This window comes from Aeromonas sp. EERV15, assembly GCF_900079845.1.
GTDB classification, from domain to species: domain Bacteria; phylum Pseudomonadota; class Gammaproteobacteria; order Enterobacterales; family Aeromonadaceae; genus Aeromonas; species Aeromonas sobria.
This window is the reverse complement of record NZ_FKKY02000018.1, coordinates 57364-114841: the sequence shown is the minus strand read 5'-3', so window position 1 is coordinate 114841 and position 57478 is coordinate 57364. Positions and strand designations below refer to the sequence as shown.

The following is a 57478-nucleotide window of genomic DNA, read 5'->3' as shown; positions in this document are numbered from 1 at the left end:
ATAGGCTGGATTGCACGTCACAGCCCATCTATCTGGGGCGTGAGCAACTGATGACCGGTGCAGCCGATTTGCTGGGGGAGGCTGCTCGCTTTGAAGATCAGGGTGGCGTTATTTCCTAAATCGATGCAGCTTGAATGGAACTAATTGAAAACCCAGTGATCTGAGCACCACCATCCCCCTCAAGTCTGCATCATGGGTAAAGCGCTTCACCCCATCACCAATTGGCCTCAATACAACAGGTCTTTGATCAACCGTGGCTCTCTCACTTTCTGGGTTGATGCCGAGGCCATGGATAACTGGTTTCACCAAGACCATCACGGAAAACGGGGACGCAGCCAGCTCTACACCGACCAGAGCATCTGTACCTTTCTGATGCTCAAAGGGATTTTCAGCCTCACGCTGCGAGCCACTCAGGGGCTACTCGACTCCCTGTTCGAGCTGATGAATGTGCCGCTGTGTGCCCCGGACTACATAGATGGTCGCCCCGGTTTGCCAAGCCCTCAATCGATGAAAATGAGTCAGGTGGAGATTGCAGCCATAGATCCGGATTTCGATCGAGGCTACCGCCTCTATCCCTGATGGAATTCGCTGATGGGGACCTCTATCAGCTGTTCGCTCTTACAAAGCCCTGTAGTCCACGGGTTTTCCCCATCACGGTCTGACCTGTCTCGCCATCACGTCATGATTGCCTGTGCAATCGGTTGTTCTTATCGGTATCAGTTATTATTAGAGTCGCTACGCAGTTGGTGTCGCGGGACACTTGTTGTTCAGGCTACCACGCCATAATTAGCTTCATATTCTCTTTCCTGAGCAAGCAATGCCCAGACTATGCGGGCATTCTTGTTGGCGAGCGCCACGGCGGCAACGTTATGATTGCGCCGCCCCATCATCACCCCAGCTAACCAACTGTTTGCGTGCTGCGCCTTGCGCTCCGCTACCCGGAGTACAGCCCGAGCGCCATGGATCAGCAGGGTGCGCAGATAGCTGTCGCCGCGTTTGCTGATCCCCAGCAATGTTTGCTTGCCACCGCTAGAATGTTGGCGTGGTACCAGTCCCAGCCACGCTGCCAACTGCCTGCCATTCTTAAAACTTTTTGCGTCTCCGACGGAGGCGATCAAGGCACTCGCGGTGATCGGGCCGATCCCTGGGATCTGCGCCAGCTTCTTGCTGGCGACGTTCTCACGATGCCAGCTCTGGAGTTGGACCTCTAGTTCCTGAACCTGCCGGTCGAGCGCCTTGAGATGCTCCCATAGGCGCTCGAGCAATTGCCGAAACGTCCCTGGCAACCCGTTCTCGTACTCCTCTAGGATCTCGGGCAGATGCTTGCCAATGTGGGCAATGCCTTTAGGGATGATGATCCCGTGTTCTGCCAGCAGACCACGTAACTGGTTGGCCTGTGCGGTCCTCGCCTTAACAAAGCCTTGTCGGGCGCGGTGCAGCGCCAGGACGGCTAACTGCTCACTACTCTTCATTGGCACAAACCGCATGTTCGGCCGGCTCACCGCTTCGCAGATCGCCTCAGCATCCGCCGCATCGTTCTTGTTGGTCTTCACGTAGGGTTTAACAAACTGCGGGGCCATCAGTTTAACGGTATGTCCTAGTCCTTGCAGTTTTCTGGCCCAATAGTGGGCGCTGCTACAGGCTTCCATGCCAACCAGACAGGGTGGCAGATTGGCAAAAAAGCTGATCATTTGTGCCCGCTTGAGCTGCTTGTTAAACAGGCACTTGCCGTGTTCGTTCACACCGTGTATCTGGAAAATCGCTTTCGCCAAATCGATCCCGATAGTTTTAACGTTCATGTTGATCGCTCCGCCCACATTGATGAATGTATCGTCCCACACGTTGGCACAGGTGCTGCCAGTTTAGGAGGGGCGACCATCCCATTAGCTGTGTCAGCAAGCGCGCCAGTACCGTGAAGGTGGCATACCGCCAGCCACCCAAGGGCAAGGCTACCGATTTGGTTATCGACTCAACGGGTCTGAAAGTGTTTGGTGAAGGCGAGTGGAAAGTCAGAAAACACGGCGCTGAGAAACGTCGAGTCTGGCGCAAGTTGCATCTGGCGGTAGATCCGGTGACTCACGATATCGTGGCGGCAGAAGTGTCGCTGGAGAATGTGCATGACACAGAGGTGTTACCGACCTTGCTCAATCCTCTGCGTCGCAAGCTGGGGCGTGTTTACGCGGATGGCGCCTATGACAGCAAAGCCAGCCATCGGTTGATTGCGCGTAAAGGGGAGACGGCGTGTATCCCGCCTCGCAAGAATGCAGGGCTATGGAAAAAGGGCCATCCGAGAAATGAGGCAGTGCAGGTGATGCGCAAGGAAGGGCTGGCGCACTGGAAGAAGATATCGGGGTATCACAGTCGTTCGCTGGCAGAGACAGCGATGTTCCGGTTCAAACAGTTAATGGCAGGCCAAATCACCCTGCGAAAATACAATGGTCAAGTGGGAGAAGTGATGGCGTATGTGAGCGCGATAAACAAACTGAACACCCTTGGTCTGCCTGTAAGAAAGCCCCGAGTGTAGCAGTCACTTGGGGCTGGGGGAGTCATGACTTACTGGCTGATTTGGGCAACAACGCCTCGTTGATTATGTGAAGGTGAGAACTTACTGCGCCAGACTGACGCAATTTGGGAATCTGAGACGACAAGCTCCATAAGCACGAGAAACCATACTTGGCATAGCTAGATGGTCATCCCTCTGAAAATTTGGCCTGCCCCTCAAAACTACTTCACCAACAAAAAGCCCCACCAATCTGATTGGCGGGGCTTTTGCTCTTTTGCTATTTGGAATGGGGCATTGAATGGCGGCAAGGATCAGAGTGCAGGCAGCATGCCGAGGCTGACGCTGACCTGTACACCGACGATCAGCACACCCATGGCGGCGGCAAGACCCAGCGCCACTACGCCACCCGGCGCGCGGTAGTGGTGGGCGGGCGCCTGTTTGCGGCTCTGCCACACCAGCGCCACCGGCAGCAGTACCGCGAGGATCGCCAGCGCAATGGCGGCGTAGCCGAGGGCCATGATAAAGCCCTGCGGGAAGTAGAGGGCAAACAGCAATGGCGGCACAAAGGTGATGAGGCCGGTCTGGCTGCGGCCCTGCCAGTTGTCCTTGCGGCGGGTCACCTTGGCCATAAAGTCAAACAGCCCCAGCGTCACCCCGAGGAAGGAGGTGGCGAGCGCCAGATCGGCAAACAGGTGCATCGCCTGATTAAAGGCGGGCCAGCTCACCAGTTGACCGATATTGGCCAACAGGCTGTCCAGCGCCCCGCCGGTTTGCAGCAGCGCTTGCTGGCCGAGCAGACCGAGGATCGCCACCTGCCACAGCACATAGAGGATCAGCGGCAGGGCAGAGCCCCAGACAAAGACCCGGCGCAGCTGCTTGGGGCAGTCGCCAAGGTAGAGCATCACGCTCGGAATGGAGCCGTGAAAGCCGAACGAGGTGAAGATCACCGGCAGGCCCGCCAGCAACAAGCCCTGACCCAGCGGCATCGAGAGCAGGTGCTGCCCTTCGGCGCGCGGCAGCAGCAGCGCCAGCACCACCACCATGATCACCAGTTTCACGGTGAACATCAGCCGGTTGAGGTAATCCACCTGCTTGGTGCCGACGCAGACCATGCCGCCAAACAGCAAGGTAAAGGCCCAGGCCGCCTGCTCCTGGCTGAGGGTCATACCTGCATCCGCCAGCGCTTGGGCCAGCAGGCTGCTGCCGCCGCTGATGTAGGCCGAAGCCAGCGAGTAGAACAGCATCAGGATGCAGAAGGAGGCGATGCGCTTGCCCCAGGGGCCGAGCAGATGATCCGCCAGCTGGTGCAGGTACCACTTGCCGGTGTTGAGGCTTGCTTCTACTTGCAACATGGCGGTGAAAGCCATCAGGGCCCAGAGGCCAACCATCAGCAGCAGGGTGGCGGGGCCACCGAGGGAGGAGGAGGCCAGCGGCAGGGCCAGCATTCCGGCGCCTATGGTGGTGCCGGCAATCAACAGGGTACAACCCAGGGTTTTGGTATTCATGTTATCCATCCGAACGTAGCGGTGTCAGTGCAAACAGGCGGTGTCAGCAGTGACGTCAACAAGAGGGGGCCAATTGGCGTTATCAGCAGGCGCCTCCGGGGATAGGGCCGGAGGCTAGCAATATCGGAACGGGAACATCTGTACCTAAAACCTGTCACTTGTAAAAGATGGTTGCCACGTTAGCGGATCAAAATAGCGGAAACAACCCCTTTTACACGGATCTTGTGCTGCTATGTGGCATTAAGTGGAAATAAATGATGACAGTGGTGGCTAATTGCAGAAAAAAGCACCGAAAAAAAACGACTGACAGAGGGGGCTCATAGATACAGATCAGCCAAGTGGCAGCAGCGCAGATAGGGGAGCGGGTAGGGCCTTGTATGAGCGCTGGCGTGGCGTTGAGGGGCAACAGGGGTGTGGCGGCCGGTTGTTTAGTCGGTCAGACACATGTAGAGAAAGCAGAAAGCAGAGCGCGGCAGGGCTGTGGGGAGAAACATAAGGCTGCCGATCCTGGCAGCCTTATGTTCGCACTGTTTTTACTAACGGTTTTCACGAACAGTTGTCACGCACTGTTTTTCGCATGGATTGACAGCAAACCGAGTCTGCTGCGAAGCGGGTTAGCGGCGGCGCTTGAGGGTGCGGCTCACATAGTGCAGGCCGCACTGGTATTCGCCGTTCACGGCCTTGAGTGCCAGCTCCAGCGCCTGACTGGCCAGCGCATCGTGCTGCTGGGGCAGGGAGTTGATGCCAAAGGGGAGGAAGTCGAGCAACCGATCATCCCCGAAGGTGGCCATGGCGAGCTGGCTCATATCGGTCTCTTGTTCCAGCTCTAACTCCAGCAAGTAATCGAGCACCCCCTCCATCAGGATATAGGAGGTGGTGATCAGCGCCTCGGGCAGTTGGCCCAGCTGTTGGTGCAGATCCTTGATCAGGCGATACCCCTCAAGGCGGGAGAAGTGATCCCCCTCGCACAGGTGGCGCGCCGTGCTGTGACTGGCGACCGCCTGTTCGAAACCGGCTTTACGCTGCGCACTGATCGTCAACAACGGCAGCGCGGTGATCAAGGCAATATGGCGCAGGGTCGGGGTGAGCAGGGAGCTGGTGAGATCAAAGCTCGCCTTCTCGTTTTCACTGGCGACGGTGACAAACTTGTCGGCGGCCATGGTCCGGTCGATGGCGAGGATCTGGCTGCCTTGCGCTTGCAACTTGCCGTAGAAGGGGTCGTCGGGGGGCAGGCAGCTGGCCACCAGCAGGGCATCCACATGGCGGCTCACCAGCATCTGGGCCAGCTCTTTTTCGGTGGCGGGATCATCTTCCGAGCAGACGATCAGCAGCTGATAGCCCTGCGCCCGCGCCCCCTGTTCCAGCCGTTTGGCCAGCTTGGCGTAACTGGCGTTTTCCAGGTCAGGCAGGATAAAGCCCAGGGTCTTGGTCTGGCCGCCACGCAGGGAGGCGGCGCGGCTGTCCGGCTGGTAGTTGTGGGCGGTGACCACCGCCATCACCTTGTCGCGGGTCGCCTGGCTGATGCGGTATTGGTCGGCCTTGCCATTGATCACATAGCTGGCCGTGGTGCGCGAGACACCGGCGAGGGCGGCGATTTCATCCAGTTTCATCATATTGGCTCTGTTTGAGTTGCAAGGCCCACGGTCACTACCGGGTGAGGGCACCGAAAAGTGTGCGCGGGATCATATCATTGAAAAGCACTGGATACGGGCACTTGATCAATTCGCTGAAACGATTCAGTCTGAGTGTAAGTGAAACGATTCAGCCTGTCAGCAGCGGATAGATAGCCAGGCCTCAAAAGCCAACCTTGATCACAGTTAATCGCGATCATGCCTATTGTCAGCTGGCGAGTTACCCGAATGTTCAATTGTGATGTACCGGCGCGGCCGGAACCTGATGGAGAGTCTCTATGTTGAAGTTGGCGCGAGAGCAGATCTTGCTGGGACAGTCGGTGGCAACCAAGTCGGAAGCCATTGCCCTGCTGGCAGGCAAACTGACCGAAGCCGGTCTGGTGGAAGCGGGCTATGTAGATGGGATGCTGGCCCGTGAAGCGCAGCATGCCACCTACCTTGGCAGCGGCATCGCCATTCCCCACGGCACTACCGACACCCGCCATCTGGTGAAGAGCACCGGCGTCATGGTGGCCCAGTTCCCCCACGGCATCGAGTGGGACGAGGGGCAGATCGCCTATGTCGCCATCGGGATTGCCGCCAAGTCTGACGAGCATCTGGGCATTTTGCGCCAGCTCACCCATGTACTGGGTGACGAGCAGGCGGCCGCGCAATTGAGAGAGGCCACCGACGCCGACACCATCATCAACATCCTGACCGGTGCCACTGCGGCGAAAGAGGTGCAATACCTGACCCTGGCTGACTTCCCGGCCGATGATCGTGACCAGCTGCTGCTGGGTGCGGCTGCGCGCGCCAAGTCTGCGGGTTGGGGCGATGCCGCCATGGTGAGCGCCCTGTTGGCAAGCGATCCCGCCTATCTGGGCGAGGGAGTCTGGCTGGCACGGGCCAATGTTCAGCAAACAGCATCCGCTCAGACCGGTTGGGTACTGGCGACCCCGAGCAACGCACTCACCACAGGTGAACTGCCGGTCAGCGCCATGCTGCTGCTGTGCGCTGCCGATGCGGGTCATCTGCCGCAACTTGAGAATCTGGCCAAACTGGCTGCCGCCGATCAGCTTGCCACACTGGCGGGCAGCGAGGGTCTGGCCATGCTGCAAGCGGGCCCCGCGAGCGGTCTTAGTGAAACCTTCACCATCATCAACCCCCACGGCCTGCATGCTCGTCCGGGCGCCATGCTGGTCAAGGTGGCCAAAGAGTTTGCATCCGACATTCGGGTCGCCAATCTGGATGGCAGCGGCGAGGCGGTCTCCGCCAAGAGCCTGATGAAGGTGATCGGCCTTGGGGTCAAATGCGGGCACCGTCTGGCGTTTCGCGCCGAAGGGGCGGATGCCGAAGCGGCCCTCAAGGGGATCGGTGAGGCGATCGCCGCCGGTCTGGGCGAGGGTGCTCATTGATGAAGATTGTCACCATTACCCTCAACCCGGCCCTTGATCTCACCACCCGTCTCGAGGCGATGAGCCTTGGCGAGGTCAATCTGGTGAGCGAGGCCAACCTGCGCGCCGCGGGCAAGGGGATCAACGTCGCCATGGTGCTCAAAGATCTGGGCCGCGAGGTGGGCGTCACCGGCTGGCTTGGTGCTGACAATGCGCAGAGCTTTGTCTCCCTGTTTACGGAGCGGGCGCTGGATGATCACTTTGTGCGCGTGGCGGGCAGCACCCGCATCAACGTCAAGATCTCCGAACAATCCGGTCGGGTCACCGATCTCAACCTGCCGGGGCTCACCATCCACCAAGGGGAAGTGAGCGCGCTGGAGCAGGCGATTGACGAATTGGCACCGCAAGCCGAGTGGTTCGTGCTGGCGGGCAGTCTGCCCAAAGGGGTGGCCCCCGATTACTGCGCCCATCTGATCCGCCTGCTCAAGGCCAAAGGCAAGCAGGTGATCTTCGATTGCAGCGGCGCGGCCTTAAGCGAAGGGATCAAGGCGGCGCCGACTCTGGTCAAACCCAATTTGGAAGAGCTTGAGCAATGGGCTGGCCGCCCCATCAAGACCCTGAGCGAGCAGGCCGAATGTGCCCGCGCGCTGCAGGCCAGCGGGATCCCCAACGTGGTGATCTCCAACGGCGCCGATGGCCTGATCTGGTTTGCCCCGGATGCCGTCTGGCAAGCCATTCCGCCGCGGATGCAGGTGGTCAGCACGGTCGGTGCTGGCGACTCGCTGGTCGCCGGTCTCGCCCACGGTCTGAGCCTTGGCTGGGGGCCGGAGCAGACCCTGCGTCTGGCCACCGCCGTCTCGGCACTGGCGGTCAGTCAGGTGGCGGTCGGCTTTAGCGATATTGCTGTGCTCAACCCCTTACTTGAGCAGGTGCGCGTACAGCGTCTGGCAGAGCTGGCACCGGTTCAATGCAATACCCCCTCAATGGACAACTCAGGAGATGCCCAATGAAAGCAATTTTGGTTACGGCTTGCCCGGCGGGCATTGCCACCAGCTTTCTCGCTGCAAAACGGATAGAACAGCAGGCCAAACTGGCTGGCTGGGAGCTCACCCTCGACGTCGGCTCCAGCGTGCAACCCCGCCAGGTGCCGAACAAGGAGCAGATTGCCGCCGCCGACCTGGTGCTAGTTGTCGCCAGTGCCCCGGTTGATCTCGCCGCCTATGATGGCAAGCGGGTCTATCAGGGGAGCATGGATCTGGCCCTGCAAGATCCGGCTGCCTTGCTGGAAGCCGCAACCAGCGGTGCCAGCGTCTATCGCCATCAAGCCGCCCCCGCCGTTGCCAATGCTGCCGCCAAACCGGCCGCCGCTGGCAAGCGCATCGTGGCAGTGACCGCCTGCCCAACCGGCGTGGCCCACACCTTTATGTCAGCAGAAGCGCTGGAGACCATGGCCAAGCAGCTGGGTTACCAGATCCGCGTCGAGACCCAAGGCTCGGTCGGTGCCCAGAATGCCCTGACTGCCGAGGAGATTGCCGCCGCCGATCTGGTGTTCCTTGCCACTGATATCGAAGTGGACATGGCGCGCTTTGACGGTAAGCAGGTCTATCGCACCAGCACAGGTGCTGCGCTGAAGAAAACCCGTGCCGAGCTCGACAAGGCGTGGAACGAGGCGACACTCTATCGCCACAGCGGTGCCAGCCAGCCCAAGAAAGAGGAAAAAGCAGGCCCCTACAAGCATCTGCTGACCGGCGTCTCCTTTATGCTGCCGATGGTGGTGGCGGGTGGTCTGATCATTGCGCTCTCGTTCGTATTCGGTATTGAAGCGTTCAAGGTGGAAGGCACCTTAGCTGCCGCCCTGATGCAGATCGGCGGCGCGTCGGCCTTTGCCCTGATGATCCCGGTGCTGGCCGGTTACATTGCCTACTCCATCGCTGATCGCCCGGGCCTCGCCCCCGGCATGATCGGCGGTATGCTGGCAAGCTCGCTGGGTGCCGGTTTCCTCGGCGGCATCGTGGCTGGTTTTCTGGCCGGTTACAGCGCCAAGTACCTGAGTGACAAGGTGCGCCTGCCGACCACCCTGGAAGCGCTCAAGCCGATCCTGATCATTCCGTTGGTGGCCAGCCTGTTTACCGGTTTGGTGATGATCTACGTGGTGGGTGGCCCGGTGGCTGGCATCATGAGTGCCATGACCACCTTCCTCAACAACATGGGCTCTACCAATGCGGTGCTGCTGGGTGTCATCATCGGCGCCATGATGTGCTTCGACATGGGTGGCCCGGTCAACAAAGCTGCCTATGCCTTCGGGGTGGGTCTGCTGGCATCCAAAACCTACGCCCCGATGGCAGCGGTGATGGCGGCCGGTATGGTACCGGCACTGGGAATGGGCATCGCCACCTTCCTGGCGCGCACCAAGTTCATCAAGACCGAGCAGGAAGCGGGTAAAGCCTCCTTCGTACTGGGTCTCTGCTTTATCTCCGAGGGGGCCATTCCGTTTGCCGCCAAGGATCCGATGCGGGTCATCCCGGCCTGTATGGTTGGTGGCGCCCTGACCGGTGCGCTCTCCATGCTGTTCGGCTGCGAGCTGATGGCCCCCCACGGCGGTCTGTTCGTACTGTTCATTCCCCACGCCATCAGCAATGTGCTGATGTATATCGTGGCGATTGCGGCAGGTTCGCTATTGACCGGCGTCTCCTACGCCATGCTCAAGCGCAGCGAAGAGCAGGCCAAGCTGGCGACCGCCTGAGTGGTGAAGCGCAGTGACATGAATCAATGACCAAGCGGCCTTCGGGCCGCTTTTTTGTTGTGGGGTAGGGACGTTTTTAGTGTGGGTAGGCCATTGGCGAGAGGTTGCAGGGCTGGTAAGCGCAGCTTAAAAATCCCATCCCGGTTGATCCTGTTGTTCCGCGTCTGCTCCTTCCTGTGCCTTGCGGCGGGCGGCGTCGACCCGCGCCTTGCGGTTGCGGCACAGACGCATCACGTCCTGCTGCTGGGTCGGGGTCATGGTGAGCCAGTTGAAACGCTCGTCGCGATTGCGCAGACACCCCTTGCAGTAGCCCTTGTTATTCACTTCGCAGACCCCGATGCAGGGGCTCTGCAGCGGGAATATTTCGAGCTGTTCCATCCATCACCTCGCACATCCTGTCACCTTGTTATAACCCAGCAGATCCCCTTTGGAGAAATCCTGCTTCAAGTGATTGATGTCGTTTGCTTTCCCCCTGCAAATTTGGCATCTTCCCCGCCGAGCATGGCTCTTGGCGTTATATGAGGACATATGAACAAACACGCGTACTGGCTGACCGCCGCAGTGCTGGGACTGGCCGGTTGTGCGGGCAACTCTGATAAAGCAGATGTGCCCAAAAAACAGACCGACAACAGATGTTTTCTTAACTGCGAGGTGCCGGTCAATCTGGGCAAGCAGTATCTGGACGGGACCCTGCCAGAGGATCTGGTGAGGGTGGAGCGGGTTAACAGTCAGGCCAGCCGGAATTACCAAAGTTTCGCCCGGCAAAGTCAGGTGGTGATGGCCCGCTCCAGTCGGATGGCAAGCCGCTATGGCGAGCTCTATGGTCAGCTTTCCCGCTGGGTGGCCAATGGCGGCGATCCGGCGCAGCTCACTCGCTACGGCGTCAGTCTGGCGCAATATGGGGGCTCTGACCGGATGGGCAACGTGCTCTTTACCGGCTACTACTCGCCGGTGCTGGAGGTGCGTCACCGCCCCGATCCCGAGTACAAGTACCCGCTTTATGCCATGCCTAAATGTGGCGGTCGCTGCCCGAGCCGGGCCGAGATCCATCAGGGGGCGCTGGCTAACCGGGGGCTGGAGCTCGGTTACAGCAAGTCCCTGATCGATAACTTCCTGATGGATGTGCAGGGCTCCGGCTTTGTTCACTACGGGGATGACGATCGGCTGCAATATCTGGGTTACAGCGGCAAGAATGGCCACGGCTATGTGAGCATCGGCCGGGTGCTGATCGACCGGGGCGAGGTGGCCAAAGAGCAGATGTCGATGAAGGCCATTAAAGAGTGGGCCAATCGCCAGCCGGAAGAGAGTGTCATGGAGCTGGTGGAGCAGAACCCTTCCTATGTCTTCTTCGAGCGTCGCCCGACCAATGACGTGGTCGGCGCCGCAGGCATCCCCTTGCTGCCGTTGGCCGCGGTCGCTGCCGACAAGACCCTGCTGCCGATGGGCACCCCGATCCTGGCCGAAGTGCCTTTGCTCGACAAAGAGGGCAACTGGACCGGCAAGCACCAGCTGCGGCTGCTGATTGCGCTGGATGTGGGCGGTGCGGTGAAGAAAGGTCATCTTGACCTCTATCACGGCATGGGGGAGGACGCTGGCGTGGCCGCAGGTCACTACAAACACTTTGGCCGGGTCTGGAAGCTGGGCCTGCACCACGGGCCGACCGCTGCACCCTGGTTGTAACCCTCTGAAGGTTCGGGCGTCTGCACAGGGCGCTCTCAAGTAGATGAAGAGACAAAAAAGCCGCCGGATTGCTCCGGCGGCTTTTTACTGTGCGCGAGTTGCCCGCTTGTGGTGGCGTCAGCCTTTCTGGATATCCAGCCTGATTGCCCCCACCGGCTTGCAGCAGCAGGGCAGGCATTCGCCTTGAGAGACAAAGGCGAGCGGCACCGCCGGATAGTGCACCTTGCCGGCAATCAGCGGCGTGCGGCAGGCGCCGCAATAGCCGCTGCGGCACTGGAACTCCACATGATGGCCGTGTCGTTCCAGTGTTTCCAACACGCTCTCGCCGGGATGGGCGTGCAGCACCCCATCCCGGGTATGTACCCGCGGCATCGGTAGTGCGTGCTGTTCAGCCGCCCCGTGCAGGGCCGGGGTCAGCATGTTGGTGGCGTCACTCACAGCTCGAAGTCACCGAGATCATCGGCATGCATTTCGCTGTCAATCTGGCCGACCAGCATATCAGGTAGCTGACTCACAGCTCGAAGTCACCCAAATCGTCGGCATGCATTTCGCTGTCAATCTGGCCCACTAGATAGGAGCTGACTTCCACTTCCTGCGGCGCGACCTGGACGTTGTCGGATGACAACCAGGTGTTGATCCAGGGGATCGGGTTTTGCTTGGCCCCGGCAAAGGCCGGTTGCAGGCTGACGGCGGCCATGCGCAAGTTGGTGATGTACTCCACGTACTGGCAGAGAATGTCTTTGTTCAGACCGATCATGGAGCCGTCCTGGAACAGGTACTCGGCCCACTCTTTCTCCTGGATCGCCGCTTCCTTGAAGATCTCGAAGCAAGCTTGCTCACATTCAGCCGCAATCTCGGCCATCTCGGGGTCATCCTGACCGGTGCGCATCAGGTTCAGCATGTGCTGGGTGCCGGTGAGGTGCAGGGCTTCATCACGCGCGATCATCTTGATGATCTTGGCGTTGCCCTCCATCAGCTCGCGCTCGGCGAAGGCAAAGGAGCAGGCGAAGCTGACGTAGAAGCGGATCGCCTCCAGTGCGTTGACGCTCATCAGGCACAGGTAGAGCTTCTTCTTGAGCTCACGCAGAGTAATGGTCACTTCGCGGCCTGCGACTGTGTGGGTGCCGGCACCGTGCAGGTTATAGAGGGCGGTCGACTCGATCAGATCGTCGTAGTAGCAGCTGATAGAGCCAGCGCGCTTCAAGATCTGCTCGTTGGTCACGATATCGTCAAACACCTGACCCGGGTTATTGACGATATTGCGGATGATGTGGGTGTAGGAGCGAGAGTGAATGGTCTCCGAGAAGGCCCAGGTTTCAATCCAGGTTTCCAGCTCGGGGATGGAGACCAGCGGCAGCAGTGCCACGTTCGGGCTGCGGCCCTGAATTGAATCCAGCAGGGTCTGGTATTTCAGGTTGGAGATGAAAATGTGCTGCTCGTGGGGCGGCAACGCCTGATAGTCGATACGGTCGTGGGAGACATCGACCTCTTCCGGACGCCAGAAGAAGGAGAGCTGCTTTTCGATCAGCCGTTCAAAGATTTCATGTTTTTGTTGATCATAACGGGCCACATTGACCGATTGGCCAAAAAACATCGGCTCTTTGAGCTGGTCGTTTTGGGTTTGGCAGAAAGTTGAATAGGCCATGATTACCAGAATCTATTGAAGTGATGAAACGGGAGAGCGGGAGCTTCATGCTCCCGCCCGGTTAATCAGATCTTGCCGTGACTTAGATTTTGCAAGCCCCGCCAGCGCAACCGTCATCTTGTATGTCGGCTTGTGCATCATCCGCACCATCACGGGTGTTGTGATAGTACAGGGTCTTGAGGCCGTATTTGTAGGCGGTCAGCAGATCTTTGAGCAACTGCTTCATCGGTACCTTGTTGCCTTCGAAACGGGCCGGGTCGTAGTTGGTGTTGGCGGAGATCGCCTGATCCACAAACTTCTGCATGATACCGACCAGCTGCAGATAGCCGTCGACGCTCGGTTGCTTCCAGAGCAATTCGTACTGATCTTTCAGGCGATCATACTCGGGCACCACCTGCTTGAGAATACCGTCTTTGGATGCCTTGACCGAGACCAGGCCGCGCGGCGGCTCGATGCCGTTGGTTGCGTTGGAGATCTGGCTGGAGGTCTCGCTCGGCATCAGGGCGGTCAGGGTGGAGTTACGCAGACCCACGGTTTTAATCTCTTCACGCAGAGATTCCCAATCCAGATGCAGTGGCTCGTTGCACAGCACATCCAGATCCTTTTTATAGGTATCGATGGGCAAAATGCCCTGGGCGTAGGTGGTCTCGCCAAACAGCGGGCAGGGGCCGAACTCGCGGGCCAGCTGCACGGAGGCTTTCAGCAGGTAGTACTGAATGGCTTCGAAGGTGCGGTGGGTCAGGGCCAGACCGGAACCGTCAGAGTAACGGGCACCGTTTTTGGCCAGATAGTAGGCGTAGTTGATGACGCCAATACCCAGGGTGCGGCGACCCATGCTGCCCTTTTTGGCGGCGGCAATCGGATAGTCCTGATAATCGAGCAGGGCATCAAGGGCCCGGACCGCCAACTCGGCCATCTCTTCCAGATCTTCCAGCTTCTCGATGGTACCCAGGTTGAAGGCGGAGAGGGTGCACAGGGCAATCTCGCCGCTCTCGTCGTCGATGTTGTTGAGCGGCTTGGTCGGCAGCGCAATCTCGAGGCAGAGGTTGGACTGACGCACTGGCGCCACGCTCGGATCAAACGGGCTGTGGGTGTTGCAGTGGTCCACGTTCTGGATGTAGATGCGACCGGTACCGGCGCGCTCCTGCATCATCAGGGAGAACAGATCCACCGCTTTCAGGGTCTTCTTGCGAATGGCCGGATCCTGCTCGTACTTGACGTAGAGCGCTTCAAACTTGTCTTGGTCCGCGAAGAAGGCATCGTACAGGCCCGGCGCATCGGACGGGGAGAACAATGTGATGTCACCGCCCTTGATCAGGCGCTGGTACATCAGCTTGTTGATCTGTACCCCGTAGTCCATGTGACGGACCCGGTTCTCTTCCACGCCGCGGTTGTTCTTCAGCACCAGCAGGCTCTCTACTTCGGTGTGCCACAGCGGATAGAACAGGGTGGCCGCACCGCCGCGCACGCCGCCCTGGGAGCAGCATTTGACCGCAGTCTGGAAGTATTTGTAGAAGGGGATGCAACCGGTGTGGAAGGCTTCGCCACCACGAATGGGGCTACCCAGACCACGGATGCGACCGGCGTTGATGCCGATACCGGCGCGCTGGGAAACATAACGCACGATGGAGCTGGCGGTGGCGTTGATGGAGTCCAGGCTGTCATCACACTCGATCAGCACGCAGGAGCTGAACTGACGGGTTGGAGTTCGCACGCCGCTCATGATCGGGGTCGGCAGGGAGATCTTGAAGGTCGAGACCGCATCATAGAAGCGCTTGATGTAGTCCAGACGGGTATCTTTCGGATACTTGGAGAAGAGGCAGGCCGCTACCAGGATGTAGAGGAATTGCGGGCTCTCGTAGATCTCGCCGGTGACGCGGTTCTGCACCAGATACTTGCCTTCCAGCTGCTTGACCGCCGCGTAGGAGAAGTCCATATCGCGCCAGTGATCCAGATGGGTGTTCAACTCATCGAACTCGGCCTGGCTGTAGTCTTCCAGCAGGTGCTTGTCATATTTGCCCATGTCCACCAGACGGGCGACGTGCTGGTAGAGGTGGGGCGGTTCGAACTGGCCATAGGCCTTCTTGCGCAGGTGGAAGATGGCCAGACGGGCAGCCATGTACTGGTAGTCCGGGGTCTGCTCGGAGATGAGGTCTGCCGTCGCCTTGATGATGGTTTCGTGAATGTCGGCGGTACGGATACCGTCATAGAACTGGATGTGGGATTTGAGCTCTACCTGAGAGACCGACACGTTGTCGAGCCCTTCGGCGGCCCAGTCCAGCACGCGGTGAATTTTATCCAGATCGATGGGTTCTTTGTGTCCGTTACGCTTCGTCACAAACAAATTCATTGGCTGATGACCTTCAGTTGATTCCCGAAAAACCATCGCACAATGCCGCTTCCCACGCCCCGGCAGTGTGCGGGAGTTGGGTAGAGATTGTGCGATGAATCACAAGATGTAGTGTTATTTTGATTTCGAGCTACAAGATAGTGAGGTCGGCCGCTCATTGCAATGTGTGGATAACCTGCTTGCTGTGGATAAATTGTGAGTCTTGAGCTCTGTGTTAGTGACCGCTCACAGTGAGCGGGTTTTCATTCGTCCGCTCCGCTAAATGCAAGTCTCCCGAGCGAAGATGGAAAATTTAAATAAGTTTTTTTGCTTGCGAAAAGAGGGTCTTTTTACTAGCAAACCTGTGCTGATTATCCCTTGTGCAACAAGGGTCAAAAGCTGTCCAGTTGTGGCATTGACGTAGCGAAGTCGGCCACAAGATGTGTACTGTATCTGCAATATTTATGATGGCTATGCAACATTCGAAAATTCCTCGTATGAGTACCCATCATCGATAAAGCTGTATGCGCCATCCATCAATACACTCACAGCGACCATGTCGTGACCAGATGATAACGTGACAAGATGATGGCGTGACCAGATGACAGCCCATCGCACCGTGAGTAAAAAGGGTGGTTGGCGACATAACCACCCTTGGCCGGCTCATCAGGCTCTGGTCGTCAACTCATAGCGCAGCCAGTGGTGCAGGGCCTGCACGGTGTCGAATTGCAGATCCGCCCCCCACTCGGCGGGATCCTCGTCATCACCGAGATAACCCCAACCGGCCACGGCGGTGCGCATGCCAGCATTGCGGCCCGCCTCGATGTCCCGCACATGATCCCCCACATAGAGGCAGTGTGCCGCCTCAATTCCCAGCTTGTCGCAGGCAAAGTACATGGGGGCGGGATCGGGCTTGCGCACCGGCAGGGTATCGGCACTGACCGTCACTCCGCAGCTGGCAAGTTCCGGCAGGGCGGCCAGCAGCGGCTCGGTGAGAAAGCCCGGCTTGTTGGTGACTATGCCCCAGGGCAGCTGTTTTTCATCGAGCCACTCGATGAGATCCACCATTCCCTCGTAGGGGCGGGTGCCGACGCAGAGGTTGGCGGCGTAGTAATCGAGCAGGGCGGTGCGAAGCCGTTGGCTGCCCAGCTCTTCGAGCAGCTCGTTGCCAAGACCGGCTTTGAGCAGCCCGAGCGCTCCATTGGAGGTGGTCTGGCGGATGATGGCGTCAGAGAGCGGAGCAAAGCCTTCGCTTACCAGTACATGATTGACCGCAGCCCCCAGATCGGGGGCCGTGTCGAGCAGGGTGCCGTCGAGATCAAACAGCACGCAGCGAAGGGGCATGGGGTGAGGGGCGCTCATCAACCGTGCTCCGGGCGGACAAACTCCACCATATAGTTGACGTCGACGTTCTTGCCGAGCTTGAACTGGTTGCTGAGGGGGGCGAAGTGAACACCGCTCATATCCCGCACCAACAGCCCCGCCGCTTCTCCCATGCGACAGAGTTCGGCAGGTGTGATGAATTTTTTGTGATCGTGAGTCCCCTTGGGCACCATCTTCATCAGGTATTCGGCCCCGATGATCATCATCAGATAGGCTTTCGGGTTGCGGTTGATGGTCGAAACAAACACCCGGCCACCGGGACGTACCAGAGTAGCGATGGCGCGTAGTACGGAGGCCGGGTCCGGCACATGTTCCAACATCTCCATGCAGGTCACCACGTCATATTGACCTGGCAACTCACTGGCATGCTGTTCGGCGGTCATCTGCTGATACTCGAGCTCGACCCCCTGTTCCAGGGCGTGCAGGCGGGCCACCCCGAGCGGCTCCTTGCCCATGTCGATGCCAGTCACCTTGGCGCCACGACGGGCCATGCTCTCGGAAAGAATGCCGCCACCACACCCGATGTCGAGGATGCGCTTGCCAAACAGGCCGCCACTTTTGTCAGTGATCCAGTCAAGGCGCACCGGATTGAGTTGATGCAGGGGTTTGAATTCCCCTTCCATGTCCCACCAGCGGGAGGCGATGGCTTCAAATTTGGCGATTTCTGTCAGATCGACATTGGCATCACTGTTCATTTTTCATTGATCCTGTGGCAGGGCGCGCAGGTCGCAAAACGTGGGCGCAATCTATTGTCCTGGCGGGCATTATAACCAACGGACTTGGTCAAACCAGCCCGAGTTTCTGCCCGGATTTGTGGCTTAAGATATTTTGCTCGCTGTGTTACCATGTCGCGCTGTTTAAGCCAAAGAACAACTAATTAGGGATAAGGCTTTCTATGAGCGATCTGGCCAGAGAGATCACGCCGATCAACATCGAAGAAGAGCTCAAGAGTTCCTATCTTGATTACGCCATGAGCGTGATCGTAGGACGAGCTCTGCCGGATGTGCGTGATGGCTTGAAACCGGTTCACCGCCGCGTTCTGTTTGCTATGAACGAGTTGGGGAACGACTGGAACAAGCCCTATAAAAAATCGGCCCGTGTGGTCGGTGACGTAATTGGTAAATATCACCCGCACGGCGATAGCGCTGTGTATGACACCATTGTCCGGATGGCGCAGGATTTCTCCATGCGTTACATGCTGGTCGATGGTCAGGGCAACTTCGGTTCCGTCGACGGCGATAGCGCCGCGGCGATGCGTTATACCGAAGTGCGGATGGCTCGCATCTCCCACGAGTTGCTGGCTGATCTGGACAAAGAGACCGTGGATTGGGTGCCGAACTATGACGGCACCGAGATGATCCCGGCGGTCATGCCGACCAAGGTGCCCAACTTGCTGGTCAACGGCTCCTCCGGTATTGCGGTGGGCATGGCGACCAACATTCCGCCTCACAACCTCACCGAGATAGTCAATGGCTGTCTGGCGCTGATTGAGAATGGCAATCTCACCATCGATGAGTTGATGACCTACATCACCGGGCCTGATTTCCCCACCGGCGCTATCATCAACGGTCGTGCCGGCATAGTGCAGGCCTACCGTACCGGTCGTGGCTCTGTCTATGTGCGGGCCAAGGCCGAAGTGGAGGTGGACGACAAGACCCATCGCGAGACCATCATCGTTCACGAGCTGCCTTATCAGGTGAACAAAGCGCGGTTGATCGAGAAGATCGCCGAGCTGGTCAAAGAGAAGAAGGTTGAGGGCATCAGTGCCCTGCGTGATGAGTCCGACAAGGACGGCATGCGCATCGTTATCGAGATCAAACGCGGCGAGTCTGGCGAGATTGTGCTGAACAATCTCTACAAGCACACCCAGTTGCAGACCACCTTTGGTATCAACATGGTGGCGCTTGATAACAATCAGCCCAAGTTGATGAACCTTAAAGACATTCTGGATGCGTTCCTGCTGCACCGCCGTGAAGTGGTGACTCGCCGGACCGTGTTCGAACTGCGCAAAGCGCGGGATCGGGCGCACATCCTGGAAGGTCTGGCGGTCGCACTGGCCAACATTGATCCGATCATCGAGCTGATCCGTCACTCCGACACCGCTGCCGACGCCAAAGCCAAGCTTGTAGCTCGGGGATGGGATCTTGGCAACGTAGCCGCCATGCTGGAAAAAGCGGGCGACGACGCGGCCCGTCCGGAGTGGCTGGAGCCAGAGTTCGGCATTCGCGAAGGAAGTTACTTCCTGACCGAACAGCAAGCTCAGGCCATCCTTGACCTGCGTCTGCACAAGTTGACCGGTCTCGAGCACGGCAAGATCCTGGAAGAGTATCAATCTCTGCTGGATCTGATCGCCGAGCTGCTGTTCATTCTGGCAAGCCCGGAACGGCTGATGGAAGTGATCCGCGATGAACTGCTGGCGGTGCGCGAGCAGTATGGCGACGAGCGTCGCACAGAGATCAACTTCTCTAGCATCGAGCTCAATACCAAGGATCTGATCACCCCGGAAGACGTGGTGGTGACCCTGTCTCACCAGGGTTATGTGAAGTATCAGCCGATCACCGACTACGAGGCCCAGCGCCGCGGTGGTCGTGGCAAGTCGGCCACCCGGATCAAGGAAGAGGACTTTGTGGAGCGTCTGCTGGTGGCCAACACCCACGACACCATTTTGTGTTTCTCCACCCGTGGCAAGGTCTATTGGCTTGAGGTGTATCAGCTGCCGGAAGCGTCCCGTGGCGCCCGTGGCCGTCCGATCATCAACTTGCTGCCGCTGGAAGAGGGTGAGCGCATCACCGCCATTCTGCCGGTCAAAGAGTATGCTGACGACAAGTATGTGTTCTTCGCCACTGCTGACGGTACCGTGAAGAAGACCAGCCTGTCTGCGTTCAGCCGTCCGCTCTCCTCCGGGATCCGTGCCATCAACCTCAAAGAGGGCGATGAGCTGATTGGGGTCGATATCACCGATGGCAGCAACGAGATCATGTTGTTCTCCGATGCGGGCAAGGTGGTTCGTTTTGCGGAAGGCAGTGGTCGCGCAGATGCCGCCGATGCGGATGTCAGCGATGATGTTGAAGCCGATGATGATAGCGCCATTGACACTGGCAACGACGACGATGCCGGCGAAGGCAACGACAACACCGAAAGCAAGGGCACCTTCAAGGGCGTACGTCCGATGGGTCGCACTGCCGGTGGTGTTCGTGGTATCCGCCTGCTCAACGGTGACAAGGTGGTTTCCCTGATCGTCCCCCGTGGCGAGGGTGCCATCCTCACCGCCACCGAGAACGGTTACGGCAAGCGTACCGCGCTGACCGAGTACCCGACCAAGAGCCGTGGTACCCAGGGCGTTCGCTCCATCAAGGTGGACGAGCGTAATGGCAAGGTGATCGATGCGATCCAGGTCGACGATACCGACCAGATCATGCTGATCACCAACGGCGGCACCCTGGTGCGTACCCGTGTTGCCGAGGTGAGCATCATCGGCCGTAACACCGGCGGTGTCCGTCTGATCCGTACCGGTGAAGATGAGACCGTGGTGGGCCTGCAGCGCATCGCCGAGAGCGATGAGGACGAGAACGACGTGGTGGCGGTTGACGGTGAGGTGTCTGAAGGCACTGATATCGCGCCAGAAGTCGGCTCTGCCGATGCTGAGGAAGCTGGGGACGAGTAATCACCCCTGATTTCCTGGTCAAACGACCTGAGCGAAAAGAGCGACCCTGGTGGTCGCTCTTTTTATTGGTCTGCTTTTTATGGCGGTCAGCTGATAGCACGGCAGGGTGCTGGCCTGATCACTCCTGCAGCCACATTCTGGCGCTGCGGGCGGGAATGGCGACCCGTACCCACTGGCTCTGCACCTTGACCACGGCGCCTTGGTCGAGCACGTCCCGGTAGTTGCGATACCAGTTCATCTCGAACTTGGCGGTATCGAGCCAGTACTCCTGCTCATAGTCGCACTTGTTGATGCCGACCAGCCCCTGCTTGCCCCGTTTGAACAGCACGAAGCAGTCGCCACTGCCGACCAGCTGCATCGGTTGACCCTGCACTGCATTGTGGAAGCGGATCATCCCCTTGAGATCGGCGCGCTGGTAGTAATCCTGCCAGCGCAGTCCATCCTTGGCCTGGGTTTCGCCGTGATCGGAATAGACCAGCGGTGAGCCGCCATCGCGGCCAAGCAGGTAGGCATAGGCCAGCTTCTCGTCAGTTTGACTGAGGATCTGATAGCGGAAACCATCGTTGGTGGGGATGTCATGGGTCACGGCGAAGGTGACGGCGCGGCTGCCCGGCAGCGCCTGACCATAGGCCCCCGGATCTGCCAGCAGGTTCATGCTGCCGCCATAGCCCAGCGCCCCGCGCAGGGAGGCAAACAGCGGAAAGTCATAGGCACCCTGACCGCTGCTGTCGAGATAGGGCTTGAGGAAGCGCTCGTAATCGGTGCTGCCAGCGCCGCCAGTGGTGATCACCTCGCCGAAGACATGCATCCCCTGTTTGATCTCGGGGGTAAACACGGCATTGATCTGGTAATCGCTCATGTGTTTGACCGCATCGACCCGAAAGCCCGTGATCCCCATCCCTTTGAGCGCCTTGAGATAGGCCTGCTGCTGGCTCACCACCCAGTTGTTTGGATCAAGATCCGGCAGTCCCTTGTCACCGGCACCGCCACAGAGTCGCCAGTACTGGACATGGCCCGGATCGCTCCAGTCGCTGATGCACCCTTCGGGATGAAAATCGGCGGAGGCCAGCAGGTTTTGCCCCAGATCGCCGAACAGCTTCTGGCGCTCGAAATAGGCCGGGTTGGCGGCGTATTGGCCGAGCAATTCGTTGCCGGGGTAGTTGAGGTCCTGGCGCTTCCAGCTTTCGTTGGCCATGTGGTTGAGCACCACGTCGGCATAGACAGCGATGCCCCGCGTCTTCATGGCGGCGATCAGCTGCTCGAGATCCTGCTTGTTGCCAAGAGGGGTGTCGATAAGGCGCAGATCCTGCGGCTGGTAACGGGCCCACCACTCGTTGCCCGAGGATTTCAGTGGCGGTGAGATCAGCACCTGTTTGTAACCGGCCGACTTGATAAGGTCGGCTTTGGCCGTCACTTCACTGTACTGCCAGTTGAAGGCGTGCAGTATGACGTCGGCGTGCGCCAAGGGAGCGATCAGCATGCCTGCGATCGCCCATATTCCCGCTGTGTGTTTCATTATTGTGTCCCTGTTTTTATAGATGCCTGAATGGGCAAGCCAGCTTTGGCGGGAACAGGGCATGCTGCAATCCACAACCTGCGGATTTGTGACCGCTTTCAGGATGATTTCGCCGAATGTGTGAGCTGTTGCTGCTTTTCCCCACCACGGTCAGTTGCCGCTTCACCAGTGATTCTTTGTCATTTCCCTGTCATCCCCAGCCGCTATCCTGCCGAGCGAGTGGTGCGCTGTTGCCATCACCTTCACCGTCAGGAGCTGCATATGACCAGTTGGATCACGTGGGAAATTTGGTGGAGCCGGGTCTGGGGCGAGTCAGAGGTTCCGCAGTATGGGGAAGATGAGCACCAAGTGGCCCATGAACCCTCGCGGCTGCCGGTTGAAATGGTGCAACAGGGGCGGGAGGAGCGAGTGGGTTAAGCGCTGACGTTGCTGTTCTCAGGAAACACCATCGTCTCGCGAATGCCTGTCTACTCGGGAAACGCGGATTTCCCGAGTGCTATTGCGCGATATGGCAAGGTTGTTGACAGGCAAGGGATACCGCTTGCCTCAAACAGGCGGGGTTAGAAGAGCGACAGCTGCTCCCCGGGGCGGATAAAGCCATCCTGCCTTAGCTGAATATGGCGTTTGCCAAGGCCAAGGCGCTTGCTGATAAGGCGAAAGCGCTGGGCCAGCAGATCGGCAAACTGCCCCTCACCACGCATCCGCGAACCAAAGGCCACACTGTTGAGCCCGCCACCGCGGCTGGCTCGCAGCTGATTCAGAATTGCCTCCTTCTGACCGGGATAGTGGGTATCGAGCCAGTCACCAAATAGCGGCGCCAGCTCGTGGGGCAGGCGCAGCAGGATGTAATCGGCGCAACTGGCGCCTGCCTCGGCCGCCGATTTGATGATCTGTTCCAGCTCAGGTTCATTGAGCCGCGGGATCATGGGGGCGGCCAGCACCCCCACCTGCACGCCAGCGCTGGCGAGCTTCTCGATCACTTTCAAGCGGCCTGCGCCCGTGCTGGCGCGGGGTTCCAGCTGTCGCCGCAGGGTTTCGTTCAAGGTCGTCACCGACACCATCACCTGACACAGTCTCTCGCTGGCCAGCTCGCTCAACAGATCGAGGTCGCGCAAGATCATCGCGCTCTTGGTAATGAGCCCGACCGGATGGCGGTGGGCCAGCATTACCTCCAATAGCTGGCGAGTGAGGCGATAGCGCTGTTCGATGGGTTGGTAGGGATCGGTATTGGCGCCAATGACGATGGTCTGTGGCTGATAGGCCGGTTTGGCAAACTCCCGGCGCAGCAGATCGGCCCCATTGCGTTTGGCAAACAGTTTGCTCTCGAAATCGAGGCCGGGGGAGAGTTCCAGATAGGCGTGACTGGGTCTGGCATAGCAGTAGATGCATCCATGTTCGCACCCCTGATAGGGGTTGATGGAGCGACCAAAGGGAACATCCGGCGAGCTGTTGTAGCTGATGATGCTGCGTGCATCGATCTCTCGCACCTCGGTCTGGGGCGCCAAGTTATTGAAGGCTGACTCCCACTCCTCGGATGGCCAGCCATCATCGACCACCTCGACAAGGGGGCCGCTAAAACGGTGATCGATATTGTGGGGGCTGCCTCGTCCTGCCATGGTGCGCACCTGTACTGGTTATACATACAGTTATTTTGCAAGTGCGACGGAGAAATGACAACGATTGACTATCGGTGTGGCGTAAAAAGGGTATGTCACCGGGATCTGTTGCTTGATCGCAGAGCTACATTTCGTTTACATAGACGAAATGAGAACTGGATCACGGAAATCATCATGAGACCCACCACTTCCCGTTGGCTGTTTATCGGTCTGCTTGGCCTGGTTATCTGGCGCTTGATGCCGATCTCCACCGAGCAGGAGCTGGCGTCTGCCAACCGTGCCTGGCGCACCGGTCACTTTGAGGAGGCGACCCGGATCTGGTCACCATTGGCGGCGCAGGGGCAACCCCGGGCGCAAGCCTTGATGGGCTGGAGCCATGAAGTGGGGCAGGGGAGCGAGCAGGATATGCAGCGGGCCATCAGCCTCTATCGCCAGTCGGCGCAGGCGGGGGATGCTGTTGGTCAATATCGGCTGGCAGAGCTCTATCTGCGCGGCGTCGGGGTAAAGCGGGATCTGCGAGAAGCCTTTCACTGGATGGAGCAGGCCGCCCGCAACGGTGATGTACCTGCCATGCTGAAAGTCGGTGTGCTTCATCTGATGGGGGCGAGCGGCAGAGTCGATTTGCCTCAGGCGAAACAGTGGCTCTATCAGGCGGCGCAAAAGGGCAACAAGCTGGCGCTTCAGGTGCTGCAAGAGCTGGCGCTGGCCGAGGAGGGGAGCAGTACCTTCGACTTCAACTGGCAGCCACTGCTCGGTGACATGACCTCTTAGCCACCTTTACCGCAGACGCGTGCAATGCTGAATTGAAGTGCTGAGGAAAAAGGAGTGGAAAATAAAGGCAGCGGCTGGTGACCGCTGCCTTTTTTGATCACCAAATAGGCTGGGTCAGGTAGGGGTTGCTTGCCTTCTCGTGGCCGAAAGTGGAGCTGGGGCCGTGGCCCGGGATAAAGACGATCTCGTCCCCCAGCGGCAGCAGGGTCTCGGTGATCGACTTGATAAGCGTCCCGTGATCGCCACGGGGGAAGTCGGTGCGGCCGATGCTACCGGCAAACAGCACGTCGCCAACCCAGGCGAGTTTTTCAGCCTGGGAGAGCAGCACGATATGGCCCGGGGTGTGGCCGGGGCAGAAGTAGACCTCCAGCTCGCACTGGCCAACGTGTACCTTGTCACCCTGTACCAGCCACTGGTCGGGGCTAAAGGCAGGGGTATGGGCGAAGCCGAACATCTGGCTCTGCTGGGGCAGCATGTCGAGCCAGAAGGCATCTTCCTTGTGGGGGCCGGTGATGGTGACGCCGGTTTTCTCCCTAAGCTCAGCCGCCGCACCCACGTGATCCAGATGACCGTGGGTCAGCAGGATGTGGGTCAGGGTCAGCCCGCGCTTGGCGATGGCGGCCAGCAGTTTGTCCGCTTCGCCACCCGGGTCGATCAGCGCCGCCTGGTGGGTCTCGTCACACCAGATGAGGGAGCAGTTCTGGGCGAACTGGGTGACCGGGATCACCTCGAATTTCAACATGTGGGGTCCTCTTGTTGGAAAGGCGACGGGGTCAGCCCTGTTGCACGTTGGCGTGTTGCTCGGCGAAGTAGTCGAGACAGGCTTGCTTGTCACCCCGGAACACGATGCGTTCCTGCTTGTTGCCAAGCTGGTAGAGATACATGGGGTCGTAGTAGCGGGTCAGCAGCAGGGTGATCCAGGCCAGATGCAGCTCGGTAGAGCCGCTGTTGGCCTGCTCGGCGAGGGCGGTCTGCATCAGGGCATCCAGCTCGCGGTGGGCCTGATCGCCGAGGCGGCGCTTGAGGCGAGCCAACGCATCGGTGAGATAGGCGGCAAACAGCGGCCATCCCGCTTCCTGGCCATACATCTCTTGATAGCGCAGCCAGAGATCGTGCACGTAATCCTCGCGGATCTGCTCGGCGCGATCGCACTGTGGCACATCCACCACCACCAGCGGTGCCTGACTCATTGCCTCATGGAGGGAGATAGGCAGGCAGCAGCGACCGATCAGCCGGCTCTCATCTTCCACCACAAAGGCATGTTCGCCCTGATGGCGGCGCTTGAGCAGCTCGATGGCCATGTTGTTTTCAAAGTTGATGTTGCTGGGCTGGCCACCGGGCAGCTGACCAAACGACGAGCCTCTGTGGTGGGCATGCCCTTCCAGATCGAGCGCTTGAGCCACATGGTCCTGCATATGGGTCTTGCCGGAGCCGGTCATGCCGGTCAACACTGTCCAGTGGCACTCGGCAGAGGCCTTGTCCTGAGTGTCGATCAAAAAGCGGCGCAGCTCCTTGTAGCCACCGGCGACGCGGGGGCGAGTGACCCCCGCTTCAGCCAGCCACTGTTGAACGGTTTGTGAGCGCAGGCCGCCGCGAAAGCAATAGAGCAGGGCATCAGGCTGCTGGCGCAACTGCGCCAGCCAGCCTTCGACTCGCTCGGCGCGTACCTCACCCCCCACCAGCTTGTGACCCAGCGCAATGGCGGCATCCTGCCCTTGCTTCTTGAAGCAGGTCCCCACCTGGGCGCGCTCATCGTCGGTCATCAGCGGCAGGCTGGTCGAGCAGGGGAAGGCCCCCTCCTTGAACTCGATGGGGGCGCGCACATCAATCAAGGGCACATCGCCTAAAAAAATCTGGGCGTAGTCGGTGGCCAGCGGCAATTCACTCATTGGGCTATCTCACTCATTGAACAATCTCGATAAAGCGGGTGCCCTCAAGGGGCTTGATCTGGCCGATGGGCGAGAGCGTCAGGCCCGCTTCCCGCGCGATGGCGAGCAGCTCGGCTTCGCTCTCCTTGCCCACGGCGACCAGCAGGCCACCGCTGGTTTGCGGATCGCACATGATGTTGCGGGTGCGATCATCCATGGCATCCAGCTTGTGGCCGTAGGAGTCATGGTTACGCAGGGTGCCGCCCGGTACGCAGCCCTCGGAGAGGTAGTAGTCCACCTCGTCCAGCAGCGGCAGCGCTTTGAAGTCGAGGCGGGCGCTGACTTTGGAGCCTTCGCACATCTCCAGCAGGTGACCGGCCAGACCAAAACCGGTGACGTCGGTCATGGCGTGAACCCCCGGCAGCTCGGCAAAACGCTGGCCAATCTTGTTGAGGGTGCACATGGCATTGGGGGCGAGCTGCTCGTGTTCCGGCTTGAGTTTGCTCTTCTTCTGGGCGGTGGTGAGGATGCCGATGCCGATCGGCTTGGTCAGATAGAGGATGTCACCCACCTTGGCGGTGTCGTTCTGCTTGATGGCATCCAGAGGCACGATACCGGTTACCGCGAGGCCGAAGATGGGCTCGGGAGCGTCGATGCTGTGGCCACCGGCCAGTGAAATACCTGCTTCATGGCACACCTGACGGCCACCGTCGATCACCTGCTGGGCCACTTCGGCGGGCAGGGTATTGATGGGCCAGCCGAGAATGGCGATGGCAACGATGGGCTTGCCACCCATGGCGTAGATGTCGCTGATGGCGTTGGTAGCGGCAATGCGGCCAAAGGTAAAGGGATCGTCGACGATGGGCATGAAGAAGTCGGTGGTGGAAACAATGCCCTGACCGTTGCCGATATCGACCACGGCCGCGTCATCCTTGCTGCTGTTGCCAACGATCAGGGTCGGGTCATTGAAGCCCGGGATCTGGCTCTTGAGAATGGTGTCGAGTACCTTGGGAGAAATTTTGCAGCCGCAGCCAGCGCCGTGGCTGTATTGGGTCAGACGAATGGAAGACATACTTACCCCTTATGCAGAGGCTCTGTGGAGCCGTCTTGGTCAATGGGCGGCCTTGTAGATTGGAAGACAAGAAGCCGCAAATATGGGTGGCATCGGTGCCAACAGCGGCAGCGATGACTGGCAGTTATGGAAGGCCGCCAGGCCGGACGGGGAACAAGAGGGCGACAAGGTGCGCCAGCGCAGCCCCGCCAAGGGCCACAGGACGGCGCATTATGCCACATTTGCCCCTTGGGGTTCGAACAGGAATTCACATAAACAGCAGGGAATTGCCCGCACTTGCGCGTCATCGGTCTGGATCCGCCGCGCACTGATTGATTGCAGTACAGATGTAGCAAAGAGAATGTCAAAGAGAGCAACCGCGCGCGTAACAGCCGATCTACCAACAGGAGAGCTTCGTGACCACCACGTTTTTGGTTAACCACCCCATTACCACGGCGCAGTTTGCGGCGCTGTTGGCGCAGACCTCGCTGGGGGCGAGACGGCCGCTGGACCATCCGGCCACCCTGCAGGGCATGCTGGATAACGCCAATCTGCTGATCACCGCCTGGCAGGACGAGACCCTGGTCGGGGTGGCCCGCTCAGTGACCGATTTTCACTTTTGTTGCTACCTCTCGGATCTGGCGGTGGCCGAGTCACTGCAGGGGCAGGGGATTGGCAAAGCGCTGGTTCGCGAGACGTTTTTGCAATTGCAGCTCGGCTGCAAGCTGATCCTGCTGGCCGCGCCGCAGGCGGTGGCGTACTACCCCAAGCTCGGATTTAGCCAGCACCCGAGCGCCTGGGTGATGAGCAGTCTGGATGAACTGGTGCTGGATGAGTTGGCATAAGCCCGTCAACTCATCCAGACAGGGCGAGATTAGCTTATCCGGCTTGCTCCAGCGCCGGTTGCCGTGACTTGCCCCAGCGGCGCAGGCGCCGTTGCAGTGGTCGCTCCAGCAGGTTGTAACTTAAAGAAGAGAGCCCGATCAGCACTGCCAGCATCAACAGGGTCGCCACCACCCCCAACAGCGGGTCGGTCTGGGCATACCACCACTCGGTGAGCCCGGGCGCCAGATAGTGGATGAGCTCGCACCCGGTGAGCAGCACCAGTGCATGCAGCAGATAGATGGAGTAGGAGAGATCCCCCAGCCAGTTGGTGAAGCGGTTATCCAAGAGGCGCAGCAGCGGACTCTGGCGCTCCCGCTGGGCGGCGGCAATCCAGATCAGCAGCACGTAGGAGCTGATCAGCAGCAGGGTCAGCTGCGGCGTCATGGTGAACTGCATCAGCACGAAGGGCAGCACAAAGGCAATGAGTAGCGGCAGGTCCCGCTGCATCATGGGCAAGCCTTTCGCGGCCTTGATCCTTGGCAGCAGCCAGAGACCGAGCACAAATTCACTCACCCCGCGCCCCACCGCCAGCGCCCCGCTGGTGACATCCAGCGTGCCGCGACTGTGCACGATAAAGGCCAGTACCGTCAGCGCCAACAGCGGTGCGAGATGGCTCCAGCGGCTGCGGGTCACCGCGAGCGGAATAAGCAGCGGGAACAGCAGGTAGCTTATCCACTCCACGCTCAGGGACCAGGCGGCGAAGTTCCAGGTCAACCCGTGATCGGTCACCACCTGCAGCAGCAGGAAGGCGCTGGGCAGTGCCTCGGCCGGCGTGAAGGGTGAGCCGAAGGGGGACATCCCTTCCCACTCCCACATCTTGAACAGCGGGCCTGCATAGAAACCCACCCCGTGCTGCGCCTTGTAAAGTTCCCAGCCCACCAGTAGCACCAGCGTCACAAGGTAGAGGGGGTAGACGCGGGTCAGCCGCAGCCAGAGGAAGCGGCCATAGCCGATGGTGCGGGGCCTGTGGCTGAAGGCCTCCCCGTAGACATGGGCCAGCACCACGCCGCTCAAAATAAAGAACAGATCGACCCAGAGGTAGCCGTTCTCGATGAGTTGGGTGTGGCCTGCGATCGACTCCATCCACTGGGGAAAGAGCAATAATCGGGCATGGAACAGCACCACCATCAGGGCAGCGATGCCCCGCAGCGGCGTTAACAGCGGCAATGATTGATTCATATCGGGATCCCTTGTGATGTTCAGCTTGGCCTGACATCGATTTTTATTGTTGTGCCGCCCATCAATCCTGACGGACGGCTACCCCGGCTTGGCTGCCGCAGGCGGGATCACACTACAAAAAAGAGAGTCATACGGGTGTGATTTAAATCATAAATGTGCAGTTATTGTGCAAAGAAATTTAAACAGAGAAAAAGTGGAGAACCGGCAGGGAAAGGGGACGACAAGGAAAGCGGAAAGCGGAAAGCGGAAAGAGAAGAGAGCAGAGAGGGATAATAGGGATGGGGGTGAGAGTCAGGTTAAGGTCTATATACAGCGCCGCAAAACAATCAGGCCCGCAAGGGGCCTGATTGATCACAAGGGGAGGGTGGTTGCCGATCAGCGGGCGCGTACCACCAGACCCTTGAGGTAGAAGCCTTCCGGATAGGCGGTACCTATGGGGTGATCGGACGCCTGGGAGAGCAGCTCCAGGATCTGGGCATCGCGACCGGCATCGAGCGCCGCATCGGCAACGATCTTCTGGAACAGGCTCTGCTCCATCAGGCCGGAGCAGGAGTAGGTCAGCAGCACGCCACCCGGCGCCAACAGCTGGAACGCCAGCATGTTGATGTCCTTGTAGCCGCGGCAGGCACCCAGCAGCTGGGCCTTGCTCTCGGCAAACTTGGGCGGATCCAGCACAATGACATCGAACTTCTCGCCCTTCTCGCGGTATTCACGCAGCAGCTTGAACACATCGTGACGGACGAACTGGGTGTTGCTGATATCGAGACCGTTCAGCTCGGCGTTCTGGCGGGCGATATCCAGCGCATTCTGGGAGAGATCAACGTTGACCACCTCTTTAGCGCCACCCTTGAGAGCATAAATGCCGAAACCACCGGTGTAGCTGAAGCAGTTAAGGACACGTTTGCCTTCGGTGTACTTGGAGACCGCCTGGCGGTTGTCGCGCTGATCCAGATAGAAGCCGGTTTTGTGGCCGTTGCGAATATCCACCAGGATCTTCACGCCGCCGTTCTCTTCGATGACTACCGGTTCGGTCGGGGCTTCGCCATAGATGACACCGGTGCGCTCTTTCAGCCCCTCTTTTTTACGTACTGCTACGTCGGAGCGCTCATAGATGTTGCACTCGGGGTAGAGGGTACGCAGCGCCTGGGTGATCAGCTCACGCTGGAACTCGGCACCGGCGGAGAGGATCTGGCACACCAGAAAATCGGCATAACGGTCGATGGTCAGACCCGGCAGGCCATCGGACTCGGCGGCGCACAGGCGATAGCCGGTGAGACCCTGACGCTTGATCAGCGGATCGCGAGATTCCTGCGCATATTTGAGGCGACGGATAAAGAAGTCGAGATCAACGGTCTCATTCTTGTCGAAGGTCCAGACCCGGGCACGGATCTGGGAGCTGCTTGACCAGGCACCACGGGCAAGCCACTTGCCATCGTTGGCGTAAATCTCGACGGTATCGCCGTCAACAGGATTACCTTCCACCCGCTCAATCCCCTTGGAGAAGATCCAGGGGTGACGGCGCAGCAGGGATTTTTCGCGACCTTTGACGAGATAGATGAATACGCTCATGGATGTTTGCCGATGGTAGAAAGAAAAGGGGCCACATTCTATGTGCAATAGGGCGGCTAAGCCAGTCTTTGCTGGTATATGACGGAGTGACTCACCGTGCGCCTGGACAACAACCAGGCGTTGGAGAGACAGGGTTTGCTGAATCTTGATGTTGGCGTTTCACGCCGCTTATTTTATATGCTTTGGTTGGTTGTGCTTATTTTTTGTCCAATGTGTGTTTTTATATGTGTAAAATATAATCAAGTTAGCGTTTTTATCTTTTTTGTGGGGGATTTTCTCTAAAGAGTCATTTGATGATGTCGATAGTGGGGAAGACCATTTTGAATCTTTCCTGTATCGAGCTGTCCATGTCCCTCTCCATCGCCACCAATATTTCTGCTCTCAACGCTTCTCGCCATCTGGGTCAATCATCCAACACGCTGGACTCGGTATATCGACGACTCTCATCCGGCTTGTGCATCAACAGTGCCGCCGATGATGCGGCCGGCTTGCAGATCAGCAATCGTCTCACCAGTGAAGTGAACGGGACCAACACGGCTATGCGCAATGCCAACGATGGGATCTCGGTGATCAACGTGGCGGATGGTGCGCTCGATGAGTCGGTGAACCTGATGCAGCGGATGCGTACGTTGGCACTGCAGTCGGGAAGCGGTGCCAACACGGCAGAGGATCGCGTGGCCCTGAATGCTGAATTCAAGCAACTGCAGTTGGAGATGGACCGGATTGCCACAGACACCCGGTTTGCCGGACAGGACCTGCTGGCGGGAAGTTATAAAGGCATCTTCTCGGTCGGTGCCTATGCAGGACAGAATACCGTCATTACCGATCTCAATGCCCAGACCAAAAATCTGGGGGAGATGGAGTGGCGAGCGCGCAGTCCGGCAGGAAGCAAGCCAGGGGCGTATGACATTGCTGATCTCAAGCTTTCATCTCAGCCTATCACCCTTAATGGCGTCACCTTTGACAAGGACTATTCAACCCTGGAAGCGTTCGTGGCAGATATTAATGGCACCACCTTTCCCAATAATCAGGGGCCGGTACAAGCGCAACAACTGCCATTTTCAGTCGCCTCCGCGGTCGATTTATCCGCATTACCCTCCTATATCGATGTGGCGGGCCACTCTGTGGATTTGACCACAGGCATTGATATGACCGGATGGGATCCGGTCAATCCGACAGCAAAAAATAGTGCCATCATGGCAACCGTGGTTCAACGCATCAACAGTACTGCGCAATCGGCAGGTCTGGGTTTTTATGTGAGTGCCTCCAACAACAGCAATCCCACCAGCAATGCATTGACCATGCATAGCGCTCAGGGCAACAGCCTTGCGCTGGCCAATGGCACAACGCCCCCTCCGCCGCCCGCACCACCGGCGCCTCCGGTGATCAGCAATGCTTCTCTGAGTGCTCTGCTGCCCGATGTTACCCCCACGACGTATATCGGTCAGATGGAACTGCGCTCATCCGGTGACATGTACTCCAATATTGATATGCAGGGAGCGAGCTTGAATGCACTGGGTTTTTATCAATCAGACAAGAAGAAATATACCGTTGATAACATTGATGTTCTGAGTGATGACAACGCCAACAGAGCGATCAAAACACTGGATGCGGGCATGAAACAGCTGGGGGTTCAGCGTTCGCAACTTGGTGCTCAGGCTAATACGCTGGATGGGATCGTACGTAATTTGGTCAATGCCAATGAGAACCTCAGTGCTGCCCGTTCGCGGATCCGGGATGCCGATATGGCTGTCGAATCGGCCCGCCTGGTCAGTACCCAAATATTGCAGCAAGCGAGTTCATCTATTTTGAGTCAGGCAAACAGTCGCCCCAATGCGGCCCTGAGTTTGCTGCAATCCTGAGCGGGGCTGCCAGCCGGTATAGCGATTGGTCGCCATCCATTGTCACGATCAATAAAGATGAGGCCACCCATTGGGTGCCTCATCTCTTTGTGCTGGATTCTATTGGCTTCACAGGTCAGCGTTTAATCTCTCTGAGTACCGGCCACTTAGGCGCTGGCGGTCCGCATGTCCCCGCGGAGAACGGTGATGATAAAGAGGGGTAACCAGAGCGCGACATGGCATTTTTCACTGATGGTGAGGTGAATGAGATAGCGGTCAACCCTGCGGAATTTAACTTCTTTCATAATGAAGCCGCATCCTGCAGAAGAGAGCGTGTTGCGTTCATTATTATTGCGGGAATTTTTTCTTCAGTAGAAGGTGTGAGAAATGGGAGAGCAATCGTTTGTCATTCGGGTGTGGGGGCAGGTGCAGGGGGTCGGATTTCGCTATTTCACTCGTGAGCGGGCACTGCAACTGGGTTTGCGGGGTCACGCCTACAACCTGGAGGATGGCTCGGTGGAGATCCTGATCAGCGGCCCCGCGCAAGGGGTACAAATGATGCTGGGCTGGTTGGAGCACGGCCCGCGTACCGCCAGAGTGACCCGCATGGAGTATCAAGCGGCGCTGCCACCCACTGGCCAGGGCTTTCACACCAACTGAGCTGGCGAGATGAGGTGTCGGTAGGCTTGCGGGGGCGGGAGTGTGGTTTGTGGCTAGGGGACTATGCAAAGAGAGGCCAACGGGCCTCTCTTTGGTTTATCGCGGTGAGCGTCGCCGGTGGCGTTACTTAACGCGCATCCCCGGTTGGGCGCCTTCCTGCGGTTCCAGGATCCAGAGATCCTTGCCGCCCGGGCCTGCGGCCAGCACCATGCCTTCGGACATGCCGAAACGCATCTTGCGCGGTGCCAGGTTGGCCACCATCACGGTCAGCTTGCCTTCCAGATCTTCGGGGTTGTAGGCGGATTTGATACCGGCAAACACCTGACGGGTCTCGCCGCCGATATCCAGTTGCAGCTTGAGCAGCTTCTCGGCTTCCGGTACCGCTTCGGCCTTCTTGATCAGCGCGACGCGCAGGTCAATCTTGGCAAAATCGTCATAGGTGATGGTTTCGCTGATGGGGTCATCAGCCAGCGGGCCGCTCACTTTCGGTGCCTGCTCCTTGGCCAAGTCTTCCTTGGATGCCTCGATCATGGCTTCAATCTTCGCCGGCTCGATGCGGGAGAAGAGGGCCTTGAACGGGGTCAGCTGATGGTTGGTCAATGGCTGGGCCACGCCATCCCAGGAGAGGGTTTCACCCAGGAAGGCTTCGGCACGCTCGGCGAGCAGCGGCATCACCGGCTTGAGGTAGGCCATCAGCACGCGGAACAGGTTGATACCGACGGAGCAGACTTCCTGCAGCTGGGCGTCAGCCCCTTCCTGTTTGGCAATCACCCAGGGGGCCTTGTCATCCACATAGCGGTTGGCCTTGTCTGCCAGCGCCATGATTTCGCGGATGGCGCGGCTGAATTCGCGTGCCTCATAGGCCTCGGCGATGGTGGTGCGGGCGTTGGCGAATTCGGCGTAGAGCTCTGGCTCGGCGCAGCTGGCCGCCAGCTTGCCGTCGAAACGCTTGGCGATGAAACCGGCGTTGCGGGAGGCGAGGTTGACCAGCTTGTTGACCACGTCGGCGTTGACGCGAGCGACGAAGTCATCGAGGTTCAGGTCCAGATCGTCGATGCGGCTGTTGAGCTTGGCGGCGTAGTAGTAACGCAGGCACTCCGGATCCAGGTGGTTCAGGTAAGTGGATGCCTTGATGAAGGTGCCCTTGGATTTGGACATCTTGGCGCCGTTGACGGTCACATAGCCGTGTACGTTGACCTTGGTCGGCTTGCGGAAACCCGCCCCTTCCAGCATGGATGGCCAGAACAGGCAGTGGAAGTAGGCGATATCTTTACCGATGAAGTGGTAGAGCTCGGCGCTGGAGTCTTTGCTCCAGTAGCTGTCAAAGTCGATGTCGCCGCGCTTGTTGCACAGGTTCTTGAAAGAGGCCATGTAGCCGATGGGGGCATCCAGCCAGACGTAGAAGAACTTGCCCGGCGCGCCGGGGATTTCGAAACCGAAATAGGGAGCGTCACGGGTGATGTCCCACTGCTGCAGGCCGCTCTCGAACCACTCCTGCATCTTGTTGGCCATCTCTTCCTGAATGGCGCCGGAGCCGCGCACCCACTCTGAGAGCCATTTTTCAAATTGCGGCAGGTCGAAGAAGAAGTGCTCGGAGTCCTTCATCACAGGGGTGGCACCGGAGACGGCGGATTTCGGATCGATCAGCTCGGTCGGGCTGTAGGTGGCGCCGCAGCTGTCGCAGTTGTCACCGTACTGTTCCGGGGATTTGCACTTGGGGCAGGTGCCCTTGACGAAACGGTCCGGCAGGAACATCGATTTTTCCGGATCGAACAGCTGGGTAATGGTGCGGCCCTTGATAAAGCCACCGTCTTTCAGACGACCGTAGATCAGTTCCGCCAGCTCGCGGTTTTCGCCGCTGTGGGTGGAGTGATAGTTGTCAAAGCTGATGTTGAAACCGGCGAAATCGGTCTGGTGCTCCTTGGAGACGGCCGCAATCATCTCTTCCGGGGTGATCCCCATCTGTTGCGCTTTGAGCATGATCGGGGTGCCGTGGGCATCATCGGCACAGATGAAGTGCACCTGATGACCGCGCATTCGCTGATAACGAACCCAGATATCGGCCTGGATGTGTTCCAGCATGTGGCCAAGATGGATGGAGCCATTGGCATAGGGGAGAGCGCAGGTTACCAGCATTTTACGAGGATCAGTTGCCATATTACGTTCTTGATGTGCTTGTTGGGATGATAGAGTGCCGTGCATGTTACCCGAATTGGGGGTAGCCTGCCTAGGGTTGTGGCTGTGCCGACTTTGGCAGAACCTGCCGTGACGATGGCAGGCAAGCCACTGATTTGTGTGCGGTAACCGTTCACCTCAAGATAAAGACAAGATAATGAGGAGTTAATGGTGATTGATTCAGTAAAACAGATCCTCGCCGAATTTAAGCCAGCAGGCTGGCACAAGGATCTGGTGGATGCCGGATTCGTTCGCGAGATCATCAATCAGGGGCAGGGGCTTACTATCCGGCTGGTATTGCCGTTTGCCGGTCTCTCGCTGCTCGATCAGCTCAAAGAGAATTACGATGCCAGGCTGCGCAGCGCCACCGGCGCCGCCCGTATCGACTGGGCACTGGAGATTGACGTCGCCAGCATGCCACGGGCGCAGGGGCTCAACGCCGTGCAGGGCATTCGCAACATCATCGTGGTTGCTTCCGGCAAGGGGGGGGTGGGTAAATCCACCACCGCGGTCAATTTGGCGCTGGCCCTGCAAAAAGAGGGGGCGCGGGTCGCCATTCTCGATGCCGATATCTATGGCCCCTCCATTCCCACCATGATGGGCACCCTCAAGGAGCGCCCGGTCAGTCATGACGGCAAGCTGATGGAGCCGGTGATGGCCTGTGGCCTCAAGAGCAACAGCATCGGCTATCTGGTCTCCGAGCAGGATGCCACCATCTGGCGTGGCCCGATGGCGAGCAAGGCGCTGGCGCAGATCCTCCATGAAACCCGTTGGGGTGAAGTGGATTATCTGGTGGTGGACATGCCGCCGGGCACCGGCGATATCCAGCTCACCATGGCCCAGCAGGTGCCCACTTCGGCGGCAGTGATCGTCACCACTCCGCAAGATGTGGCGCTGGCTGATGCCCGCAAGGGGATCGCCATGTTCAACAAGGTCAATGTGCCGGTGCTCGGCATCATCGAGAACATGAGCTACCACGTCTGCAGCGCCTGTGGTCATCATGAGCCACTGTTCGGTACCGGTGGCGGCCAGAAGATGGCAGAGCAGTATCAAGTAGCGCTGCTTGGCCAGCTGCCGCTGCACATCGATATCCGCCAGCACATGGATGATGGCTGCCCGACGGTGTTCGGCGCACCGGAAGGAAGCCTGGCCCAGGCCTATTTGAAACTGGCGCGCAGGGTAGGGGCTGAACTCTTTTTCAGCGCAAAACCGATTGCGACCCCCCTCTATGCCATGGCGCTGGATGAATAATCGGCTATCGGTCACTTGAAAGGGAATTGAGGGTGGGCATGACCCACCCTTTTTTATATAATGGATCGGTTTAAACCATCCCCACTGCTCTTCTCTTTTAGGTATTTGTCATGTCTGATACTCAACATTCGTGTGTGATCATCGGTATTGCGGGCGCATCTGCGTCTGGCAAAAGTCTTATCGCCCAGACCATTTATGAAGAGCTGGTGGCCGAACTGGGCGCAGGTCAGATTGGTGTGATCACCGAAGATTGCTACTACCGTGATCAGACCCACCTGACCATGGAAGAACGGGTCAAGACCAACTATGACCACCCCAATGCGCTGGACCACGACCTGCTGGTACAGCACCTGAGCCAGCTGGTCAAAGGTGATGCGGTCGCCATTCCCCAGTACTCCTACACCGAACATACCCGGATGAGCGAAGTGACCCCGTTTGCGCCGCGCCGGGTGATCATTCTGGAAGGGATCCTGCTGCTGACCGACAGCCGTCTGCGGGATCTGATGGATGCCTCCATCTTCATGGATACCCCGCTCGACATCTGCCTGCTGCGCCGTCTGGTGCGTGACGTGCAGGAGCGTGGCCGTACCATGGACTCTGTACTCAAGCAGTATCAGAAGACGGTGCGTCCGATGTTCCTGCAGTTTATCGAGCCGTCCAAACAGTACGCCGATGTGATCGTGCCTCGTGGTGGCAAGAACCGCATCGCCATCGACATGCTCAAGGCGCGTATTCGCCACATGTTGATTGGTTAAGATGAAACAAGCCGGGTGATGCCCGGCTTTTTTAAAAGCACAATTTGTCAGGAGAGTCGCCCAATGCGTCTGTGTGATACCGATATTGAACGCCATCTGGATGAAGGCAAGATCGTCATTGAGCCACGGCCCGGAGTAGAGCGGATCAGTGGTGTCAGTGTCGATGTGCTGCTGGGTAACGAGTTTCGGGTGTTTCGCGATCATACCGCTCCCTATATCGATCTGAGCGGTCCGAGCAGCGAGATGGCCGATGCCATCGATCGGGTGATGAGTGACGAAATCCACGTCCCCGATGGTGAAGCCTTCTATCTGCACCCGGGCCAGCTGGCGTTGGCGGTGACCTATGAATCCGTTACCCTGCCTGCCGATATCGTCGGCTGGCTGGATGGCCGCTCGTCATTGGCGCGCCTGGGTCTGATGGTACACGTGACCGCGCACCGCATCGATCCGGGTTGGTCCGGTCGCATCGTGCTGGAGTTCTACAACGGCGGCAAACTGCCGCTGGCGCTGCGCCCCAAGATGAAGATCGGTGCCTTGAACTTCGAAATGCTCTCCGGCGCCGCTGCCCGTCCGTACAACAAGCGGGAAAATGCCAAGTACAAGAGCCAGCAGGGCGCCGTTGCCAGCCGCATCAATCAGGACTGATAACCTGCGGCACAGCAACGATTCAAGGGAGCACAAGGTGCTCCCTTTTTGCATCTGGAATCAAACGGGTATGGGGTTTGAGGGGCTGGTCGGATGAGATTGGCAGGGTCGGGTTGTTTTATCACCTTTTTTGCCCATTTTTCTGTCATAAAAACGTCATAAAAATGAAATTATTGGCTTAAATATCAGCTATTTTTGCCCTTTCGCGCAATCATTGACGGCTTTAATTAATCAATGGCAAGCCTCATACAGACTGGCTCTAGGATATTTTTTACCAAAAAGCTCTTTTTTTTTATGGCTGAAATATTTCAATGGTGGCTATGGTGTTGGCCGCCATCTGGCATAATCCGCCGCAACTCATAAACAGGCTTTTTTTTATGTTTGAAATGTTTAGTGGTTTGGGTTTGTGGTGGTCAATCGGTTTGGTATTGGCCGTTTTTTTTGTGCTTGCCTATGAATTTATCAACGGCTTTCACGATACCGCCAACGCGGTAGCAACGGTTATCTATACCAAGGCGATGCCGGCTCACCTGGCGGTGGTCGCATCGGGGATCTTCAACTTTTTCGGCGTCATGTTCGGTGGACTGGGGGTGGCCTATGCCATTGTCCATCTGCTGCCCATCGACCTGCTGCTTGGGATGGATTCCACCCAAGGGTTGATCATGGTCTTCTCCTTGCTGTTTTCCGCCATCGTGTGGAACCTGGGTACCTGGTTCTTCGGGATCCCGGCCTCCAGTTCACATACCTTGATCGGTTCCATTCTGGGGGTAGGCGGCGCCTATGCCTGGATCACCCATAAACCGGTGACCGAGGGGATCAACGTGGGCAAAGCGATCGACATCATGCTTTCCCTCATTATTTCTCCCACCATCGGTTTCATCATCGCGGCGCTGCTGCTGCTGGCGATGAAGCGGATCTGGACCAGCAACAAGATCCACAAAACGCCGGAAGAGCGTCAGCTGGTGGATGGCAAGAAACACCCGCCGTTCTGGGCGCGTCTGACCCTGGTGGCCTCGGCCATGGGTGTCAGCTTCGTGCACGGCTCCAACGATGGCCAGAAGGGCATCGGTCTGGTGATGCTGGTGCTAATCTGCATGGCGCCCGCCTATTTCGCGCTGGACATGAGCAGCCGCTCCTATGATCTGGACCGAACCCAGGATGCCAACCAACGGATCATGGAGATCTATCAGCGTAACCAGGCCTCTTTGGGGGAGGTGATCAACTTCTCTGCGCCAGTAACGGCCCAGGAAGAGCTGATGACTCACTGCTCCGCCGATGGTGTGCTGCAGGCAATGGCGACACTGGATGCTCGCCTGGGTGCAGTTCGGACTTATCAGGAGCTCAATCTTACCGATCGTCGTGAAGTGCGCCGTTTGCTGCTGTGTATCGATGATACCGCGCGTAAGGTTGCCAAGTTGCCACTGCCAGCCAAAGAGCTGACCGACTTGGCCAAGTGGCGCAAAGACCTGACCGCAACAGCGGAATATGCACCAACCTGGGTTATCGTTTCCATCGCGCTGGCGCTGGGTTGCGGTACCATGGTGGGCTGGCGTCGTATCGTCCATACCGTGGGCGAGAAGATCGGTACCACTGGCATGACCTACAGCCAGGGCATCGCAGCCCAGATCACTGCGGCTACCTCCATCGGTGTGGCTAGTTTGACCGGCATGCCGGTATCCACCACCCATATCCTCTCCTCGGCGGTAGCGGGTACCATGATTGCCAACAAATCCGGCCTGCAGAGCCAGACCATCAAGACCATCCTGATGGCTTGGGTGCTGACTTTGCCGATGACCATGCTGCTATCTGGTGGCTTGTTTATCATCAGTCACCATCTGTTTAGCTGAGCTTGACCACTGATTTTGCTAAAGGGCCTACGGGCCCTTTTTTTATAACTATGCCTATTAGGTGTTGCAGTACGTACATCTGCGCTCTATGCCAACACGCTTGATATTCGTTTCCCTTCCGTAACACGGGAGCGTCCTGTGCCAACCCGGACAGTTATTCAGTAGTGGGTCGCCGCATCATGGGATCGCACCATCCATAGTTTCAACCTACAGTGATGTCCGTTTACCTGCTGAAGATGGTATGTCGCGCTCAACGTGATGATTGCCCACTTTCTTATGGCCACACCCTGCGCGTGACAGGATCTCCATCGCTACAGCCCATGGTATCCGGTGGGGCAGGGGGCAAGCCGAGCGAGTGGTTTTAAGATGTACGATGTTTAACAATTTGTTTGATATCGCATGTTTGATACAATCCACGCCGGATCCTGAAACTGACAGCATGACGCACAAACTGATGTGTGTACCGCTCTGTGTACCAACCGTTTGGTTTATGGTGAAACACTAGAGTGAAGAGCTTGATTTTAAAGGAATTATCGCGACTACATGTGGCCTTTGGTACGGGTCACCACTGTATAAGGAAACCTATAATGCCAATCATTACTCTGCCTGACGGCAGCCAACGTCAATTTGCCCACTCTGTTTCCGTGATGGATGTGGCCGCGGACATCGGTCCCGGTCTCGCCAAGGCGTGCATTGCCGGTCGGGTAAACGGTGAACTGGTGGATGCGTGCGAGCTGATCGAAGCCGATGCTGCGCTGGCCATCATCACCGCCAAAGACGAAGAAGGTCTGGACATCCTGCGCCACTCCTGCGCCCACTTGCTGGGTCATGCTATCAAGCAACTCTGGCCCCAGACCAAGATGGCCATCGGTCCTGTCATTGACAACGGTTTTTACTACGACGTTGATCTTGACCGCACCCTGACCGATGAAGATCTGGCTGCCCTGGAAGAGCGCATGCTGGCGCTGGTAGCCAAGGATTACGACGTCATCAAGAAAAGAGTCTCCTGGCAGGAAGCACGTGATGTGTTTGATGCCCGTGGTGAGATTTATAAAGTCGAGATCCTGGATCAGAATATTGCCCGTGATGACCAGCCTGGTCTCTATCATCACGAAGAGTACGTGGATATGTGTCGTGGCCCGCACGTGCCTAACATGCGCCACTGCCACCACTTCAAGTTGCAAAAAATGTCTGGCGCCTACTGGCGTGGCGACTCCAACAACAAAATGTTGCAGCGTATTTACGGCACTGCCTGGGCCGACAAGAAGCAGCTCAAGGCTTATCTGCAACGATTGGAAGAAGCATCCAAGCGTGATCACCGCAAGATCGGCAAGCAGCTCGACCTGTATCACATGCAGGAAGAGGCACCCGGCATGGTGTTCTGGCACAACGATGGCTGGACCATCTTCCGTGAGCTGGAAACCTTTATCCGCGGCAAGCTTAAAGAGTATGACTATCAGGAAGTGAAGGGTCCCTTCATGATGGACCGCGTCCTGTGGGAGCGTTCAGGTCACTGGGAGAAGTATGCCCAGGCCATGTTCACCACCCAGTCCGAGAACCGCGAGTACGCCATCAAGCCGATGAACTGCCCGGGTCACGTCCAGATCTTCAACCAGGGTCTGAAGTCCTACCGCGATCTGCCGCTGCGGATGGCCGAGTTTGGCTCTTGCCACCGCAATGAACCGTCCGGTTCGCTGCACGGTCTGATGCGGGTGCGCGGCTTCACTCAGGATGACGCTCATATCTTCTGTACCGAAGAGCAGATCATGGAAGAGGTCTCCGGCTGTATTCGTATGGTCTATGACGTCTACGGTACCTTTGGCTTCGAGAACATCGTGGTCAAGCTCTCCACCCGTCCCGAACAGCGAATCGGTTCAGATGAGGCTTGGGATCGTGCCGAGGCCGCACTGGCCGAAGCGCTGGATCTCAATGGTCTGAAATACGATCTGCAGCCGGGCGAGGGGGCCTTCTACGGTCCCAAGATTGAATTTACCCTGCACGATTGCCTTGATCGTGCGTGGCAATGTGGTACCGTACAGCTCGATTTTGCTCTCCCCGGTCGTCTGGGCGCCACTTATGTTGGCGAAAACAACGAGCGCCACGTACCTGTGATGATCCATCGGGCCATTTTGGGTTCTATCGAGCGTTTCATCGGTATTCTGACTGAAGAATATGCCGGTCTGTTTCCAACCTGGTTGGCGCCGACTCAGGCTGTGGTCATGAATATCACGGATAATCAGGCCGATTATGCGGTGAAAGTAGCCAAATCATTGAATGATGCGGGTATTCGCGCAAAAGCGGACTTGAGAAATGAGAAGATTGGCTTTAAAATCCGCGAGCATACTTTGAAGCGAGTACCTTTCATGCTGGTCTGCGGCGATAAAGAAGTTGAAGCCGGTAAGATTGCAGTACGGACTCGTAAAGGGGCTGACCTGGGCACTTATCCTGTTGAAGAGTTCATCGCTCTGTTGACCCAGGAAGTTCAGACCCGCGGACAAAAGAAAGTGGAGGAATAAGCTATAAAAGGCGGAAAAAAACTGGGCAAGCAACCGCAAGCCCGCGCTCACCGGATCAATGAAGAGATCCGTCTGAAAGAAGTTCGTCTGACTGGTTTGGATGGTGAAGCCATTGGCGTCACCACCATTCAGGAAGCACTGAACTTGGCCGCAGAGGCCGGAGTTGATCTGGTCGAGATCAGTCCAAATGCTGAGCCGCCCGTTTGCCGGATCATGGATTACGGTAAATTCCTCTACGAAAAGAGCAAAACAACCAAAGAACAGAAGAAAAAGCAGAAAGTCGTCCAGGTTAAGGAAATCAAATTCCGTCCTGGTACTGACGAAGGCGACTATCAGGTAAAACTACGCAACCTGGTTCGCTTTCTAGAAGACGGGGACAAGGCTAAGGTCACCCTGCGCTTCCGTGGTCGTGAAATGGCACACCAGGATCTTGGTATCAAGGTTCTGGAGCGCGTCAAGAACGATCTGGAAGAGTTGGCCGTAGTCGAGTCGTTCCCGAAAGTCGAAGGCCGTCAAGCTGTGATGGTCCTCGCACCTAAGAAGAAATCTTAAGGCCCACAAGAAATTGACTCACGGGTTCGCCCGTGAGTCGGTTCGCCTTGCGATTTTGTTGTCACTCACAATGCGGAGTATAAAATGCCGAAGATGAAAACCAACCGGGGTGCTGCAAAGCGCTTCAAAAAGACCGGCTCGGGTCGCTTTAAGTGCAAGCATAACCACCTGCGTCACATCCTGACCAAGAAGAGCAGCAAGCGTAAGCGCAAGCTGGGACCTAAGTTCATGGTTTCCGCTGCCGACCACAAACGTGTTGTCGCTTGTCTGCCGTACGCATAAGGGGGGATGTAAAAAATGCCAAGAGTTAAACGTGGTGTGACTGCTCGAGCTCGTCACAAAAAAGTAATGAAAGCCGCCAAAGGTTACTACGGCGCCCGTTCCCGTGTTTACCGCGTAGCGGTACAAGCGGTAACTAAAGCTGGTCAGTATGCCTATCGTGACCGTCGCCAGAAAAAGCGTCAGTTCCGTCAGCTGTGGATTGCGCGTATCAACGCTGCTGCCCGTCAGAATGGTCTGTCTTACAGCCGTCTGATCAACGGTCTGAAGAAAGCGTCTATCGAAATCGATCGTAAGATCCTGTCCGATATCGCTGTTCACGACAAGCTGGCTTTCACCGCCCTGGTTGAAAAAGCTAAAGCAGCTCTGGTTTAATCCGGTTCTGTTATAAAAGTTAAAAGGAGGCTCAGGCCTCCTTTTTTGTTATTTCTGTTTTGCCGTCAACTTCTCCCCCCACACTTTCAATAAACCACAATAGCTGACTCGATACCCACCAATATGCCAACAAACAAAATTAGTTAACCACTATTTTAAGAGGATAGGGTAGGAGTTGAGACTCGCTTGATATAACAAAATGATTTATAGGGAGAAAAGCAGGCCATAACTATGGTCAGTGAAGGGCCTTTTTTTGTATTATTCCCCTCTTGACCTTATTTAGCCTAAAGGCTCCTGTTTCGGAGTGGTGACGAGGAAGACATGCAACAGCTTGAAGAAGTAGTAGGCCAAGCCAAGGCCGATATTGAGGGCGTGAGCGATATCGCTACCCTCGATGAGATCCGGGTCAAATATCTGGGCAAAAAAGGCTTTTTTACCGAGCAGATGAAGGGCCTGGGCGCCCTGTCTGCTGAAGAGCGTCCCGCCGCGGGCGCCGTGATCAACCAGGCCAAACAACAGGTTCAAGATGCCTTGAACGAGTGTCGTGAAGCCCTCGAAGTCGCCGTTCTGAACCAGAAGCTGGCTGCCGAGACCATCGACGTCAGCCTGCCGGGCCGCCGCATCGAGAATGGCGGTCTGCATCCGGTAACCCGTACCATTGAACGCATTGAGCGCCTGTTTGGCGAGATGGGCTTCAAGGTTGCCCGTGGTCCCGAGATTGAAGATGGCTTCCACAACTTCGATGCGCTGAATATTCCGGCTCATCACCCGGCGCGTACCGATCACGATACCTTCTACTTCAATCCTGATCTGATGCTGCGAACCCACACCTCCGGTGTGCAGATCCGCACCATGCAGCAACAACAGCCGCCGATCCGCATCATTGCGCCGGGCCGCGTCTATCGTAACGACTACGACATGACCCACACCCCGATGTTCCATCAGGTTGAAGGTCTGCTGGTTGACGAGCATGCCAGCTTTACCGAGCTGAAGGGCATTCTGCACGACTTCCTGCGCAACTACTTCGAGGAAGATCTCACCATTCGCTTCCGTCCTTCCTACTTCCCGTTCACCGAGCCGAGCGCCGAAGTGGATGTGATGGGCAAGAACGGCAAGTGGCTGGAAGTGTTGGGCTGCGGCATGGTGCACCCGAACGTACTGCGTTCGGTCGGTATCGATCCGGAAAAATACTCCGGCTTTGCCTTCGGCATGGGCGTTGAGCGCCTGACCATGCTGCGTTACGGGGTCAACGACCTGCGTGCCTTCTTCGAAAACGACCTGCGCTTCCTCAAGCAGTTCAAGTAAGGGCGAGAGAACATGAAATTCAGTAAATCCTGGGTGATGGAGTGGGTCCGCACCGAGTTGAGTGACAACGCACTGGCCGAGCAGATCACCATGGCCGGTCTGGAAGTGGACGCCGTAGAAGCGGTCGCTGGCCAGTTCAACAATGTGGTCGTGGGTGAAGTGGTCGAGTGCGCCCAGCATCCGGACGCCGACAAGCTGCGGGTGACCAAGGTCAACGTGGGCGAGGCCGAGCTGCTGGACATCGTCTGTGGCGCGCCGAACTGCCGTCAGGGCCTCAAAGTCTGCGTGGCCAAAGTCGGGGCGACCCTGCCGGGTGATTTCACCATCAAGAAAGCCAAGCTGCGTGGCCAGCCGTCTCACGGCATGCTCTGCTCTTTCAGTGAGCTGGGTATCGAAGTTGAAGCCGATGGCATCATCGAATTGCCGGCCGATGCCCCCATCGGCACCGATATTCGCGACTATCTCAATCTCAATGACGTCTCCATCGACGTGGATCTGACCCCGAACCGTGCCGATTGCCTTGGTATCGCGGGGCTCGCCCGTGAGATCGGCGTACTCAACAGCGTGGACGTGGTCGAGCCGACCTGGGCACCTGCTGTTGCCACTATTGACGCAACTTTCCCGATCCGGGTTGAAGCAACCGCCGATTGCCCCCGTTATCTGGGTCGCGTTATCAAGGGGCTGAACCTGCAGGCCCAGAGCCCGCTCTGGATGCAAGAGAAGCTGCGCCGTGGTGGTATCCGCTCCATCGACGCCATCGTAGACATCACCAACTATCTGCTGCTGGAATACGGTCAGCCGATGCACGCCTTCGATCTGGCCAAGCTGGAAGGGGAACTGGTGGTGCGCCGCGCCCATAGCGATGAGCCGATGACCCTGCTCGATGGCAACGAAGTGAAGCTCAAAGAGAGCACCCTGGTGATTGCCGATGCCAAAGGCCCTGCCTGCATGGCCGGTATCTTCGGCGGCAACCGCACTGGTGTATCCGAGACCACCACCGACATCCTGCTGGAGTGCGCCTTCTTCGCGCCGCTCTCCATCACCGGCCGTGCCCGTGCCTACGGTCTGCACACCGACTCTTCCCATCGCTTCGAGCGCGGGGTGGATCCGGAGCTGCAAGCCAAGGTGATGGATCGTGCCACTCGTCTGCTGCTGGACATTTGTGGCGGAGAGTGCGGCGGTGAAGCGGGTCCGGTCATCGAAGTCAAATCCGATGCCTATCTGCCGAAGGCTGCGCCCATCAAGTTGCGTCGCACCAAGCTCGACAAGGTGATCGGTATCAGCGTGGCTGATGCTCAGGTGGTCGAGATCCTGACCCGCCTTGGCATGCAGGTGACTGTGGATGCTGACGGTTGGACTGCGCTGGCGCCCTCCTGGCGTTTCGATATCGCCATCGAGGAAGACCTCATCGAGGAAGTGGCCCGCATCTACGGCTACAACAACATCCCGAACCTGAAACCGGCCGCTTCTCTGGCGATGGTTGAGCAGGCAGAAGGGCAGGTGACCCTCAAGCGGGTGCGTGATCTGCTGGTTGACCGCGGTTTCCAGGAAGCGATCACCTACAGCTTCGTCGATCCCAAGACCCAGCAAACCCTGTTCCCGCAGAGCGATGCCATCGTGCTGCCGAATCCGATTTCAGTCGAGATGTCCGCCATGCGCGTCTCTCTGTTCCCTGGTCTGGTACAGGCAGTGGTCTACAACCAGAACCGTCAGCAGCCGCGCGTGCGTCTGTTCGAGCAGGGTCTGCGTTTCATCAAGGATGAAAACGCCGAGAACGGCATCCGTCAGGAGCCGATGCTGGCAGGTATCATCATTGGCAACCAGAGCGACGAGCACTGGGATATCAAAACCCGCGCAGCCGACTTCTTTGATTTGAAAGGGGATCTGGAAGCAGTGCTGGACTTGACCGCCGAAGGGGCCACCTTTACCTTCGAGCGTACCGAGCACAGCGCCCTGCACCCGGGCCAGAGCGCAGCCATCCTGCGTAATGGCGAGGTCATCGGCCACATCGGCGTGATCCACCCGAGCCTCGAGAAGAAGCTGGGCCTCAAGAGCCGTGCGGTGATGTTTGAACTGGAGCTGGACAAGCTGACTCCGGCCAAGGTGCCGATGGCTGCCGAAGTTTCCAAGTTCCCGGCGAACCGTCGTGACATCGCCGTGGTGGTCGACCGTCAGGTTCTGGCAGGTGATGTTCTTGCAGTAATTAAAAAAGTTGGCGGAAATCAGGTAGTTGGAATAAACTTGTTTGACGTATACCAGGGTGCTGGTATGGCAGAGGACAAGAAGAGCCTGGCCATCAGTCTTGTATTGCAAGATACCCAGCGCACTCTGGAGGAGAAAGAGATTGCCGAGACCGTAGACAATGTCGTGCGGGTCCTTGGTGAAGAGTTGAATGCATCCTTGAGGGATTGATCTATGGCGCTTACCAAAGCCGACATTGCAGAGCACCTGTTCACCCAACTAGGGATGAGCAAGCGTGAAGCCAAAGATATGGTGGAAGCCTTCTTTGAGGAAATCCGACAGGCGCTTGAGCGTGGTGAACAAGTCAAGATTTCAGGCTTCGGTAACTTTGACCTTCGTGAGAAGAATCAGCGTCCTGGACGAAATCCCAAGACGGGCGAAGATATTCCGATCAGCGCCCGTCGGGTGGTGACCTTCCGGCCTGGCCAGAAACTGAAGGCCAGGGTAGAAAATGTTGAACCCAACGAGTGATAAAAAGCCAGGCAGATGCCTGGCTTTTGTTTTCAGATGACAAAACTCCCCATTTTTTTCCTGGGCGCCGTGCTGGCCATGCCGCTGCATGCCATGGTGTTGCCCCTCCCGCCCGCTACCCAAGCCTATGTGGACTCCATCAAGAAGTTGGAAGTCTGTTATCCGGCGACACTTCCACCTCCTTACCTGTTAGCGGAGGGGGGCTTGTTCAAGGATCGCTTGGTCAGACTGGCCGACGTATTGCCGGTGCCGCTGACGATTCATGAATTACCTGACTGGCAAGCTGTGCGTGATGCCCTGCTACAGGGGCGTTGCGATATCGTGCCTCATGTCGGCCCCATCTCCGCCGTACTACCCAACATGCGGGTGAGTCGCGCTATGCTGGAGACCGACTCTGCCATTCTCTATCGTGGCGATCTGCATAACGCGACATTTTTAGCCTCACCCGCCATGGGCTCCACTCGAACGCTCAAGGATCTCTACCCTGATGCGATGATCAAGCCATTGTCCAAACAGGAAAATCTTTACTCCGCGCTGGAAAGTGGCAAAGGCAACGCCTATCTGGGGGACTATTTGCAACTGCGCTATATGATGCGTGAGTTTCCTGCGGATGGCTTGCGCTTGCGGCGTTTGCTCGGGAATGAGCGGGTAGTCAGCTATCGACTGATGATGCGTGGTGGACCTGAGTTGGTTCAATTGATTGATACAGCAATTCGCTATATGCCTGCCGGTAGCCTGTACGCTGATTTGGGTCGCTATCTCGACCAAGGGTCCCTTTATATCGACCAGCTGCGCTTGACTGATATTGAGCAGGCCTGGTTGTCCGGCAGACAACGCATTGTGCGCTTGGTGGTGAACCCCGAGTTAATGCCCTATAGCGGCATCAATGAGCAAGGGGAGACAAAAGGGTGGAGCGCGGATGTGTTGCGCTGGGTCACGCAGGAGACCGGCCTGACATTCAAACTGGTGCCCGTAGCCAGCAAGGCGGAGGCGATAGATAAGCTGCGTCGAGGTGAGGCGGATATGATGGCAGGGTTGCCCGAATCACCGGCCCTTGCGGATGAGTTTACCTTCAGCAGGATGATCTCCATCAACCGCTTTGCTTTGATCAGCAAGCACACAGTGCCAACTGACCATATCAGTCAGCTTAAACGGCAACGTATTCTGGTCCCTGAGTCGCTCTATGATCCCTCCTTGTTGGCTCAGCTGGGCCAGCAGGAGTGGATCCGTACCGATAATGTGGCGCAAGGGCTGGCTGCTTTGCGTCAGGGCAAAGCAGATGCCATGTTGAGCGAGCTGTATCAGCTGCAATACCCGCAGCGTACCAACTTGCTGGAAGGGCTCGATATCGAAGAGCTGGAAGACAAGTTTGGTCTTGGATTTGCGATGAACAAACAGGAGATGGAGCTGGCCGGGGTGTTAGACCGCAATCTGATGATCCTGACGAGTACCCAAATGGATGAACTCAATCAGCGCTGGCGTCGCCTGCTGGTGGTACAACAGCCCGGGGTGAGTTATGCCGCCTGGTTTGGTTCCATCTTGATGGCGTTGTTGATCAGCATCAGTGTGATTTCGATGATCTGGCGTTCTCGTCAGCAACTGGCCCGGGAGATAGCCCAGCGCCAAGAAGTAGAGAAGGCGCTGGCCATCGAGAGTGAACTGCGTGAAACCATGTTCCAGGCGTTGCCTGTCCCGGTTTTTTTACGCAACAGCCAGGGCAAGGTGATCAAGTCCAACAAACAGGGTCGGCGCTTGGCCATCCGTTATGCGGAGCAGCTGATGCTGCCACCGGTACAACATCAGAAGAGTGAAGGCGAGCTGGTGTTGGGCGAACAGGTTTTTGCTTATGCCCAGCACCCCTTGCGTTTGGATAAACAAGCGCCAGCGACCGACCTTATCGCGTTATCGGACATCAGTGTGTTGCGTGAGCAAGCTCGTTTCTTGCGCCAGGGTGAACGCCGTCTGCGCGCCTTGACCAATACGGTTCCCGGTGTCGTGCTGCAATTTATGTTTGAGCGGGGGCGGGTAGGGAACATCGAGTTTATCAGCCGGGGTTGCTATGAGTTGCTTGGGCTGGCCAGTCAGCAGATCCGCCGTGAACCGAAACGGGTGCTCACAATGCTGGAGCGTGAAGATCGCCGCCAGGTCCGCCGCGAGATGTTTGCCATGCTGCAGGCCGGTACGCCGTTCTCGTTCACCCTGCGTTACCACCACCCCACCAAAGGCGAACGCTGGTTGCAGCTCTATGGTCGTGGTCGTACCCAGTCACAAGGCTGGCGGATCTATGCGGTGATGCAGGATGTGACGACACGTATCGAGCAGGATCAGGCATTGCAGCACTCCCATGAGCAGGCGCAGCAAGCGGTGCTGGCCAAGGGGCGCTTCATGGCTGCCATCAGCCATGAGATCCGCACTCCGATGAACGCAATACTCGGGTTGCTGGAGTGGTTGGCCAGTACACCATTGTCGCAGGAACAAGGGTCTGCACTGGCACGGGTACGTCAGGCGGGAGATGAACTGCTTGGCCTGCTCAACGATGTGCTCGATTTCAGCCGCAACGAAAACAGCAAGTTCGCGCTCTCGCCCCAGCCCACCGATTTTACCGAGCTGTGCGAGCACGTGGCGGCGGTGCACTGGACCAAGGCGCGGGCCAAGGGATTGCAACTGCGCCTGCAGCTGGACCCGGCTCTGCCAGCCCTGCAGACCCTCGATCCCCATCGGGTGCGGCAGGTGCTGCACAATCTGCTCTCCAATGCCATCAAGTTCAGCCAGCGTGGGGACGTGGTGTTGTGGGCCGAGCAGGCCGCGTCGACCTTGCGCTTCGGAGTCGATGATGAGGGGCCGGGGATCACCGCCAAAATGCGCCCTACGCTCTTTATGCCCTTCGAACAGTTTGCCGTTGAAGGCCAGCTGCGGGCGCCGGGCACCGGTCTTGGCTTGGCGATCTGCAAGCAACTGATCGAGCACATGGGGGGGCATATCGATGTTGAGGCGCGAGTCGGCGGCGGTAGCCGCTTCTTCTGCGAGTTGCCCCTGAAGCGGGTGCAGCAGAAGCCGGACTGGCAGCCCAAGGTACGACAACTGGCACTCTCATTACCCCATGATGAAGCGCAGAATATTGCAGCCTGGCTCACCCGATTCGGGATCGTTACCGCCAGCAACGCGCACCATAAATTGCAGGCTGAGGTCGATGAACAGGGTCTCTACTATTGGGCATGGCAAGGGGAGTCCTGGGTTCCCGGCACCATCATCACCCTGCTGCAGCCACGCTTGATCCCTGGCCAACCGGTCGCTGGCACCCAACCAGGACTGGGTATGCGGGTGCTACTGGTTGAAGATCACGATGTCAATCGCGAGCTGATCAGCCTGCAGCTGGGGCAACTCGGTGCCACTGTGGTGACCGCCGCCAACGGGCAACTGGCGCTGGAAGTGCTGGCACAGCATGAGGTAGACGTGGTGCTGACCGATTTGCAGATGCCAGTGATGAACGGCGCCGATCTTTGCAGACAACTGCGTCAATCGATCCGCTTATCCCATCTTCCCGTCTATGTGATCACCGCAGATCTCAGTGAGCAGGCGGCGAGTGAGCTGCAATCCTGTGGTTGCGATGGTCATCTCGACAAGCCGGTCACCCTCAAGGAGCTGGCGACTCTGCTGCGCCATATTGCCAGAGAGGGGGGCAATGCCGTCGCCCCGACACCGGTTGCCTCGCTGCTGACCGATGAACTGGCGGCCCTTTATCTCAAGGCTACCCGGGATGATCTGGCTGAACTTGATCGCTCTTTTTTAGCTAAAGATGATGTTGGCGTGAAAGCTGCTTTACATAAATTGAAGGGGGCCGCCAGAATGGTCGGAGCGACCGGGTTGGTGGCGGTTATTGAAGAGTGGCAACAAGCGCCCCATCCGGCGCTGCAAGCCAGATTGAACCGGGCATTGGATGAGTTCAGCCAGCAGTTTTCAAAGAGGGCTCAAGATGATCATCACTGATGAAGAATTACTGGCGTTGCTCGATTCGGAAGAGCATGAGGCGGCAGGATTTTGCCCCATTGTGCTCTATGCCCTCGATCGCACCTCCCATGAGCTGGCCAGCGCCATGACATTGCCCTCCTATGTCACGCTGCTCCGCACCCAACCGGATGCCTGTTGGCAGTGGCAAGGGCTGTTTGCGGCTGGTTCTATCGCGCTTTACGATCCTGGTGCGCATCAGCAGGCGGACTACCTTCCTCAACTGCAACAGCATGAGGGGATCTATGCCATTGGTGAAGAGTGGCAGGGAGGCCTCGTGGCCAGTTACCGTGACTGGTGTAACTGGCTGGCAGCGCGCAAGATTTTGCTGCTCGAAGATCATCCGTTCCAAGGAGTGCAAATGCAGCAAACCATCGCCGCATTGGGTCTTTCTTGCCAATGGGTGCAGGACGAAACGACTTGTCTTGCGGCGCTGGAGGTGGGCGATATCAGCCTGTTGGTGTGCGATCTCAGTCTGGTGGAGCAGGATGCCATCAGCCTGCTGATGAGCCAGCCCCAGTTGCAGGAGGCTGGGCTGCCCATCGTGCTGCTCTCTGCCCACGAGCAGACCCTGATCGACGGTGCCCGCCGCCTGCTTCACGATGCCGGTTTCAATATTCTGGCCGCACTGGCCAAGCCGCTTGATTGCGATGCACTGCTCAGGTTACTGCGCGGACTCTATCTGGGCCCGTTGCGTCAGCAGCGCTTGAGTGGTCAGCGCCGAACTATCCGCCTGTGGCAGGGGGCTGTGCTGGGGCAGCTTGGTCTGCTCTCCAGCCCTGGCTTCCAGCATCCGGTCTGGTTGGCGGTGACTGGCTTGCCGAGCCGCTGGGAAGCGCTCAAGGAGTGGTTGGCGGAGCAGTCGCGCACCCCGTCCGAACTGACCCTGCTGATCCACCGTCGCGATCACCTGCTGAGCAATGCGGATCGTTTCGCACTGGTGCTGCAAGCCAGTCTGGCGGGCAGCAAGCTGGCTCTGCTGCTCGATAGCAGCCAGCATCTGCCCTTCGACCTGCTGGAGCGGCTGCCGTTGCAGGCCGTATTACTGGGGCAGGGGATCCTGCCTGAGCTCGATGCTTTGCCGCCAGACTCCTTATTGGGACGTTTTATGACCCGGGTCGGAGAGTTGGGGATTACCATCTATCTTGATGATCCCTACAGTTTGCTCGATGTCGAAGTGTGGCGAGATCGCGGTATTGCGGGGCGCTGGTAACCCATGCCGCGCTACCTCTGCTGGCCGATACACAGGGAGCGCCTGGCCAAGGGGCTCGATGGTTGGCCCCATCCGGTTTCGCGCACCGCGCTGCCGCTGGCGATGAGCGTCACAGGCGTACCTTGTCTGCTACGGGAGCTGCATGGTGTAGAGCCTGCTCGCATGCTGGCAGCCTATGATGCACTCAGTGAAGAGAGCATCTATCTGCGTTTTATGCGTGCCAAACGAACGCCAGCACCGGAACAGGTCGCACAGTTTCTTGATTACAATCCCGATCATCAAATCTCATTATTGCTAACGGATCTGGCGGGTCAGCCGTTGGCTCAGGCTCAATCTATCCGCCGCCGTCTGCATCCCGATCGAGCGGAGTTTGCCTGTATCGTGGCGGACCATTTTCAGCATAAGGGGGCGGGGCGCCGCATTCTGCTGGCGCTGGCACTGCTGGCCCGGGCGGATGGGATCCTGGATTGGACGGCGGAGGTGCTGGCCCAGAATCGGCCTATGCTCACCCTGTTAAAGCGGTTGGGCTTGCCGCTGACCTTGGTCACTGGTCGAGAGATGGTATTTGTCAGGCTTGATTTGTCGGTGCTGGATCCCTGGTTGCCAGTGCCGCCAGCCGGACCCTTTAAGACCAAGGGCGAATAGAGCCATTTTTTACCCTGTGCTAAGGTCACATTCATTATGCGGGGATAGACGGAGCAGCTTATGGCGCAGTCATATAAACATATCGTGATCCTGACCGGAGCCGGGATATCAGCAGAATCCGGCATCAAGACCTTTCGTGCCTCCGACGGCTTGTGGGAAGAGCACAAGGTTGAGGATGTGGCGACCCCTGAAGGGTATGCCAGGGATCCCGAACTGGTGCAGCGCTTTTACAACTCCCGCCGCAAACAGCTGCAACAGCCTCAGGTGCACCCCAATCCGGCCCACTATGCGCTGGCCCGTCTTGAGCGGCTGCTGCCCGGTACGGTGACTCTGGTGACCCAGAACATCGACAATCTCCACGAGAGCGCAGGCAGCAAGAATCTTATCCATATGCATGGTGAGCTGCTAAAGGCCCGCTGCCCGGAGTCCGGTCAGGTGATCGAATGGCGCAGTGATCTCCATCAGGACGAACTCTGCTCCTGCTGCCAGTTCCCTCAACCGATGCGTCCCCATGTGGTCTGGTTTGGCGAGATGCCGCTCGGGCTGGATCGCATCTATAGTGCGCTGGCCCAGTGTGATCTCTTTATCTCTATCGGCACCTCTGGGGCAGTCTATCCCGCCGCCGGTTTTGTCCATGAGGCGGGCCTCAACGGTGCGCACACCATTGAGCTCAATCTTGAACCGAGCGAGGTGGGCAGCCAGTTTGACGAGAAGCGCTATGGCCCCGCCTCCCTGCTAGTGCCCGCCTATGTTGATGAGTTGCTGGAGGCATGCGGTATCCATCAGCCCAAACAGGTGGAGGGGCACAACTGGATGGAGATGCGTGAACGCTAAGCAGCAGCGATAGCGGAAAAGCAAAAGGCGACTCGGAGAGTCGCCTTTTTGTTGGTCAGTGCCCGTTACGATTGAGCGGGCAGAGGGGAGCAGAGAGGGGCGCAAGATTGCCTGATCACCAGATCCGGATCGACGGTGATCAGGTGGTTTTCTACCTCCTCGCCGTTGATCCGCGCCAGCAGCCGGGTAACGGCCAGGCGTCCCAGCTCCTCTTTAGGCTGGTTGATGGTAGTGAGCGGTGGCGAGAGGTATTGTGCCAGCGCCACATTGTCATAGCCGACGATGGAGATATCCCGCGGTATCACAATGCCAGCCTGATGGGCGGCACTGATGGCCCCCATCGCCATCATGTCGTTACAGACAAAGAGTGCGGTCGGGCGTGCGGGGAGTGCCAGCAGCCGCTCCATGGCGGCAAAGCCGCTGGCGCAATCAAAGTCACCCTCCTGGATCCAGTCGTGATTGACGGTGAGACCCGACTCCAACAGTGCCTTTTCAAAGCCTGCCTGCCGCTGGTTGGCGGGAGCGCGACTCTGGGGGCCGGTGATGCAGCCGATGGCGGTATGGCCCAGCTCAATCAGATGACGGGTCGCCAGATAACCACCGTGAAAAGAGTTGTCGGCGATAAGATCCACATCCGCGCTGACTAGCCCCCAATCCATCACCACTACTGGCAGGCTCTTGAGCCAGTCGAGCTGGTTGAACACCTCTTGCTGCCCTTCGCTGCACATGATCAGCAGGCCATCGACCCGCTTGCGTAGCATCATCTTGAGGTAGGAAAGCGCCGTCTCGGCCTGCCCCTCGGTATTGCCCAGCATCAGGTTGTAGCCCTGCTCGAAGCAGTAGCGCTCCACCCCGCGCACCACTTCGGCAAAGAAGGGGTTGCTGGAGGTGGTGACCAGCATGCCGATACTGTTGGTCTCCTTTACCTTGAGGCTGCGCGCCACCAGGCTCGGGGCGTAGTTGAGCTCGCGCATGGCGGTAAAGACCCGCTCGCGGGTTGCCTCACTGACGAAGCGGGTCTCGTTGATGACGTGGGAGATAGTGGTGGTAGAGACCTGGGCCCTCGCCGCCACCTCCTTGATATTGGCCATCAGCGCCCCGGAGCCGCTTGCGTCAGCAAGAAGGCATCCACCTCAGCTTTGCTGGGGATTGAGCTCTGGGCGCCGAATTTGGTGACCGAGAGCGCCGCTGCACCGTGGGCAAAACGCACCGCATCGCTGAACTCGGCACCGGCCAGTTCCGCCGCCAGCAGGGCGCCGTTGAAGGTATCGCCCGCAGCTGTGGTGTCTACCGCTTCGACCCGAAAACCCGGGATGAGCTGTTGCTGTTGCCCGTTGCTGCAATAGACCCCTTGGGAGCCCAGGGTGATCATTACGTCCGCAATCCCCATCTGGTGGAAGCGGGCCGCCGCCTCACGGGCACTGGCTTCGTCGGTGACTTTGACGCCGGTCAGCAGCTCAGCTTCGGTCTGGTTGGGGGTGATGAGGTCCACCAGCGCCAGCAGGTCGCTCGAGAGCGGGCGGGCGGGGGCGGGGTTGAGCACCACCCGGGTGCCGTGGGCACGGGCCAGACGGGCCGCTTCGAATACGCTTTCGAGCGGCACTTCCAGCTGCAGCAGCAGGGTATGGGTGTTGGCGATCATGGTTTCATGGCGCTGTACAACGGCAGGCGAGAGTGCCCCGTTGGCTTCGGCAGAGATGCCGATGCTGTTCTCCCCCTCATCGCTGACATAGATGATGGCGATACCGGTGGGCAGGGTGTCGTCGAGTTCGACGGCGCTCACATCGATGCCATCCTTGGCAAAGCCGGTTTTCATCTGGTGGCCGATGGCGTCATCACCGATACGGGCGATAAAGGAGACGGGGGCGCCAAGGCGCGCGGCGGCTACCGCCTGATTGGCCCCCTTGCCACCGGGGACGACCTGATAGCTGTGACCGGTCAGGGTTTCACCCGGACGGGGAAAGTGGGGTACGCGCAGCACATGGTCTGCATTGACACTGCCCAGAACGACGAGACGATTCATGTTGACTACTCCTGATGCATCTTGGCTTGAACACTTGTTAGGGTGAATCCAAGCCGGGAGGCACCGCGATAGAGAGGAAAAAGGGGAGGCGAGCCTCCCCAATGTTAATTACTTGCTGACCACTTGCAGCGGCACCGGAATGGATTTCTCCACCGGTTGACCCTTGAGCACCTTGTCGGCAGTTTCAACGCCAATGGCACCGATCAGTGCCGGTTGCTGGGCCACGGTGGCGGCCAGTTTACCTCTGGCTACCGCAGCTTTGCCATCATCAGTGCCGTCGAAGCCAACGATCATCACCTCTTTACCGGCAGCCTGTACCGCGCGGATGGCACCCAGCGCCATTTCGTCGTTCTGGGCGAATACGGCCTGTACGGTCGGGTGGGCCGCCAACAGGTTTTCCATGACGTTCAGACCCTTGGTGCGATCAAAGTCGGCCGGCTGAGAAGCGAGAACCTGCAGCTTGTTGGCGGCCACCGCCAGCGCAAAGCCTTCGCCACGGTCACGGGCGGCGGAGGTACCGGCAATCCCTTCCAGCTGGATCACCTTGGCACCGGTACCCAGTTTCTCGGTGATGAAGTCACCGGCCAGTTTGCCGCCAGCCACGTTGTCGGAGGCGATGTGGGCCTTGACCTCACCCTGCGCAGCGCCACGGTCCAGGGTCAGCACCGGGATGTTGGCCTTGTTGGCCAGACGGATGGCGTTACCGACCGCTTCGGAGTCGGTGGGGTTGATCAGGATGGCGCCGACCTTGCGCACGGTGAGATCTTCCATGTTGGAGAGCTCTTTGGCCGGGTCATTCTGGGAATCCAGCACCACCAGCTCGTAACCAAGCTCCTTGGCTTTGGCTTCAGCCCCCTCTTTCATGGTGACGAAGAAGGGGTTGTTGAGGGTGGAGACCACCATGGCCAGGGTTTGATCGGCGGCCTGGGCAGTG

At 58.1% G+C, this 57478-nt stretch carries 47 protein-coding genes and 3 pseudogenes (2 of these 50 running past the window's edge); 28 read left to right on the top strand and 22 right to left on the bottom strand.

All coding sequences use genetic code 11. The features are described from left to right. Together BN4575_RS15920 and BN4575_RS15915 are read left to right on the top strand one after the other, a co-directional pair. A protein-coding gene (locus BN4575_RS15920) for a hypothetical protein (RefSeq protein WP_068978924.1) crosses the window boundary here: on the top strand, positions 1–119 show its 3' end. Its footprint begins 136 nt before the window's first position; only the last 119 of its 255 coding nucleotides appear in the window; the start codon falls outside the window, past its left edge; it ends in the stop codon at positions 117–119. 73 nt (positions 120–192) lie between these two features. Then, positions 193–471, top strand: a pseudogene (locus BN4575_RS15915) (transposase); the annotation flags it as partial. A gap of 296 nt (positions 472–767) precedes the next feature. On the opposite strand, the gene BN4575_RS15910 reads toward BN4575_RS15915, so the two are convergent. Next, on the bottom strand, positions 768–1799 hold the full coding sequence (locus tag BN4575_RS15910) for an IS110 family transposase (protein ID WP_068978923.1): 1032 nt from the start codon (positions 1797–1799) through the stop codon (positions 768–770). A gap of 82 nt (positions 1800–1881) precedes the next feature. Here BN4575_RS15910 and BN4575_RS15905 point away from each other — a divergent pair. Then, positions 1882–2524 (top strand): annotated as a pseudogene (locus BN4575_RS15905) (IS5 family transposase); the annotation flags it as partial. Between the two features lie 290 nt (positions 2525–2814). On the opposite strand, the gene BN4575_RS15900 reads toward BN4575_RS15905, so the two are convergent. Together BN4575_RS15900 and cra are read right to left on the bottom strand one after the other, a co-directional pair. Beyond that, complete coding sequence (locus BN4575_RS15900; RefSeq protein WP_068978922.1) at positions 2815–4008, bottom strand: aromatic amino acid transport family protein; 1194 nt, start codon at positions 4006–4008, stop codon at positions 2815–2817. 614 nt (positions 4009–4622) lie between these two features. Further along, entirely contained in the window at positions 4623–5621 is a 999-nt protein-coding gene (gene cra / locus BN4575_RS15895; protein ID WP_068978921.1) for a catabolite repressor/activator, read from the bottom strand. Positions 5622–5917: 296 nt separating this feature from the next. On the opposite strand from cra, the gene fruB reads away from it, so the two are divergent. Genes fruB through fruA form a run of 3 tightly spaced genes read left to right on the top strand, consistent with a single transcriptional unit; the run spans position 5918 to position 9755 of the window. After that, a complete protein-coding gene (gene fruB, locus BN4575_RS15890; protein ID WP_068978920.1) occupies positions 5918–7033 on the top strand; it encodes a fused PTS fructose transporter subunit IIA/HPr protein in 1116 nt (371 codons plus the stop codon). Then, entirely contained in the window at positions 7033–8022 is a 990-nt protein-coding gene (pfkB, locus tag BN4575_RS15885; protein ID WP_068978919.1) for a 1-phosphofructokinase, read from the top strand. The genes fruB and pfkB overlap by 1 nt, the downstream gene beginning before the upstream one ends. After that, positions 8019–9755 (top strand): PTS fructose transporter subunit IIBC, encoded by a 1737-nt coding sequence (gene fruA, locus BN4575_RS15880; RefSeq protein ID WP_068978918.1) that lies wholly within the window; start codon positions 8019–8021, stop codon positions 9753–9755. The genes pfkB and fruA overlap by 4 nt, the downstream gene beginning before the upstream one ends. A 126-nt stretch (positions 9756–9881) precedes the next feature. Here fruA and BN4575_RS15875 read toward each other — a convergent pair whose 3' ends face one another. Beyond that, positions 9882–10133 (bottom strand): DUF1289 domain-containing protein, encoded by a 252-nt coding sequence (locus BN4575_RS15875; protein WP_068978917.1) that lies wholly within the window; start codon positions 10131–10133, stop codon positions 9882–9884. A 150-nt stretch (positions 10134–10283) separates the two neighbouring features. Here BN4575_RS15875 and mltA point away from each other — a divergent pair, with 150 nt between their 5' ends. Beyond that, a complete protein-coding gene (mltA, locus tag BN4575_RS15870) occupies positions 10284–11435 on the top strand; it encodes a murein transglycosylase A (RefSeq protein ID WP_068978916.1) in 1152 nt (383 codons plus the stop codon). 117 nt (positions 11436–11552) lie between these two features. Here the strand turns inward: mltA and yfaE are convergent, their stop codons facing one another. The 5 genes from yfaE to ubiG form a co-directional block, all read right to left on the bottom strand. Continuing rightward, complete coding sequence (gene yfaE / locus BN4575_RS15865) at positions 11553–11873, bottom strand: class I ribonucleotide reductase maintenance protein YfaE (RefSeq protein WP_068978915.1); 321 nt, start codon at positions 11871–11873, stop codon at positions 11553–11555. 73 nt (positions 11874–11946) lie between these two features. Next, the gene (nrdB, locus tag BN4575_RS15860) at positions 11947–13080 is read right to left on the bottom strand and encodes a class Ia ribonucleoside-diphosphate reductase subunit beta (protein WP_068978914.1); all 1134 of its coding nucleotides are present in this window, start codon (positions 13078–13080) and stop codon (positions 11947–11949) included. 82 nt (positions 13081–13162) lie between these two features. Further along, a complete protein-coding gene (gene nrdA, locus BN4575_RS15855) occupies positions 13163–15430 on the bottom strand; it encodes a class 1a ribonucleoside-diphosphate reductase subunit alpha (protein ID WP_068978913.1) in 2268 nt (755 codons plus the stop codon). A 645-nt stretch (positions 15431–16075) separates the two neighbouring features. Next, on the bottom strand, positions 16076–16771 hold the full coding sequence (locus BN4575_RS15850) for an HAD family hydrolase (RefSeq protein WP_042023189.1): 696 nt from the start codon (positions 16769–16771) through the stop codon (positions 16076–16078). Then, on the bottom strand, positions 16771–17487 hold the full coding sequence (gene ubiG / locus BN4575_RS15845; protein ID WP_068978912.1) for a bifunctional 2-polyprenyl-6-hydroxyphenol methylase/3-demethylubiquinol 3-O-methyltransferase UbiG: 717 nt from the start codon (positions 17485–17487) through the stop codon (positions 16771–16773). Before ubiG ends, BN4575_RS15850 begins: the two co-directional genes overlap by 1 nt. 200 nt (positions 17488–17687) lie before the next feature. Between ubiG and gyrA the strand changes: the two genes are divergently transcribed. After that, positions 17688–20456, top strand: coding sequence for a DNA topoisomerase (ATP-hydrolyzing) subunit A (gene gyrA / locus BN4575_RS15840; RefSeq protein WP_068978911.1), 2769 nt, complete (start codon positions 17688–17690; stop codon positions 20454–20456). Between the two features lie 118 nt (positions 20457–20574). On the opposite strand, the gene BN4575_RS15835 is transcribed toward gyrA, so the two are convergent. Continuing rightward, positions 20575–21972, bottom strand: a complete 1398-nt coding sequence (locus BN4575_RS15835; protein ID WP_068978910.1) for an alpha-amylase family protein — start codon at positions 21970–21972, stop codon at positions 20575–20577. A gap of 261 nt (positions 21973–22233) precedes the next feature. On the opposite strand from BN4575_RS15835, the gene BN4575_RS22110 reads away from it, so the two are divergent. Next, a complete protein-coding gene (locus tag BN4575_RS22110) occupies positions 22234–22389 on the top strand; it encodes a hypothetical protein (protein ID WP_176716445.1) in 156 nt (51 codons plus the stop codon). A 143-nt stretch (positions 22390–22532) separates the two neighbouring features. On the opposite strand, the gene BN4575_RS15830 is transcribed toward BN4575_RS22110, so the two are convergent. Then, entirely contained in the window at positions 22533–23588 is a 1056-nt protein-coding gene (locus tag BN4575_RS15830; protein WP_068978909.1) for a PA0069 family radical SAM protein, read from the bottom strand. 174 nt (positions 23589–23762) lie between these two features. Here BN4575_RS15830 and BN4575_RS15825 point away from each other — a divergent pair, with 174 nt between their 5' ends. After that, entirely contained in the window at positions 23763–24359 is a 597-nt protein-coding gene (locus tag BN4575_RS15825; RefSeq protein WP_068978908.1) for a tetratricopeptide repeat protein, read from the top strand. A 97-nt stretch (positions 24360–24456) separates the two neighbouring features. Here BN4575_RS15825 and BN4575_RS15820 read toward each other — a convergent pair whose 3' ends face one another. The 3 genes from BN4575_RS15820 to selD are packed head-to-tail and all read right to left on the bottom strand — an operon-like array spanning position 24457 to position 27299. Beyond that, positions 24457–25101: an MBL fold metallo-hydrolase gene (locus BN4575_RS15820; protein WP_068978907.1), complete on the bottom strand. Its 645-nt coding sequence runs from the start codon at positions 25099–25101 to the stop codon at positions 24457–24459. 31 nt (positions 25102–25132) lie between these two features. Beyond that, the gene (mnmH, locus tag BN4575_RS15815; protein WP_068978906.1) at positions 25133–26248 is read right to left on the bottom strand and encodes a tRNA 2-selenouridine(34) synthase MnmH; all 1116 of its coding nucleotides are present in this window, start codon (positions 26246–26248) and stop codon (positions 25133–25135) included. Positions 26249–26261: 13 nt separating this feature from the next. Then, a complete protein-coding gene (gene selD / locus BN4575_RS15810; protein ID WP_068978905.1) occupies positions 26262–27299 on the bottom strand; it encodes a selenide, water dikinase SelD in 1038 nt (345 codons plus the stop codon). Positions 27300–27694: 395 nt separating this feature from the next. On the opposite strand from selD, the gene BN4575_RS15805 reads away from it, so the two are divergent. Beyond that, positions 27695–28123: a GNAT family N-acetyltransferase gene (locus BN4575_RS15805; RefSeq protein WP_068978904.1), complete on the top strand. Its 429-nt coding sequence runs from the start codon at positions 27695–27697 to the stop codon at positions 28121–28123. A gap of 34 nt (positions 28124–28157) precedes the next feature. Here the strand turns inward: BN4575_RS15805 and BN4575_RS15800 are convergent, their stop codons facing one another. After that, positions 28158–29342, bottom strand: coding sequence for an acyltransferase family protein (locus BN4575_RS15800; protein ID WP_068978903.1), 1185 nt, complete (start codon positions 29340–29342; stop codon positions 28158–28160). 375 nt (positions 29343–29717) lie between these two features. Beyond that, the gene (locus BN4575_RS15795; protein WP_068978902.1) at positions 29718–30911 is read right to left on the bottom strand and encodes a class I SAM-dependent methyltransferase; all 1194 of its coding nucleotides are present in this window, start codon (positions 30909–30911) and stop codon (positions 29718–29720) included. Between the two features lie 293 nt (positions 30912–31204). On the opposite strand from BN4575_RS15795, the gene BN4575_RS15790 reads away from it, so the two are divergent. Continuing rightward, a complete protein-coding gene (locus tag BN4575_RS15790) occupies positions 31205–32773 on the top strand; it encodes a flagellin N-terminal helical domain-containing protein (RefSeq protein ID WP_068978901.1) in 1569 nt (522 codons plus the stop codon). 146 nt (positions 32774–32919) lie between these two features. On the opposite strand, the gene BN4575_RS22105 is transcribed toward BN4575_RS15790, so the two are convergent. Next, positions 32920–33057: a hypothetical protein gene (locus BN4575_RS22105; RefSeq protein ID WP_176716443.1), complete on the bottom strand. Its 138-nt coding sequence runs from the start codon at positions 33055–33057 to the stop codon at positions 32920–32922. 82 nt (positions 33058–33139) lie between these two features. Here BN4575_RS22105 and BN4575_RS15785 point away from each other — a divergent pair, with 82 nt between their 5' ends. Continuing rightward, the gene (locus tag BN4575_RS15785; RefSeq protein ID WP_068978900.1) at positions 33140–33412 is read left to right on the top strand and encodes an acylphosphatase; all 273 of its coding nucleotides are present in this window, start codon (positions 33140–33142) and stop codon (positions 33410–33412) included. 123 nt (positions 33413–33535) lie between these two features. Here BN4575_RS15785 and metG read toward each other — a convergent pair whose 3' ends face one another. Next, positions 33536–35569, bottom strand: a complete 2034-nt coding sequence (metG, locus tag BN4575_RS15780) for a methionine--tRNA ligase (protein WP_068978899.1) — start codon at positions 35567–35569, stop codon at positions 33536–33538. A 186-nt stretch (positions 35570–35755) separates the two neighbouring features. Between metG and apbC the strand changes: the two genes are divergently transcribed. From apbC to BN4575_RS15760, 4 genes are all read left to right on the top strand, one after another. Continuing rightward, the gene (apbC, locus tag BN4575_RS15775) at positions 35756–36838 is read left to right on the top strand and encodes an iron-sulfur cluster carrier protein ApbC (RefSeq protein WP_005345574.1); all 1083 of its coding nucleotides are present in this window, start codon (positions 35756–35758) and stop codon (positions 36836–36838) included. 110 nt (positions 36839–36948) lie between these two features. After that, positions 36949–37593, top strand: a complete 645-nt coding sequence (udk, locus tag BN4575_RS15770; protein WP_005345570.1) for a uridine kinase — start codon at positions 36949–36951, stop codon at positions 37591–37593. 63 nt (positions 37594–37656) lie between these two features. After that, complete coding sequence (gene dcd, locus BN4575_RS15765) at positions 37657–38238, top strand: dCTP deaminase (RefSeq protein WP_042061717.1); 582 nt, start codon at positions 37657–37659, stop codon at positions 38236–38238. Positions 38239–38615: 377 nt separating this feature from the next. Further along, complete coding sequence (locus BN4575_RS15760; RefSeq protein ID WP_068978898.1) at positions 38616–40085, top strand: inorganic phosphate transporter; 1470 nt, start codon at positions 38616–38618, stop codon at positions 40083–40085. A 111-nt stretch (positions 40086–40196) separates the two neighbouring features. Here BN4575_RS15760 and BN4575_RS22460 read toward each other — a convergent pair. Further along, a pseudogene (locus BN4575_RS22460) lies at positions 40197–40327 on the bottom strand (IS1595 family transposase); the annotation flags it as partial. 345 nt (positions 40328–40672) lie between these two features. Here BN4575_RS22460 and thrS point away from each other — a divergent pair. The 11 genes from thrS to cobB all read left to right on the top strand — a co-directional run bounded on the left by thrS (position 40673) and on the right by cobB (position 54521). Further along, complete coding sequence (gene thrS / locus BN4575_RS15755) at positions 40673–42601, top strand: threonine--tRNA ligase (RefSeq protein WP_068978897.1); 1929 nt, start codon at positions 40673–40675, stop codon at positions 42599–42601. A 21-nt stretch (positions 42602–42622) separates the two neighbouring features. Continuing rightward, on the top strand, positions 42623–43153 hold the full coding sequence (infC, locus tag BN4575_RS15750) for a translation initiation factor IF-3 (RefSeq protein ID WP_244830660.1): 531 nt from the start codon (positions 42623–42625) through the stop codon (positions 43151–43153). An 84-nt stretch (positions 43154–43237) separates the two neighbouring features. Continuing rightward, positions 43238–43435, top strand: a complete 198-nt coding sequence (rpmI, locus tag BN4575_RS15745; protein ID WP_005315535.1) for a 50S ribosomal protein L35 — start codon at positions 43238–43240, stop codon at positions 43433–43435. Positions 43436–43450: 15 nt separating this feature from the next. Beyond that, positions 43451–43807: a 50S ribosomal protein L20 gene (rplT, locus tag BN4575_RS15740; protein WP_005300683.1), complete on the top strand. Its 357-nt coding sequence runs from the start codon at positions 43451–43453 to the stop codon at positions 43805–43807. A gap of 321 nt (positions 43808–44128) precedes the next feature. Beyond that, entirely contained in the window at positions 44129–45112 is a 984-nt protein-coding gene (gene pheS / locus BN4575_RS15735) for a phenylalanine--tRNA ligase subunit alpha (RefSeq protein WP_042023323.1), read from the top strand. 12 nt (positions 45113–45124) lie between these two features. After that, positions 45125–47524 (top strand): phenylalanine--tRNA ligase subunit beta, encoded by a 2400-nt coding sequence (pheT, locus tag BN4575_RS15730; RefSeq protein ID WP_068978896.1) that lies wholly within the window; start codon positions 45125–45127, stop codon positions 47522–47524. Between the two features lie 3 nt (positions 47525–47527). Beyond that, entirely contained in the window at positions 47528–47824 is a 297-nt protein-coding gene (ihfA, locus tag BN4575_RS15725; RefSeq protein WP_005300715.1) for an integration host factor subunit alpha, read from the top strand. Positions 47825–47839: 15 nt separating this feature from the next. Further along, positions 47840–51811 (top strand): response regulator, encoded by a 3972-nt coding sequence (locus BN4575_RS15720; RefSeq protein WP_068978895.1) that lies wholly within the window; start codon positions 47840–47842, stop codon positions 51809–51811. Continuing rightward, a complete protein-coding gene (locus BN4575_RS15715; protein ID WP_068978894.1) occupies positions 51798–53042 on the top strand; it encodes a response regulator in 1245 nt (414 codons plus the stop codon). The genes BN4575_RS15720 and BN4575_RS15715 overlap by 14 nt, the downstream gene beginning before the upstream one ends. A gap of 3 nt (positions 53043–53045) precedes the next feature. Continuing rightward, positions 53046–53687, top strand: a complete 642-nt coding sequence (locus BN4575_RS15710; RefSeq protein ID WP_068978893.1) for a GNAT family N-acetyltransferase — start codon at positions 53046–53048, stop codon at positions 53685–53687. Positions 53688–53747: 60 nt separating this feature from the next. After that, the gene (cobB, locus tag BN4575_RS15705; RefSeq protein ID WP_068978892.1) at positions 53748–54521 is read left to right on the top strand and encodes a Sir2 family NAD+-dependent deacetylase; all 774 of its coding nucleotides are present in this window, start codon (positions 53748–53750) and stop codon (positions 54519–54521) included. Between the two features lie 65 nt (positions 54522–54586). Here cobB and BN4575_RS15700 read toward each other — a convergent pair whose 3' ends face one another. From BN4575_RS15700 to rbsB, 3 genes are all read right to left on the bottom strand, one after another. Continuing rightward, a complete protein-coding gene (locus tag BN4575_RS15700; RefSeq protein ID WP_068978891.1) occupies positions 54587–55612 on the bottom strand; it encodes a substrate-binding domain-containing protein in 1026 nt (341 codons plus the stop codon). Continuing rightward, positions 55612–56544, bottom strand: coding sequence for a ribokinase (rbsK, locus tag BN4575_RS15695; RefSeq protein ID WP_068978890.1), 933 nt, complete (start codon positions 56542–56544; stop codon positions 55612–55614). Before rbsK ends, BN4575_RS15700 begins: the two co-directional genes overlap by 1 nt. A 108-nt stretch (positions 56545–56652) precedes the next feature. Then, positions 56653–57478: the 3' portion of a ribose ABC transporter substrate-binding protein RbsB gene (gene rbsB, locus BN4575_RS15690; protein WP_042023335.1), read on the bottom strand. 50 nt of this gene lie beyond the right edge of the window; only the last 826 of its 876 coding nucleotides appear in the window; the start codon falls outside the window, past its right edge; the stop codon is at positions 56653–56655.

What these genes read in the sequence shown, in the direction of transcription:
- BN4575_RS15910 (WP_068978923.1), bottom strand. Translation starts at nt 1,799, where the DNA reads ATGAACGTTAAAACTATCGGGATCGATTTGGCGAAAGCGATTTTCCAG.
- BN4575_RS15900 (WP_068978922.1), bottom strand. Translation starts at nt 4,008, where the DNA reads ATGAATACCAAAACCCTGGGTTGTACCCTGTTGATTGCCGGCACCACC.
- cra (WP_068978921.1), bottom strand. Translation starts at nt 5,621, where the DNA reads ATGATGAAACTGGATGAAATCGCCGCCCTCGCCGGTGTCTCGCGCACC.
- fruB (WP_068978920.1), top strand. Translation starts at nt 5,918, where the DNA reads ATGTTGAAGTTGGCGCGAGAGCAGATCTTGCTGGGACAGTCGGTGGCA.
- pfkB (WP_068978919.1), top strand. Translation starts at nt 7,033, where the DNA reads ATGAAGATTGTCACCATTACCCTCAACCCGGCCCTTGATCTCACCACC.
- fruA (WP_068978918.1), top strand. Translation starts at nt 8,019, where the DNA reads ATGAAAGCAATTTTGGTTACGGCTTGCCCGGCGGGCATTGCCACCAGC.
- BN4575_RS15875 (WP_068978917.1), bottom strand. Translation starts at nt 10,133, where the DNA reads ATGGAACAGCTCGAAATATTCCCGCTGCAGAGCCCCTGCATCGGGGTC.
- mltA (WP_068978916.1), top strand. Translation starts at nt 10,284, where the DNA reads ATGAACAAACACGCGTACTGGCTGACCGCCGCAGTGCTGGGACTGGCC.
- nrdB (WP_068978914.1), bottom strand. Translation starts at nt 13,080, where the DNA reads ATGGCCTATTCAACTTTCTGCCAAACCCAAAACGACCAGCTCAAAGAG.
- nrdA (WP_068978913.1), bottom strand. Translation starts at nt 15,430, where the DNA reads ATGAATTTGTTTGTGACGAAGCGTAACGGACACAAAGAACCCATCGAT.
- BN4575_RS15850 (WP_042023189.1), bottom strand. Translation starts at nt 16,771, where the DNA reads ATGAGCGCCCCTCACCCCATGCCCCTTCGCTGCGTGCTGTTTGATCTC.
- ubiG (WP_068978912.1), bottom strand. Translation starts at nt 17,487, where the DNA reads ATGAACAGTGATGCCAATGTCGATCTGACAGAAATCGCCAAATTTGAA.
- gyrA (WP_068978911.1), top strand. Translation starts at nt 17,688, where the DNA reads ATGAGCGATCTGGCCAGAGAGATCACGCCGATCAACATCGAAGAAGAG.
- BN4575_RS15835 (WP_068978910.1), bottom strand. Translation starts at nt 21,972, where the DNA reads ATGAAACACACAGCGGGAATATGGGCGATCGCAGGCATGCTGATCGCT.
- BN4575_RS22110 (WP_176716445.1), top strand. Translation starts at nt 22,234, where the DNA reads ATGACCAGTTGGATCACGTGGGAAATTTGGTGGAGCCGGGTCTGGGGC.
- BN4575_RS15830 (WP_068978909.1), bottom strand. Translation starts at nt 23,588, where the DNA reads ATGGCAGGACGAGGCAGCCCCCACAATATCGATCACCGTTTTAGCGGC.
- BN4575_RS15825 (WP_068978908.1), top strand. Translation starts at nt 23,763, where the DNA reads ATGAGACCCACCACTTCCCGTTGGCTGTTTATCGGTCTGCTTGGCCTG.
- BN4575_RS15820 (WP_068978907.1), bottom strand. Translation starts at nt 25,101, where the DNA reads ATGTTGAAATTCGAGGTGATCCCGGTCACCCAGTTCGCCCAGAACTGC.
- mnmH (WP_068978906.1), bottom strand. Translation starts at nt 26,248, where the DNA reads ATGAGTGAATTGCCGCTGGCCACCGACTACGCCCAGATTTTTTTAGGC.
- selD (WP_068978905.1), bottom strand. Translation starts at nt 27,299, where the DNA reads ATGTCTTCCATTCGTCTGACCCAATACAGCCACGGCGCTGGCTGCGGC.
- BN4575_RS15800 (WP_068978903.1), bottom strand. Translation starts at nt 29,342, where the DNA reads ATGAATCAATCATTGCCGCTGTTAACGCCGCTGCGGGGCATCGCTGCC.
- BN4575_RS15795 (WP_068978902.1), bottom strand. Translation starts at nt 30,911, where the DNA reads ATGAGCGTATTCATCTATCTCGTCAAAGGTCGCGAAAAATCCCTGCTG.
- BN4575_RS15790 (WP_068978901.1), top strand. Translation starts at nt 31,205, where the DNA reads ATGATGTCGATAGTGGGGAAGACCATTTTGAATCTTTCCTGTATCGAG.
- BN4575_RS22105 (WP_176716443.1), bottom strand. Translation starts at nt 33,057, where the DNA reads ATGAAAGAAGTTAAATTCCGCAGGGTTGACCGCTATCTCATTCACCTC.
- BN4575_RS15785 (WP_068978900.1), top strand. Translation starts at nt 33,140, where the DNA reads ATGGGAGAGCAATCGTTTGTCATTCGGGTGTGGGGGCAGGTGCAGGGG.
- metG (WP_068978899.1), bottom strand. Translation starts at nt 35,569, where the DNA reads ATGGCAACTGATCCTCGTAAAATGCTGGTAACCTGCGCTCTCCCCTAT.
- apbC (WP_005345574.1), top strand. Translation starts at nt 35,756, where the DNA reads ATGGTGATTGATTCAGTAAAACAGATCCTCGCCGAATTTAAGCCAGCA.
- udk (WP_005345570.1), top strand. Translation starts at nt 36,949, where the DNA reads ATGTCTGATACTCAACATTCGTGTGTGATCATCGGTATTGCGGGCGCA.
- dcd (WP_042061717.1), top strand. Translation starts at nt 37,657, where the DNA reads ATGCGTCTGTGTGATACCGATATTGAACGCCATCTGGATGAAGGCAAG.
- BN4575_RS15760 (WP_068978898.1), top strand. Translation starts at nt 38,616, where the DNA reads ATGTTTGAAATGTTTAGTGGTTTGGGTTTGTGGTGGTCAATCGGTTTG.
- thrS (WP_068978897.1), top strand. Translation starts at nt 40,673, where the DNA reads ATGCCAATCATTACTCTGCCTGACGGCAGCCAACGTCAATTTGCCCAC.
- rpmI (WP_005315535.1), top strand. Translation starts at nt 43,238, where the DNA reads ATGCCGAAGATGAAAACCAACCGGGGTGCTGCAAAGCGCTTCAAAAAG.
- rplT (WP_005300683.1), top strand. Translation starts at nt 43,451, where the DNA reads ATGCCAAGAGTTAAACGTGGTGTGACTGCTCGAGCTCGTCACAAAAAA.
- pheS (WP_042023323.1), top strand. Translation starts at nt 44,129, where the DNA reads ATGCAACAGCTTGAAGAAGTAGTAGGCCAAGCCAAGGCCGATATTGAG.
- pheT (WP_068978896.1), top strand. Translation starts at nt 45,125, where the DNA reads ATGAAATTCAGTAAATCCTGGGTGATGGAGTGGGTCCGCACCGAGTTG.
- ihfA (WP_005300715.1), top strand. Translation starts at nt 47,528, where the DNA reads ATGGCGCTTACCAAAGCCGACATTGCAGAGCACCTGTTCACCCAACTA.
- BN4575_RS15720 (WP_068978895.1), top strand. Translation starts at nt 47,840, where the DNA reads ATGCCTGGCTTTTGTTTTCAGATGACAAAACTCCCCATTTTTTTCCTG.
- BN4575_RS15715 (WP_068978894.1), top strand. Translation starts at nt 51,798, where the DNA reads ATGATCATCACTGATGAAGAATTACTGGCGTTGCTCGATTCGGAAGAG.
- BN4575_RS15710 (WP_068978893.1), top strand. Translation starts at nt 53,046, where the DNA reads ATGCCGCGCTACCTCTGCTGGCCGATACACAGGGAGCGCCTGGCCAAG.
- cobB (WP_068978892.1), top strand. Translation starts at nt 53,748, where the DNA reads ATGGCGCAGTCATATAAACATATCGTGATCCTGACCGGAGCCGGGATA.
- BN4575_RS15700 (WP_068978891.1), bottom strand. Translation starts at nt 55,612, where the DNA reads ATGGCCAATATCAAGGAGGTGGCGGCGAGGGCCCAGGTCTCTACCACC.
- rbsK (WP_068978890.1), bottom strand. Translation starts at nt 56,544, where the DNA reads ATGAATCGTCTCGTCGTTCTGGGCAGTGTCAATGCAGACCATGTGCTG.